Below are 57,671 nucleotides of genomic sequence, written 5' to 3'. Positions count from 1 at the left end.
AGTGCTTTACAAATATTTTGCTAAATATGTCGAATCACGCTCGACTTTTCCCCCACACAAAAAGCCGACAGAAAAAATCTGCCAGCTTCTGATTTATCGTTTTTGTAGTTCTTGCTGCAATAATTGATTAACCATTTGCGGATTTGCTTGCCCCTTGGTAGCTTTCATGAGCTGACCAACAAGGAAACCAACCGCTTTATTTTTCCCAGCTTTAAAATCTTCAATTGATTTCGGATTAGCATCAAGGACTTCCGCAATGATCTTCAAAAGTGTTCCTTCATCCGAAATTTGCACGAGACCTTTTTCTTTCACGATTTGCTCGGCATCGCCGCCGTTTTCGATTAATTCTTTAAAAACGGTTTTTGCGATTTTCGATGAGATCGTTCCGTTTTCAAGCAACTTAATCATGCTGGCGAGGCCTTCTGGTGTCAACGCCACCTGACCAAGCTCCTTCGACTCGGCGTTTAAATAGGCGGAAACATCGCCCATGATCCAGTTCGAAGCCAGTTTCGCATCGGCACCGCCACCCACAGTTGCCTCAAAGAAATCGGCCATTTCTTTTGTCATTGTAAGTACCTTGGCATCATAAACAGGTAATCCGAGTTCTTCAACATAACGCTTTTGCCGCTCGTCTGGAAGCTCAGGGATTTCCGCGCGAATCCGCGCTTTCCAATCCTCATCAATGAATATATCCAACAAGTCTGGTTCCGGGAAGTAGCGATAATCATCGGAACCTTCTTTGACCCTCATCAGCAAAGTGGCACCAGTCGCCTCATCAAATCGACGAGTTTCCTGTTCAATGACCCCGCCTGCCGAAACCACTTCACGTTGTCGCTTTTCTTCATATTCAAGACCCTTACGGACAAAGTTGAACGAGTTCAAGTTCTTCAATTCCGTTTTCGTACCGAATTCCTCTTGTCCCACCGGACGAATGGAAATATTGGCGTCACAACGAAGCGAACCTTCTTCCATTTTACAATCGGAAACGCCAGTGTATTGAATAATTGACTTTAATTTTTCAAGATATGCATAGGCCTCGTCTGGAGTACGGATATCTGGCTCAGAAACAATCTCAACGAGCGGGGTGCCCTGACGATTGTAGTCGCATAATGAGTACCCTTTTCCATGGTTCAGTTTCCCGGCATCCTCTTCCAGATGAATTCTTGTGATTCCAATCCGTTTCGTATAACCGTTAACCTCAATTTCAATCCAGCCGTGCTCGCCAATCGGCTTGTCAAATTGCGAAATTTGATATGCCTTTGGATTGTCCGGGTAAAAATAGTTCTTGCGGTCAAATTTCGTATGTGACGCAACTTCACAGTTTAACGCCATCGCCGCCTTCATTCCGAACTCAACTGCCTTTTTATTAAGGACAGGTAAAACCCCTGGATATCCTAGGTCGATTACACTCGTATTCGTGTTCGGCTCATCCCCAAACTGGTTTGGGCTCGCTGAGAAAATTTTAGAGTCTGTTTTTAACTCGACATGGACTTCAAGTCCGATCACTGTTTCAAATTCCATTCTTGTCACCCCCTACAATTCCGGCTTTTGTTTATGAAAGTCTGTTGCTTGTTCGAAAGCATGTGCTGCTCGATAAATGGTAGCTTCATCAAAATACTTGCCGATGATTTGCAGACCTAACGGCAAACCATCATCAAAGCCGCAAGGAACCGAAATTCCCGGTAAGCCCGCTAGGTTCAAAGGTATCGTTAAAATATCATTCGCGTACATTGTTAGTGGATCTTCAATATTTTCGCCAATTTTAAAAGCTGGTGTTGGTGCTGTTGGTCCGACAATCACATCAAATTTGGCAAGCACATCTTCAAAATCCTTCTTAATCAATGTACGAACCTGTTGTGCTTTTTTATAATAAGCATCATAGTAGCCCGAACTTAACGCAAAGGTACCGAGCATGATTCGGCGTTTCACTTCATCGCCAAAGCCTTCTGCACGTGTCTTTTTATATAAATCAATTAAGCTTTCAGCATCTGGTGTCCGGTACCCATAGCGTACCCCGTCAAAACGGGCAAGGTTCGCTGATGCTTCAGATGAAGAAAGTAAGTAGTAGGCTGCTAGAGCGTATTTGGAGTGTGGCAGTGAAACCTCTTCCCAAACTGCTCCTAGACCTTCAAGGACTTTTAAAGCAGCTAACACGGATTTACGCGCTGCTTCGCCAACTCCTTCGCCAAGATACTCCTTAGGTACAGCAATTTTCAGACCTTTCACGTCACCTGTTAAGGCAGCCGCAAAGTTTGGAACATCCACATTTGCAGAAGTTGAGTCCATCGGGTCAAGTCCAGAGATTGCTTGTAGAAGATAGGCATTATCTTCAACCGTTCTTGTAATCGGTCCAATTTGGTCAAGGGATGAGGCAAACGCCACTAGACCGAAGCGGGACACACGACCATAGGTTGGCTTCATACCGACGACACCACAGAAAGATGCAGGCTGGCGGATGGAACCACCCGTATCAGAGCCTAATGAAAATAGAACTTCTCCAGCGGCTACCGATGCTGCCGAACCACCAGATGATCCTCCTGGTACCCTGTCAAGCGCCCACGGATTCCGTGTCTTTTGGAAAGCCGAGTTTTCGTTCGATGAACCCATGGCAAACTCGTCCATGTTTAGCTTTCCAATGGTCACAGTTTCTGCCTGTTGCAGTTTTTGGACAACGGTTGCGTCGTAAATTGGATCGAAGTTTTCGAGGATTTTACTCGCACAAGTTGTTCGTAAGCCCTTTGTCACGATGTTATCCTTCACACCAATCGGCATACCAAATAGCAATCCTTTTTGAGAGTCAGTTGCGAGTTTTTCATCAAGTAATTTTGCTGATTGCCGTGCCTGTTCTTCATCCAACGTTAAAAACGCCTGGACCTTATCCTCGACTTGGCCAATCCGTTTATACGATTCCTCCACTAGGTCAGTCACTTTTAGTTCTTTCTTATGTAAAAGCTCATGAAGATCTGAAACTTTATAATCAAATAAACTCACTTTTTTAATCCTCCTTCCCCATTATATTCGGTACTTTAATTTGTCCGTCTTGATGCTCCGGTGCATTTTTCAGTACCTCTTCCTGAGGCAATCCTTTTTGCGGAATGTCCTCACGTAATACATTTTTCATATCAAGCACATGGTATGTAGGTTCCACATTTTCTGTATCCAGTTCATTTAACTGCTCTGCAAAGGTTATAATCGAATCGAGCTGCTTTGTGAACTTTTCCGCTTCTTCTTCTGTAATCGCCAAGCGTGCTAAGTTGGCAACATGTTTCACTTGGTCATTTGAAATTCGTGACATTATTTGACCTCCGATCCCAACGTTATTTTAATACTGATAATATCAAACTTTTCCGCTTTACCGCAATGATTCCTTCTTCAGTATTAACATTAGAATGTATTTTTAGATTAATAGCATGAAAAAAAGGAGCACGCTGCTCCCTTTTTTTATACTACTATTACTCAAAGTCCTTTGAAGAGAGCGATTTCATAAGCTCTGAAGTTGACATTCCAAGACCTTGTTTATACTGTTCTTGACTTTCATTAATCATCCTTTTAAGTTCAGGACTAGCCTCAATATCAGCATTGATTGATTGTTGATGATCTTCTTGAAGAACAAGCGTGAATTTCCCTTTACCAGGAATAACGAACTGGCAAACTGAATTTTCATTGTCCATTTCTGAAATGAATCTCATAAGTTCCTCGGGAGAACGAACAGTACTCATTCCCATCACCACCATAATTAATTTTTAATACCATGATCATATCATGAATAGCAAAAGATCACGAAATTGTTTTCATACATTTTTTAAAATATTTCCAATAAGCTCATCGCAGACATTCACGATAACTTCCCTTATAATAGTCAAAGAAGAATTGATTTAGGAGAGAAAATGAATGAAAAAACGCAGACGGAGTAAAGTCAAAACCTTTTTCGTGCTGTTTATCATTTTTTGCGCTTTGGCGATGTTTCAAAATCATTTCCAAAAACAAGATTCCCCTCATATAATAGAAAACGATCCATTTACTGACGTAAAAAAATATACAATTTTAATACATGATGAATTAGCGAAATATCAGCTTGAAAGTCACACAGATACCCTTATTGCCCTTATGCAGCAGGAAAGCCACGGCAAAGGAGGAGATCCGATGCAGGCTTCTGAATCGGCTGGTTTAGCACCAAACACGATTAACGATCCGAAACAAAGTATTCAAGCTGGGGTCAAACATTTTCAGAGCGTACTTACTTATGGAAATCAAAAAAAGGTCGATTTCCCCACCATTATACAGGCATATAACATGGGCAGGGGCTATATTGACTATATCGCGCAGCACGGCGGAAAACATAGTGAGGAGTTGGCGAAGGAATTTTCGCTTCTCCGCGTAAAAGAAAAGCCAACCATTTACACATGTGGCGGCGATAAAAATAATTTCCGCTATCCCTATTGTTATGGTGATTTTACCTACAGCACAAAAGTAGCGAACAACCTTCAATTATTAGTAGATAGTTTTCCAGTGAATATCAGCGAAAAAACACCCGGTGGATCTTTTTAGAAATAACCATATTTTTCAATTTATACAGGAGGTAATCTAAAATGGCAGAACATGTTTTTCACTTAAGAGCTAACTGGCCGGGATTACGGAATGACGTCGGAGAGATTGAGGCTGGGAATTTGAAAACAAAGGTCTCCATCCCGCTGGAAATGGATGGTCCGGGTGTTGGCACCAATCCCGATGAGATGCTGCTTGGGGCGGCCGCAACCTGCTACATCATCACTCTTGCAGCGATGATGGAACGCAGCAGGCTGGAGAAAGTGGACTTAACAATGGAATCGGAAGGCATTGTTGATGTCACTAAGGGAGTAATTACTTATAAAAGGATTATCCACCGCCTTCGTATAGTCTTAAAGCCAGGAGCATCTGAAAAAGACGTTGAATTAGCTGTGCGGCTTGCTAAAAAAGCGGAAACATCCTGTATGATCAGCCGTGCTGTTCAAGGGAATGTGGAGATTGAGCTAGAGGCGAAGGTACAAGTGGCAACTGGATGAAAGCATAGGGTCATAAGGAGCTTCATGAGGACAATTTGGTTTACTTTTTGTCCTCATGAACGCATGCTTTGATTGATATAACCCAAATCAAGCTCTATTTTTAGATGTAAAAATCCATATGGCTTTTTTCCTGCTTGTAATAATCCAATCTATCCTTTAATGTACCTGTATGAAACTCAAATTTATGACCATCCGGGTCGGTGAAATAAATCGACCTTTTATCCCGTTCGTCCCTGGACCGGCCAGGTAGAATATTGACGTTTAATCGCTTAAGTTTCTCATACACTGTTGAGAAATCTGCTTCTTCGATTGAAAAAGCAATATGGGTATAGGACTGGTTTATTTCATTACGGGGGATGTCCTTTTCCAAATTAAGTGCAAGCCACAGTCCATTTAAATCAAAATAGGCCGTACTCTTGCCCTTCACCAGCAGTTTCGCCTCAAAAACTTGTTGATAAAATTCTATAGATTTATCCAGATTGGAAACCGAAAATAGCAAATGGTTTATTCCTTTTATCAACTTACGATCACCTTTCCCTTCATCACCTACTGTATTCTGTATGCTGCTCGGCATTCTGTTGAGCCCAAAGTAACAGCTTTGTTTTTTCAAAATATATATTTTTATCCACTGTAATATATGGCAGCATCATACCCTCGTAAATACCGGAAGTTTCCAAAGCCTTTTTTTCACTAGAAATAATCATGTTGATTTCTTCTGTTGTTAACCCAAGGAATTTAGAAGCATCGTCTATATCTACTATAACACCGCTTTCTGCTGCGTTTTTACTTTTTGGCTCGGCTAAAGAGGCGGATAGAGGCTTTGAGGCGATAAGATAACAGCCGATAATAATTCCTAAAGAGATAATTAACGATGGGACCCAAAGTTTATGATTCAACAATTTCATCCTCCAATTGAAAATTTTTTTCAAGAATTTCCGTCAGGCAAAAATGGCTCGTACATCATAATGGCATTGTTTTCAGTAATATATTCATCATCGATCAATTCCTGATTTAAGTTATATACCTTCCGATGAATCTTGTTATGCCTTGCATAACCGCCCCAATACTCCTGCGTCATCGAATGTTCTTTTTCATAAACCTCGTAGGTTCTTGTCGGTGGCACATCGGCACGCCATTCCCCGACGAGATGGGTGTCAGTTAAATAGATAACTAGTTGATAGGTAGCATTTGTGTCATTTTTAATTTGCAAATCAAGGTAATTGTAGGCACAGGTTGCCCCGCTTCCGAACGGCTGGCTCCGTTTTGAATCTGGGAAAACATCAAAGCTGTGGCGGTACCTTTCTGTTACCAGCAGCGGGGTATGTAACGTCATCCAATATATCAGATTCGAAAGTTGGCATAGGCCCCCGCCAGTTCCCGTGGTTACCTTGCCATAGTGGAGGATCATCCCGTCCACATAACCTTTGCTTTTACTCGTATTTCCAAGTAGCTTCCAATAGGAAAAAGTTTCACCCGGTTTGAGGAGGATTCCATTTAACGATTTAGCAGCAATTGTTAAGTTCTTGACTTTATTATGCTGCAGCCACATATCGACATCCTTTAATTGTCGAAGCAACACGGTTTTGTGGGTAAAAATGACGTGTTTTAATTTTGCAGTTTCTTTTTGTTTTGCATACCTTTTTCCGTCCGTGTACCATTCCCAATATCGTTTCAGACGATAATATTTTGTTCCCAAATAAATCCTCAGTTGATTACGTTTGATCGGCTGCTTGATTGGCATCATGTCAATCCCCGCTCTCTTTTCTATAGCTCTCTTAATATTATGATAAATCAAACAATATTTGTATTTAATTTTTCTTGAAAAAGTAAAAAGGGTATAATTCTAAATGAATTACACCCTTTTTACCGAGTTACCGTTTGAAAATTTTTGAAAAAAATCCTTTTTTGTATTGAGATTTTTCAGGGAGTGGTTGGGTTTTTGAGATAAAGATTTCTTCTTTATCAATCGCATGACTCATAGCTAAAACTAACCCAATTTCCGTGTCGTGCTCTTTGTTTGTGACAATCTTATGCACAACCTTATTTTTAGTAGCCAATTTAATATATTTCGATAACGCTTCATAGTTCATGTTTCCATTGAGAAGAAGCTGTGCCCCAGGGTACTTATTCATTGACTGCTTAATTTGCGGATAAACTTCGGTCTCTGCCACCTGTCTTTTGTAGAGGGCAACAATGATCCGTTCTCTTATCGTTCCTAAATATTTACGCCGCTCATCCGGTTTTGTTTCCAAAGGGCCGTATATCCCTTGCTGCAAGACCTCGTCAACGGTTGGCTTTTTCAAACAAATCAACTCCATATAATGACTATTATTATGTATGATAATACCTCAAAATGTGTTCCTTTCCAAAGTTAAGCTATTAAGGAAGCATTTTAGCACGGGGAAATGCTTAATTGCTAAGAAAAAATTACGTATACGAGAAAAAATACGGCTTTGCGACAGTTGACACACCTTTCCCGACAGTTGAACCAAACTTTGCAACAGTTAACATACCTTTTCCGCCAGTAAACTCACCTCTTCCGCCAGTAAGCTCACCTCTTCCGCCAGTAAACTCACCCCTTCCGCCAGTAAGCTCACCCCTTCCGCCAGTAAGCTCACCCCTTCCGCCAGTAAACTCACCCCTTCCGCCAGTAAACTCAATTTATCAATCAATCCCCCACCATGATCCATAATTAATATCGCCCAAACCCAAGAAATCCTCCCCTCCAATTGGAGAGAAGGACCACACATCATTATTTTTGAGTAGAACCGGTGAATTGCGCCTCTTCAGTTGACCCCTTCAACGCGGTTGTTGATGAGGTTCCACCGGTAATTACCATTGATACTTGATCAAAGTAACCTGTTCCAACCTCGCGCTGGTGGCGTGTAGCGGTGTAGCCGTATTGCTCGCTGTCAAACTCTGCTTGCTGCAATTCGGAGTAGGCTGCCATGCCGCGTTCCTTGTAGCCGCGGGCAAGCTCGAACATGCTGTGGTTTAAGGCGTGGAAGCCGGCAAGGGTCACGAATTGGAACTTGTAGCCCATTTTTCCAAGTTCCTCTTGGAATTTCGCAATTGTTTCTTCATCGAGTTTCTTTTTCCAGTTAAATGATGGCGAACAGTTGTAAGCCAACAATTTGCCAGGGAACTGCTCATGAATGGCTTCAGCAAATTGTCTTGCTTCGTCAATATTCGGCTCTGAAGTTTCACACCAAATGAGATCCGCATATGGGGCGTAAGCCAAACCGCGGGCAATCGCCTGTTCAATCCCTGCCCTAACACGGAAAAATCCTTCGCCAGTCCGCTCGCCGGTAATGAACGGAGCATCATTCATATCGATGTCACTTGTAATTAAATCAGCAGCATTGGCGTCGGTACGGGCAACTAATACGGTTGGAACGTCCATTACATCCGCGGCCAAGCGGGCAGCAATCAAGTTGCGAACCGCCGTTTGTGTTGGCAACAATACTTTACCGCCTAAATGGCCGCATTTTTTCTCGGAAGAAAGCTGGTCTTCAAAGTGGACGCCTGACGCTCCTGCTTCGATCATGCCCTTCATCAATTCGAAACAGTTTAACTGTCCGCCAAAGCCTGCCTCGGCATCGGCAACAATTGGAGCGAACCAATCAATCGAATCGTCACCTTCGGAATGGGTGATTTGGTCCGCGCGCTGAAGTGCCTGGTTAATTCGTTTGACCACGCTTGGCACACTGTTTGCCGGGTACAAGCTTTGGTCTGGATACATATGTCCGGAAAGGTTGGCATCGGCTGCTACCTGCCAGCCGCTTAAGTATATGGCTTTTAGCCCAGCTTTAACCTGCTGCACTGCCTGATTTCCTGTTAAGGCACCAAGGGCATTAATATAGTCTTCTTCATTTAGCAGCTTCCATAACTTTTCAGCACCTTTAAGAGCCAAAGTATGTTCGATATCAATCGAACCGCGCAGCTTAATAACATCCTCGGCCGTGTACGGTCTTGTAATCCCTTGCCAACGCGAATCTAATTCCCAGCTTTCCTGCAACACAGCTACTCTTGAATCAGTCATTTTAAAAACTCCTCCTATCAATCTATTAGATTATTTTTCAAAAAATTAACGCCTTTTATAACTGCTCATATCCAGGCAATGTTAAGAAATCAACAAACTCATCATTTAAAATTAAGCGGTCAAATAGGCGAATAGCTTCATCAAACCGGCCATTCTCAAAGTATTGGATTCCGATTTCCTGCTTGATTCTCTCCAGTTCCTCGCCTTTAAATTGTTCATACATTTCGATCGTTATTTTCCTGCCGTCATCTAGAACCCCTCTTGGATGGCGAATCCACTGCCAAAGCTGCGCCCGTGAAATTTCAGCCGTTGCCGCATCCTCCATTAAGTTATAGATAGGCGCTGCTCCTCTGCCGGAAAGCCAGGAAGCGACATATTGAATGCCAACATTGATATTCGTACGGACACCTGCTTCCGTGATCGTTCCACCAGGTATCTCAAGTAAATCTTGAGCTGTAATCGTTATTTTCTGCTGTTTGGCCGTATGGATTTGGTTTGGCGTTGGCATTTCACGATTGAATGCTTCCATTGCTACTGGGACAAGTCCTGGGTGCGCTACCCATGTACCGTCATGTCCGTCGCGTGCTTCCCGCTCTTTATCGGCAAGGACTTTTGCGAAGGCCTCTTCATTAGCCTGCGGGTTATTTTTCACCGGAATTTGTGCCGCCATTCCGCCCATTGCAGGTGCCTTGCGGCGATGGCATGTTTGAATCGTCAGCAGCGAATAGGAGCGCATAAACGGTGAAGTCATCGTGACTTGAGCGCGATCCGGCAAAATGACATCCTTTTGGTTACGCAGTTTTTTTATAAAGCTGAAAATATAATCCCATCTGCCGCAGTTTAAGCCGGCGGAATGCTCCTTTAATTCATAAAGAATTTCATCCATTTCAAATGCAGCCATGATGGTTTCGATTAATACCGTTGCTTTGATGGTTCCTTGAGCAACCCCAAGCTTTTCCTGTGCAAAAACAAATACATCATTCCAAAGCCGTGCTTCTAAATGGCTTTCAAGCTTTGGCAGGTAGAAATATGGGCCTGAACCTTTAGCAAGCAGCGCCTTTACATTGTGAAAAAAATACATGCCGAAGTCGAAAAAGCTTCCTGAGATAGATTTGCCGTCTAAAAGCACATGTTTTTCTTCCAGATGTAGCCCGCGTGGTCTTGGAATTAGCACCGCTGTTTCTTCCTTTAACGCATATTTCTTCCCATTCGGGTTTTCAAAACGAATCGTCCGTTTCACTGCATCTCGTAAGTTGATTTGGCCTTCGACAGCATTTTCCCATGTTGGTGAAGTGGCATCCTCAAAATCAGCCATAAACAATTTCGCCCCAGAATTCAAGGCATTAATGACCATTTTACGGTCTGTCGGTCCGGTAATTTCTACACGGCGGTCTTGAAGGTCTTTTGGCAGCGGTGCAATCGTCCATTCCCCATTGCGAATATGTTTTGTTTCAGGAAGGAAATCCGGCAGTTTGCCGTTATCAATTTCCTGTTGGCGTTTTTGTCTGTACTGTAACAGTTCCAATCTTCTTGCACCGAACTTTTGCTCTAGCTCCTCAATAAAATTCAAAGCCTCCGGAGTTAAAATCTCATCATACTGGGCTTTTATTGCCCCTACCACTTCAATACCAGTCGTTTGTGTCGCCATGAACTTAATCACCTCTTTGTTATAATACAGTAACAACCTACGTTTTGTATTATATAACACAATATTTAAAAATGGAACTACTTTTCTGAAAATTTAAAGAAATAGGTAAAAATACCCTGTTGCTATTTTATTAAACTAATAAAATACTTGATATATCTGGTCTTGTATCGATTGGATATGATTACCTATTTGTTGTTGGGAGGGACTTGAGTGTTGCTTTATCTGAAGGAAATGGATGAAATTTTTGCAGAGAAGATATTAAGTTGGAGCTACGAGACACCTTATGATTTTTATGATAATGAGTATAGTGTGGAAGCTGTGCAGGAAATGTTGAATCACTCTTATTCAGCAATCTTGGATGATCATGATGAGGTATTTGGATTTTTCTGCATTGGTGATTCGGCTCAAGTTCCGATTGGTGCTGATTTTGGGGCATATCCTCAAGGTTATATTGATGTTGGCATTGGGATGAACCCAGAGTTTACTGGTCGGGGAAAGGGGTTTTCATTTTTTACATTTATTCTTCAGCAAATTTACGAGGTGCACGGTGTTGTTCCAGTTCGACTTACCGTGGCAACGTTTAATACCCGGGCGATCCGTCTTTATGAAAAACTTGGGTTTGTGAAGGAAAAAGAGTTCTGTCATAGGGATATTGAATTTTTGACGATGGTTAAAGGAGCCTAGTTCCTTTAACCATTTGACTGCACCCCAAATGTTTTTAAGTCCTATCACTAATTTCAAAAAGTTAATTCTTGATATAACCGCCGGAAGTCTCCCTCACGGTCGTTGCTGTTTAAAAACTCATCGCTTGCAATTGCTGTTAACAGTTTGCTTTTTAAAGTGGTTTCTGCCACTTCTTTAATAATCCACTTTCTCTTCTCAAAAAGAAAATTGAGATATTCTTCGTACCTTTCATCAAACTCCTGCTCCAGCTGCTCACGAATTTTCCTGGCAAAAGTTGGGCTCGCACCACCGGTTGAAACAGAAATCGACAAACGACCGCGGTGAAATGTCGATGGAAGATGAAAATCAGATTTCTCTAGATCATCGACTACCATAACGAGCTGGTGAGGCTCTGCTGAATCTTTTATCGACAAGTTAAGAATCTTATCGTTTGTTGCTGCAAAGACCATAAACGCCCCCTGCAAATCCCCTCCAGAAAAATGCCGCTGCACCCATTCAATTTTTCCAGCATGAAAGAGCCTTTGTATATCTTCCGTTGCTTCCGGGCTGACCACCGTAACACGAGCCCCAGTGCCAAGTAAGCCGCTTACCTTCCGCTCGGCCACCTTACCGCCGCCAACGACCACTACTCTTTTTCCTTCAAGCCGTAACATAATCGGATAATTTGAACTCATGCGTAACCTCCGCAACTCTTTTTTCAATCAGCGGAATTAATTTTTCAGCAAATCCAACTGGCTCACAAAAAATAATATCTCCGCCCGACTGATCCAGCTCTCTCTTCATTTTGACGGTATAGCCTCCAGAAAACAAGAAGTGAGGAAGTATATAAATCTTCTTATCTGCTAGTTTTGCCGCCACATCATGATAGAAAACTGGCGTAGTGACGAAGGCCGTGTGAACTTTACTACCAATTTTCTCTGCCAAACCCAATGCTAGTTTTTCAAATTCAATCGCCGCTTCAGGGGCTCGGCTCCCGTGGCTCACCATCAGCACCGCTTCATCCATTTTGCCTTCAAAACCAGCAGCAGCCAGCCTGTCCGCAAGAATTTCCACTATACTGTCATCAACACCTAGCGGCCTTCCATAGTGGAAAACAATGTCCGGATAGCGGTCCAGTTCTGCTGGAATATCCACCGCCGCATGAACCCCAGGCAATAGGAAAACAGGGACAACCGTGATTTCGCTTGCCCCTTGTTCGATGCAGATGTCAATCGCCTGAGTAATCGATGGTTCCTTATGCTCAAGAAATCCATAGGACTGAATGGCTGCCGCAGACTGGTGCATCACTTTTTTAATAAAAGAAATAAACTTCTCGTTTGCCGCTGCCCGCCTGCTGCCATGGGCAAGATAAATGACAGCCTCCATGATCTTATACCCCCTTAAGCGGTTGTCCTGCCAAGTATTCCACCAAGGCTTCTTTAGTTGCTCTTCTTGGCATCCCATGTGATCGAAGTCCAGCCATTTCCACAGATCCCATCGTTTGATTGCCCATACTGACTACCTGCAAATCCTTCATAAACTCTAGTACATCTATTCCACATTCCTTTAACCCTTCAATAAAAGGCTCTACAGATGCCCGGCAAGGGAAAACCATGGTGTTCACATCTGCTTCCTCTAGCATTCTTTTAAAAATAGGCAGGAATTGGAGGTCGAGCTCCTTTCTACTTGTTATCCAGTTGTCGGCATTAGGGTGATTATGTTTTAAAATTCTATTATCACCGACAATAAGTAGTTTACCTGCCTCTGACATCTCATCGATTAAATGGGGAGTCAAACCGCGTTCCCGTAAGGCATTTATTGTTTTAATAGAAACACCAAAAACATCCGCCGTTACTTTTCTAATATCCACTCGATTGTCCATCAATGTTTTGAAAAAGTCGCCGACACTTTCAGGAGATGTGAACAAAATTCCTTTATAGCTCGAAATGTTAGCTAGTATATCCGAATGAATTGGTAAGGATATCCTTTTCCATTTTGGGAATTCAATCACATCTGCGCCAGACTCCATTAATTCCTTCGCCAATCCACTGACACCCTCACCGGTTCGCGCAAGCATTATTTGCCGTCCATACAATGGCTTACGCTCAAACCAGCTAATTTTTTCCCGAAGTGAGATGACTTCACCGACAAGAATGATGGCGGGATTGGTGAACTTTGCTTCTAGGACCTTCGCTGAAATATTGGCAAGCGTCCCTTGCAATGTTTTCTGGCGGCCAAATGTACCCCATTGGATCAAAATGACTGGTGTGGTAGCAGGTTTGCCGTGTGTAACAAGATTCTCACAGATAAACGGTAAATTCCCGACACCCATGTAAAAAGCAATCGTATCGACACCGCGGGCAAGGCCTTCCCAGTCAAGCAGTGGCTTGCCGTCCTTAGATTTGTCATGGGCGGTGACGACGGCAAAGGATTCGGCATGCTCACGATGGGTGACAGGAATTCCGGCATAAAGGGGGGCTGCAATCCCCGATGAAATGCCAGGCACGATTTCAAAAGGAATTTCGTATTGGGCAAGGGCGGCTGCTTCTTCGCCCACGCGGCCGAAAACGCCGGGGTCGCCGCCTTTTAAACGGACGACCAATTTTCCTGCTAACGCCTTTTCCACCAAAAGATCATTAATGTTCTCCTGGCGTAAAATATGGCGGTCAGGCAATTTGCCGCAGTAAATGAGCTCACAATTGCTGGTGGCAAATTCTAATAGTTTTGGATTGGCAAGTCGGTCATATAAAATGACTTCAGCCCGCTTGATTGCTTCCATCCCTTTAACAGTGATAAGTCCTACGTCCCCTGGCCCCGCGCCTACTAAAAATACTTTTCCTGTTTTCATCCTGCAGCCTTCCTTCCGTGTTGCCATGCTAAGTGCTTTTTTGAGATTCGCTGATAAACATGCTAGATTCGCTGATAAAACGAAATATTCGCTGATATATTACTTAAATTCGCCGATAAACCTTGTAAAATCGCTGATAAAAATTTTCTTCGGGTGTTAAACACTGTTTTCGGTATTGTTTTTTTCAAATTTTACGAAAAACAGCCCTTATAATACGATAAAAACAATATCTTCTTCTCTTTCTACCTTAAATGTCCTTACTTGACCCTCGTCCGGTCCCTGGACCCTGCCATCTACTAATGAAATCTTCCAATCATAGACGGGGCAGTAAACATATTCACCGCTGACAAGACCTTCCGAAAGGACACCGCCCTTCGGATGGGGACTGTGATTTTCTAATGCGTAAACCTTGCCGTTTGTGACCTTAAATAGCGCAATTTCTGTCTGATTAATTTTAAGAGAATAACCTGCCCTAGCTTTTAGATTAGAATAGTTTGCCACCGGAATTCTTGTTAATGTTGTAATCATTTGGACTCACTCCCCAACCTTGATAGTATGCTGTGCATAATATTTATCTTGTATTTCTTCATTTTGAATGGCTTCGTTCCAAGGCTCGATGTACTTTTTCAGTGTTTGATTCATCCGCTCGTTTAACGCTTTACGTGTTTCCTCATCTGCCAAGACTTCCTTCACATGGTCTAAGCCTACGCGTTCCACCCACTTTGAAGTACGCTCTAAATAATTCGCTGTTTCCCGGTAATATTGGAGGTAGGCGCCAGTCATTTTCATAACCTCTGCCTGCGTTTTCACTGTGCATAGCAAGTCGCCAGGGCGAAGGTCAACACCGCCGTTACCTGCGACGTAAATCTCCCAGCCTCCATCAATACCAACGAAGCCGATGTCTTTAATTCCTGCTTCAGAACAGTTACGTGGGCACGCTGATACGCCCATTTTTACTTTATGCGGGGTATCCAGACGTTCAAACTTTTTCTCAAGCTCAATTCCCAGTGCCATTGAATCCTGGGTACCGTAGCGGCAGAATTGAGCGCCGACGCAGGTTTTTACGGTGCGAAGCGTTTTTCCGTAAGCATAGCCGGATGGCATATCAAGCTCTTCCCACATCGCCGGTAGGTCTTCTTTTTTCACACCGAACAAGCCAATCCGCTGCCCGCCGGTTAATTTTACTAATGGTACGTTGTACTTTTCCGCGACCTCAGCGATTTTTTTCAAATCAGCTGCTGTTGTAACCCCGCCGTACATTCGTGGGACAACGGAGTAGGTTCCGTCCTTCTGAATATTGGCGTGCATTTTTTCATTGACGAGGCGGGAATCACGATCATCCTTGTATTCATCCATGTGAATCATACCAAGATAATAGTTGATGGCCGGACGGCATTTCGTGCAGCCTTCCTCATTGTTCCACTCTAGTACGTTCATGACTTCCTTTACACTTGTTAAGCCCTTTGCCTTGATTTCTGCCACCAATTCCTCACGGCTTATTGTTGTACAGCTGCAAATGCTTGTTTTCTGTGCCGCAGCGGAATCGAATTGATCACCAAGCGTATGGGCAAGAATGCTGCTGACCATTGGTTTGCAGCGTCCGCAAGAACGTCCAGCGTTTGTGCAATGACTAACCTGGTCAAGTGTCGTGAGGCCTTGTGTTTGAATCGCTTCAACAATTGCCCCTTTTGTCACTCCATTACAGCCGCAAACGAGTTCATCATTTGGCATGGAAGCAATATCATCGCTTGCTCCGCTTCCCGAACATTCTGTTTGAAAGATGGAAACCCCGCTAATATCTTCTTTTTTCGTCAACATCCGGAACAACTTTGTACTATCCTTTGTATCGCCATAAAGGACGATTCCGACGATCAAATTATTTCTAGTTAATACTCGTTTATAGATACCTTCATATTCGTTGTAAATCATGATTGATTTCGTTGATCCATCTTCAAAAATTTCTCCTGCAGAGAAAAGGTCAACACCTGCCACCTTTAATTGCGTTCCGGTAACAGATCCTGCATACGGCTTCGCTTCACCCCCGCAAATCCGTTCTGCCAGTACTTTTCCCTGTTCATATAATGGCGCAACCAAGCCATAAACAATTTCTCTGTGCTCTGCACATTCCCCAACTGCGTAAACATTCGGTACGCTGGTTTCCATGAAGTCATTGACGACAATGCCGCGATTGACGTAAATGCCGCTGTTTTTCGCGACTGCTGTATTGGATTTAATCCCAATCGCCATCACCACAAGATCCGCTTCTACTTCAGAGCCGTCTTTAAAACGCAAACCTGTTACGCGTTCGTCTCCAAGGATTTCGACAGTTTCTTTTTCCATTAAGAAGTTCATGCCTTGGGATTCAAGCTCTGCTCTTAGCAGCGACGATGCAATCGGATCGAGCTGGCGTTCCATTAGGTGCGGCATTAAATGGACAACATCAACTTTCATTCCGAGATTTAGTAGCCCTCTAGCAGCTTCAAGACCGAGCAGCCCGCCGCCGATAACCACAGCCTTTTTATACTGCTCAGCCGACTTGATTATCATTTCACAATCTTGGATATCGCGAAATCCTGTTACGCCTTTTTTATCTGCACCTGGAATTGGCAGGATGAATGAATTGGATCCAGTCGCAATAATCAATTCATCATAGTCGACTTCTCGTCCTTGATTGCTGATGACCCGCTTTGCCTCTACATCAATGTTTGCAACTGTTTCTCCTGTAAATAATTGAATATTATTTTCCTTATACCAATCTAGTGGATTGATAATGATTTCATCAAAATTTGTATCGCCTTGAAGAATATTCGATAGCTTAATACGATTATAGTTTGGGTATGGCTCTTGTCCAAAAATAGTTATCTCAAATTGTTCTGGTGACTGTTTAAGGATTTCTTCAATCGTTCTAACACCGGCCATTCCGTTTCCGATCATCACTAATTTTCTCATGTTGGATCGCTCCCTATATATTTAAGTTAATTAATGTTTTCTTTATAGTTAAATTGTAAACCCTGCAGCTTGAAAAAATTGTGAGGTACGTCACATTTAACCACTGTATGTGAATGATTTCACATTATTGTCATAAAGGCTTTACGAAAATGAAAAGAAGGTGCCTCCATTGGAGACACCTTCTTGTTATTATGCCGGCTGCCGATTCTTTTTCACTAGCGGCATCGGTTTTACAAGCGCACTGATAACCGGAACAAAGACACCCGCTAGCACAACCGGAACAAGCTCCCACAATACAAGCGGCGGTGTAATCAGCCAGCCTGATTGATGGATACCATACAAAACCAGGAAATAGCCTAGACTGCCGATAAGCCCGGCCAGCCAGTTTATTTTTCTAAACAATAAATAGCACAGGGGAATCAATAGTAGTGTAATCGGTACATAGGAGGTAGGGTAATTAACGGCAGCAAAAATCCCTTTACCGACAAATCTTAATAAAATATATAGCCCCGCGGCCATGACAGGTATGTTATAGTCGCGAAAAATTCGAATCATAATGACCGTCAGCAGTGCAACCATTAGCACTGAATAAATTGGGTAAACCCACTCCGGAATACCGCCAAAAATTTGTGAAGCCGGGTCGGAGATGAGTGCAAGAATTTCTTCGGAGGCGATCGATTTTCCCTGCATGTATTGATCATAGGAAATCGCTCCATTTTCCTGCTGCATATTCGGGAACATCAAACATTCAAGTAAAAACATCGCGAACCAAGTATGCATTGATTTCCAAGTTGGCTTTACATCTCTAGTGAACATGTAGTAACCGCGCCAAACCCCAAAAATCATAATATCTGTGGCAATGTAATAAATAAAGTGGGTCGGGCTCCACGTTGTTAAATCAATACCATAGGCAATATGATAGGTAAAGTCTAACGGAATACCAATTAGGAATAATACATAGCCAATCGTAATCAGATTTCGTGAAAATCGGTCCATAAAATGGGAGCGCCGCCACTCTTGAAATAACAAATACGCTCCGAGGGCAAATCCAAGTGTATTAACAATATGGGGAATGGAATATTCCTCAAACAAATACTTAAAGTGATACGATGCATCCCAGGCAGAACCAATAAATTTTAATAAAAAGGCGATTACCCATAATCGATAATATTTCAAGTTCATTATCCCCTCTCCTGACCTTATCCCAATAAGTCAAATGGATCCCCCAAAATGGCGATTAGGATATAATTAATCGCTATGGCGATACCGAACACGATTCCAACATTTCGGACTTTTTTTTGGGTGAATAATTTATACATAAATACAATTCCTGCTGTGACGACAAAGACGTTACAGGCCAAAAATGTCCAAAGCATACTTTCACTATGCGGGACGGCTGTAACATGCAATAAATATAACGGTATCAATTGCTTACCTCCAAAACCAGCATTTTAATAAACGAAATCTTTAGCTGCCAGCCTTTCTTTTAGAAGACGAATTTCCTAGATAAAATGTTTCATTTTTCTAACTTCATTCCTTATTCTATCATTAATTTTAGCGCAATTGGCTATTTATTTACAGTAAATTCTTGCACTGGCTGAATCCGGTAATGTACATTAGAGTAATGGACGATGATTGGAGAGGAGAATGTTCCATGAAGCAAATTGTTATTAGCATTTTACTATTATCTGTTGTATTTCTAACTGCATGCAATTCAATAAAAGTCCCTAAGTCGACAATGGATCATAAAATGAGTGCCACCCCTACCGATGTGGTTCCAACTAAATCCGAATGGACATTGACAGACCAACCGCAAGCTAATGTGGAAATTCCAATTTCCATTTTAATAATGGATAAGAATGGTAAACCGATAAAAACATTTGAGACGGTTCACGAGAAAAAGATGCATTTATTTATCGTTAGTAAAGATTTAGCTTATTTTTCCCATATCCATCCTAAATATGAAGGGAATGGAAAATTTAATATTACAACTAGCTTCCCTGCTGGAGGAGACTACAAAATTATTTCTGAGTCAACCCCAAAAGGCGGTGGCGATAGCAGTCTGGAAACTCACTGGGTTCATATCGAAGGAGAGCCTGCAAAGGAAGAACCGCTAATTCCGGATGAGGCGTTTACCAAAGTGGTTGATGGCAAAAAAGTGTCACTCACATTTAGCCAACTTGCGGCCGGAAAGACGCTGCATATGACGTTTACCATCACGGATGCAAAAACCAACAAACCGATAAAAAATCTGCAGCCCTATTTAGGGGCGATGGGTCATACGGTGGCCATCAGTGCGGATGCCGAAAAATACTTGCACATTCATCCAATGACCACTTCAGGAAATGGACCAAGTGTAATCTTTATGACGATTTTCCCGGAAGCTGGCGTTTATAAAGTTTGGGGACAATTTAAACACAATGGTAAAGTCTTCACAGTACCATTTGTTATAGATGTGCCAAAAAAATAAACCAAGAAAAGCGCAAGCGCCCTGGTCAGCGGCGTATGGCCTGGAGCGCTCCAACTGAGATAAAGGAAACACGAAGAGCCGGAGGCGATTCGATGTTGACTTATCGTAGGGCGGAGAGCGAAGGACATTAGCCGCTAGGGCGCTGGAGCTGGACAATTCTCAAAGTTCAATGATATAAATTCTGATACTACAAAAACCCCTACTACAGTCGAATAGGGGTTTTTGAATGCATATTCAATACATTTATTGGAAATTGGTGCCTAACACCCCTCCCGTGTGAGGTAGACGGTTAGGAGGAGAACTCCCTCCTGCTTTTAAACATAAAGTCTACACTTCTCCAGAAGGTATGACCATCGGGGTATAGGCTGGTAGTGGAGTACCAAAATTAGGGGTACCATCTGGTTTCCAATTGATTTTTTGAACCCTTGGATTCCGAAGCCTTCCCAGACCATGGTCTCCTTCATCCTCCGAAAACGAAAACGCGTGGTAGACGATCCAGTCCTCAGATCCGTCTGGGGATTGAGTAAAGCTATTATGCCCAGGGGAAAATACTCGTTTTTTTACACTTTTCGAGAAAACTGGTCCTGGATACTTTGCCCAAGAATCAGGATCAAGAAGATTTGCCGTTTCACATGCTGTAAGCATCCCTAAGCAATAGTCATCAGACCATGTTGCACTTGCAGAAAAAACCAGAAAAACTTTACCATTCCGTTTTAGAAATATAGGACCTTCATTTATTGCCATTCCACCTTGTTTCTCCCATGCTTCAGCGGGAGCCGATATTAATATGTTTTCACCTATTAGTGTCCATGGGTTTTCCATTTTTGCTATGTATAGTGCTGATCCATAATCAGGAAAATATCCATAACCTGAGTAAATAAAATATAATTCATCATTATGCTGAAGAACGGTTCCATCTAAACCAGGATGGTCGGTATTCACCGCACCCCTGAAATGCCACTTGCCAAGCAATGGATCTGAAGAAGAATTTTCAAGTACAAAGATTTGCCGCGTGTCATCTCCACCCCCATCATTGGCAGTAAAATAAATGAACCATTTTCCGTTAATATAATGTATTTCAGGTGCCCAAATATTGTGGCTATATGGACCTTCTGCTGGGGGAGACCATATTATTTTTTTCTCTGCTGTCGAAATTCCTGTTATGGTCGGACTCTTCCAAATTGCAATATGATCAGATAAAGTAATGGTTAAATAATAGTAACCGTCTGTATGTTTATAAATATATGGATCTGGACCACTTTCAAGCAGGGGATTCATAAACATTTTATTTTTTTGACTTGAAATAATGTTGTGGGTTTGTGTTTCCATTATTAGTTCCTCCAAATCCAACCTATAACCAAAAGAAATGAGGGAAGTTTAACTTTCCTTTGGTTATAGACTATTAATTTTGTAAATGACAGTTTACTAACTTTGATATTGATTTATTTTTTGCTAATGCTAAAATTCCTGCCGATAGAAACATTAAAGCCCCTAAAAGGTCCATCACTAAATAGGAAGCAACCCCTAATAGAATAAACCAGATAGGTTTCTTTACTTCTGCTTTATCGTCCTTCAATGTTTTCGCTAAAACAAAGTTTAAGATTCCCAGTATAACAAATAGCATTCCAAAGCTAACAGAAAACATATACAAACTGCCAAAAATCGATTGGGCAGCCTCAAGTTTTGCTAGAGTGTTATATGAGGAGTTCAATCCTTTATTTTTTATATATGATGCATAAACAAAAATGGTAAGGAGTCCTGATAGTATTTGCCATGTAGAACCGACCATAAGTAATCTTCTCTCGAGCTTTCTATTCACCATTAAGCCTCCTTAACAGGCAGAATTTGTTTTTATTATCCTTTAACACCGGATGACAAGGAGAGTGATTCCATAAAGTACTTTTGTGTAAATAAATATAGGATAAATGTTGGAACAATTGCTACCAGTGCTCCAGTTAAAGCATGAGCTACATCTAGTGCATACATCCCCTGGAGTAATTGTAATCCTGGTGTAATTGGCATTTTTTCAACATCATTAAACACAATAGATGGCCATAAGAAGTCATTCCAAGAGGCTGTAAATGTAAACAATGCTACAACTGTCAATACAGGTCTTATCAATGGCAAGATCAACTTAAAGAATATTTGGAAATCAGAGGCACCATCCACTCTCGCAGATTCATCAAATTCCTTAGGAATCCCCTGCATAAACTGTCTGATGAGAAAAATATTAAATACTCCAGCTGCCCCTGGAACAATCGCCGCTAAATAATTATTTACCCAGCCCAATGTATCAATAATTTTATAGAGTGGAATAAGATTTACGACTGCTGGGAACATCATCGTCGCCATTAAAAAGACAAAGATAGCATCTCTTCCCTTAAATTTCATTCTTGAATATCCATAACCAGCTAATGAAACGATTACTAATACTAATACTGTTTGTGATACCGATATAATAAGCGAGTTCATAAACCATTTGGCAACTGGAGCACTTGTATTACCAAAAAGGACATCCTGGTAATTACCAATAACCCAATTAATAGGTAAAATCGTAAAAGCATTTGTTTGAATATCGGCCTCACTTTTGAAGGAACTGATCATTGTATACAAGACAGGGACAATCCAAATAAACACCATTAATAGTAAAAAGATTACAGCAACAATTTTTGAAATTCTTTTTTTCTCCAAGGTAAGCACCTCCTAATCACGTTGTCTTAAAAAGAAGAATTGGATCGCAGAAACAACCATAATACATAAACCCAGGATTACAGCCAGTGCAGCCCCAATACCAGCAATGGAAATTCCAGAACCAAATGCGTTCTCTTGAATGTACATTAACAAAACTGTAGTTGAGCTTGTTGGTCCTCCTTTTGTTAACATAAGGGGTTGTCCATATACATTAAATTGTGCGATTGTTGTAATGACAACAGTATATAATATTTGAGCTCTTATGCTAGGTAAAGTGATTCTAAAGAATCTTTGGATACTATTTGCCCCATCCATAGAGGCAGCTTCATATAAATCCTTTGAAATACCGTTAAGAGCGGCCTGATAAATAATCATATTCGCACCGATCGTCCACCAAACAGTTACAGTCACTAATGTAATCCAAGCGTATGGCTGGGTAGCGAGCCAGTTCGTTTCTACATTAAGATAATGATTAAGTGGTCCAAAAGAAACACTATAAAGCATGGAAAAAATAATCATTACGGCAGAAACGGAGAACAAAGTGGGCATGTAGAATAATGCCTGAAAAAACTTCATCCCCTTTGGTTTAGTGTTAAGACCTGCAGCTAATAGTAAAGGAACAATAATACAAGCAGGAACCGTAAAAAGAACAAACTTAAAAGTATTCCCCAAACCAGTACGTAATTGATCGTAAAATGTTGAGTCTTGATTAAACAATATTTCTTTATAATTAGCGAATCCTACAAATTCGGGATCTCCTATTAGATCCCAGTTGGTAAAAGAAATATAAATACCATATAAAGTGGGGAAAAGAAAAAAAATTGCAAATAATATTAGATGTGGTCCGATGTAAAGATACGGAGAAAAATTAATACGGTTTTTACCCGAATGTTTTTCTATACCTGAAGACATTTTTAATTCCTTGTTCACTCCAGCATTTATCATAAATTTAAACTCCTATTCTTAAGTTATCGAATAGAGAGAGAAATCCTTATGCTCTTATAAGGATTTCTCTATAATTCTGCTAACCACCCAATATTAATAAACTAATTTCTAGCAATTTTATTTTTTATTGTTTGTTGCAATTTTATCCTCGACTGCCTTTTGAGCTGATTTTAATCCTTTATCAATATTTAATTTTCCATAGATCGCATCACCGACTAATTTATCAACTTCTTCTGCTACAAATCCATTGTATTTATAATCAAAGATTTTAAGCGTATTTTGCATTTCAGGATTTTTCACTAAAAATGATTGTGGTAAGTTTTGATATTCAGGATTTTCTAATGTCGCTAATGCTGCAGGATTTTGGCCAGCTTTAGCCCATGGAAGTGAATTTTCTCTGACATAATCAAGGAAATCCATTATACCCTTCGTCTTCTCTTCAGATCGATTTTTGTCCTTAAACATTACGAATTGATGTGAGGACGTCCAGTTGACAATTTTATCAGGCGAAATCTGAGGGAAGCTTGTTAAACCCCACTTCAAATTTTTCGCTTCATTTACACTATTTTGCATCCAGATTCCTTCTGGAAAAAAGATTGCCTTACCGGATTTGAATAACTGACCTGGGTCTTCTCCATCCTTGTTAGTAATTTTGTCATCAACTAATCCTTTTAATAGTTCTAATGCTTTCTTAGCTTCTGGAGTATTAAGAGTTGGTGTTTCACCGTCACTAGTTATATCTCCACCAAGTTGATTGTAAATCGATAAAAAGATCGGTCGGGTCCAAGTTATCCCAATACCAATGATTTTATCTTTTTTAGCCAATTCTCCAGCGGCTTTTATTTCATCAAAGGTTATCACGTTATCATCGAGTGCATGTGGTGCATATTTTTCTAGTAAATCTTTATTGTAATACATGACAAAACTGTGTACATCTAATGGAACACTATATCTGCTTCCATTAAGATCACCAATATTCCATCCTGCCGGTACATAGTTTTCAGCTTTAATTTCAGGATGGTCAGCCAATTTGTCGTCATACTTGGTTAATAAGTCATTATCAACAAATTGTTTAATTCTCTCAGCATGGACAATTGTAAGATCAGGAATCCCTTTTCCAGAGTTAACGACCGTTGGGATCTTTTTATACATATCATCAGCTTTAATGGATACATTTTTTACCTTGAATTTTGGATTTGTCTTGTTATATTCATTAACGATTTGTTCCATATTCTTACCATCAGGCCCTGTAAACGGGTTCCAATAGACAATTTCATTAGCTGAAGAAGAACCCCCGGAGCCTGAACTAGTTGAACTACAGCCTGACAAAGCCATCATAACCACAAAAAGTATGGAGAACATTAATACTGATATTTTCCTCATTGGTTTTCCCCCTGATTTTTTTATAATAAAAATGATACCCTAACAGCTTGTAAATTGTCCTCCTCCCAATTAAATACAGAATAATTAATAGCAAGTCCACTTATAAATAAATATTTTACTATATATAATTACCTTCGCCTGAACCTTTATAATTTTCAGACAGAGGAGATTATACTTAATTATGAATCTAGGAATTATTTATCGTTAATTGCCCTGATTTTGTTTAAGTCTACTTTGGCTACTCGATTTTCCTTTAATAAGCCGTTAACCTCTTGCTGCACATCAGTAATTTGTGTATAACAAAATCCACTAATATATGGAGTACTTTTAATTGCTTGAGTAATAGATTCATAACGATGTAAGAACTCTTCTTCACTCTTTACTTGATTACCGTAGCCCCAGCCTTTTTCGGAATTGAATGCAATGCCGCCATATTCACTTATAATGATTGGCTGACCGTTATATTTGTAACCTTGTGCCATCGCATGTTTAAAATTATTAAATGCTAAATCGTTATGAACTACTTTTTCTTTGTCTGTATATCGCTCTAAAAATTCATCACCAAGCTCTACATAATCATGCAGCGAGATAATGTCTGAAACGGTGTGCTCCCAGCCGTCATTTACAATAACAGGTCTCATACTATCAATAGCTTTTGTAAGATGATAGATTCCTTCAGTAAACTTCTGCTGCTTTAAGTTTGTATAAATATTTTTCACACCCCAAGATTCATTAAACGGAGTCCAGGTAATAATGCTTGGATGATTATAATGTTGTTTCACAACTTCTATCCATTCCTCTGTAAAATTCTGAACAGCCTCATCTGAAAACTCATAGGTTGCAGCCATTTCGGACCAAACAAGTAGACCTTTTTTATCTGCCCAATAAAGGAAGCGCTGGTCTTCCACTTTCATATGCTTCCTTACTCCGTTAAAGCCCATCTCCATTGTCCGATCAATATCCTCAATGATTGCTGCTTCTGAAGGCGGTGTTAAATGGGACTCTTCCCAATACCCCTGATCTAAAATAAGTTTTTGATAAAGTGGAATATTATTCAATAAAACATTCCCATTCTCGATTGAAACCTTTCGCATTCCAAAATATGACTTTACAGAATCTATAACTTCATCGTTTTGGTATAAAGTAAATTCTACATCATATAAATTGGGAGCTTGTGGACTCCAATGGACCACTCTCCAATGGTGAAACTCACTTGCAATATTCGTCTTGATTGTTTGATTTGAGCGATTAACCGTTAGCTCAAATGCTTTAATTAATTCACCTTTAAATGTAATTGTTGTTTTCAAGACTAAAGATGGATCAATGTTTCCTGAAACTTCATAGGCAAACTCCACTGATTCTGTATCTATATCAGGAGTAATCTTAACTGCTTGAACATGGGCTTCATTCAAAAACTCAAGCCAGACTGTTTGCCAAATTCCCGTTGTTTGAACATACCAGCATTCATAACTATCATCTAACCAACGCTGTTTTCCTCTTGGCTGGAAACAACTTTGACTATCTTCAATTTTCACCACAATATTTAATTCATTTTTCTCATCTAAATAATCAGTTATTTTAAAAGAGAAAGCGATCTGTCCACCTTTTCTTTCACCAACAAAAGTACCGTTCACCCATAGCTTTGTTATATAATCAGCCGCTTGGAAATGAAGTATTAACTTCTTTTTTTCATATTCACTAGGAATGGTTACGCTTTTTTGATACCAGACATTAGGACAAAATACTTCCTCACCAATGCCGCTGGCTTTTGTTTCATATGTAAAAGGAACAATAATTTTTTTATCAAAATTTGATTCTTTGAACCACTTTTCCTTTTCACCTTGGTTCTCTCTATCAAACTTAAAATTCCATTCGCCATTTAAATTCATCCAGTCTGCCCTTTCAAATTGGGGTCGTGGATATTCTTTTCTCGGAATATTCATTTCTGTCATTTTATATAGCTCCTTTAAATAATTTCTTATCAAAAATCTGAGTTATCTGGTTATTGAAAGTGCTTACACTGTAATTTTATATTAAGAGATATCCTCATTAATATACTAAATTTAGTATATAATATACTTTTGGTAAAAGGCTAGTTTACTAAATCTTATTCATAAAATAAATCACAACAAAAAACCCAAACGCCGACAAAGGATAATGCCTACGTTTGGGTTGTACCTTCTTTTAAACATGATATCTATATTGAAAGGTTAATTTTCATATAGAGTACCCATATGTCATGTTATTATCGTTTCCAATATTTCTACACTTTCACTTATTTTAAGTTCAACAGGTACATAAATTCTTTTGGGTTTATAAGTACCTTCAATTTGTTCTAAAAGTAGTTCAACTGTTTTTTTACTACATTCAGCAATATCCTGCTTTATAAACGAAATTCCAGATATACCTAGTGGATCAAAAGTTAGCAATTCAATTTTCCGACCTATTTCTTTCTTTAGTGAACTTATTGCTAAATGGGTATACAACGCTAACTCAGCATTCATTGTAAACACAGCTGTCATTTCCGGTTTATTCAATAAAAAGTCTCTAATTAACTTTGGGGTTTTACTCTGAGCTATTTCATTGAAGCTCAAAGTCAGCCATAGATTTTTATTAATGGTAGTTTTCCTTTTTAAAAAGGCATTTTCGAATCCTCTAGCTCTCTCGTGAGTCACTGTATTAGTGATAATTGGGGATATAAGGCCAATATTTTTATGTCCTTTGTTTATTAAGTAGGAGATAGCCTCGTAAGTTCCCGCTTCATTTTCAGAGGTCACACTATAAGTTAAAATATTCTCCATATACCTGTCTATTAATACAAAGGGGAATTTATCCAGCGTTAGCCTTAGCACAGCATCATTATAGGTTTCTTTTTCTGTAGGAAAAATAATCATTCCCTTAACGTCCATTTCTCTAAACATCTCGATCGCATCTGCTTCTTCAAATTGGGACTCTCTTGTTATCTTTATAATTAGATTATGACCTGTCTGGGAAACATATTTTTCAATATTATTGACAAACTCTTGTTCAATCCTTGTTTTCATACTAGGGAGAATAAGGCCAATTAATCCTTTCGGTTTATTCGGTTGTCTGATTGAAGTCGTTAGACTGCTCTCACAGACAAACGTTCCTTTCCCTTTAATTCTTTCTACTATTCCTTCTTCCGCAAGACCTGCAAGTGCATTTTTAGTGGTAATTTGACTTACATGGAATTTTTCAGTTAACTCCTTTTCTGAGGGAACACGGTCACCTACTCGTAACTTACCAGATTGTATTTGCTCTTTAATTTTATTTTTTATTTGTTGATACAGAGGTTCATTCTTAATCTTAGCTCACCCTTACCCTTAAATAATACAACTTATATTAAGTATATTAATACTTAATATATATTTTTACAACAAAATACTATCCTTTCAACAATTTCAGGGAACTGATGAAGAAAGATAAAGGCTTACACAATGGAAAAAAAGCCTTCATCCCTATTTAAAGAATGAAGGCTTTTTACAGTTATTCATATTAATACTAAGAATAGTATTTGTTTGAATTAATACATTTCGGAAGTTGTTTTCGCCTGCATGTGAAGCAGTAAGTAGTCTGGACCGCCCGCTTTGGAGTCAGTTCCGGACATGTTGAAGCCGCCGAATGGCTGATAGCCAACGATTGCTCCAGTACAGCCACGGTTGAAGTAAAGGTTACCAACATGGAAGTCTTCACGAGCTTGTTCCATGTGAGCACGATTTGTTGTGATAACTGCGCCAGTCAAACCATACTCAGTATTGTTGGCAATTTCGATCGCTTCATCGAAATTTTTCGCCTTTGTAAACCCAACCACTGGTCCAAAAATTTCTTCCTGCATGATGCGCGCTTTTGGAGCAAGATCGGCAATGATTGTTGGTTTTATGAAATAACCTTTAGAGTTATCGCCTTCACCACCAGCCAATAGCTTACCTTCTTGCTTGCCAATTTCAATGTATTCCATGATTTTCTTGTAGGCGTTGTTATCAATAACTGGCCCCGTGTAATTTGAATTGTCTACAGGATCACCAATTGTTAATTGGTTTGTTAATTCAACAACACGGTTCAATACTTGATCATAAACATCTTCAACAATTACTGCACGAGAACATGCAGAACATTTTTGTCCGGAGAATCCGAAAGCTGATGCCATGATGGATTGTGCTGCCAGCTCAAGATCGGCTTCACTATCAACAACGATGGTATCTTTACCGCCCATTTCCGCAATTAAACGCTTCATCCAAATTTGACCTTCGTTCAATTTAGAAGAACGTTCGAAAATGCGAAGTCCGACTTCTCGTGAACCTGTGAAGCTAACAAAACGGGTATCTTTGTGGTCAACTAAATAGTCGCCCACTTCAGAGCCGTTTCCTGGAACGAAGTTTAATACGCCTTTTGGAAGACCTGCCGCTTCCATTACTTCAACAAATTTAGCAGCAACAATCGGTGTGGTTGAAGCTGGCTTGAGTAGAACAGTATTACCAGAAACAATGGCTGCTACCGTTGTACCTGCCATGATAGCGAACGGGAAGTTCCATGGTGAAATGATAATCCCCACTCCCAGTGGAATATAGTCATAACGGTTATATTCGTCTGGGCGGCTATTAACGGGAACGCCATTTTTCAAAGACAACATTTGGCGTCCATAATATTCAAGGAAGTCGATTCCTTCTGCCACCTCAACATCTGCTTCTCTCCATGATTTACCTGCTTCTTTTGTTAAAAGGGCAGAAAACTCAGCTTTACGGCGACGAATCATTGTTGCTGCTTTAAAAAGCACATCCGCGCGAACTTCAGGCTTTGTCTTTTTCCATGTTTTAAATGCTTCAACGGCTGCCTGCATTGCTTTTTCAGCGAGGTCTTTGCTCGCTTTAGAAACACGGCCGATAACCTGTGCTGTATTAGCTGGATTGTAGGAAACAATTTTATCTTCTGTTGTAATCTTTTCACCGCCGATGACAAGGTCGTAGTCCTGTCCTAGATAACCTTCAACGGTTTCTAACGCCTTGAGATAGGCTTGGCGGTTTTCTTCCTTCGAAAAATCTGTAAATGGTTCGTGCTTGTAAGGTTGTACCATTCTTAAAACCTCCTATGTAATAAAACGTTTACATCCACTGTCCATTCTATCATGATTCTTTTCTGAGCGGCAATAATTTGAGAATTGAAAAAAGACCTGGCACTAGGGCCGGGTCTTATTGGTAAATATAAACGAATGGTTCAGTCGCATCTGCTTTTTTGACGATAAGAGCTTCAGGGCCGTCTACCGAGGTAACACTTACCGAAACAGAAAGATACTTTGGAAAATGCTCCATTACTAAGCCTGTCACGTATTGGGCAAATCCGATCCCTTCTGTTTTTCCATAAAATTGGATTGGAATGGTGATATTCAATTCCTGCATCTGGTCGCCAACATAAAAGCCTCTGCCGATGACACCATTAAAGTTTGGAAAATACTCTTCTACATCCTGCTTAAAGTTTAGAAAGGCAATTTGATCATCACGATGATCGTTTTGAGCAGCAGCTGAAGGGAATAAATAGTGTTTTTCATCTACATTTTCCCAGCTATTTAAACTCGATTTGCCCTTATCCACCGTTGCATAACTAATGAACCTTCCAGGTATAACCGAAGATTTAGTTTGTTGTTCAAATAGTGCGATTGTAATTGGCACATCGGAGACATCCTTCATCGCACGCAGTCGTTTGACTACTTCTTCGGCGATTTTCTTGCCTTCCCTTTCCATTTCTGCAGCGGGCACTTTCATTTCTTTTTCAATCGTCCCAGTGCCCTGCGGCACTTTATAATAGTAGTACGAATTTAACGCCAGTCCAATTGTCACACCACCGAGCGCTACAGTTCCTTTATCGTCTTTTGTTAAATAATCGTGCTCTAAAATATGGGCTAAATAAATTGGACTGCTAGGCTCTTCGACCGTTCCGGAATTAACCGGATTTAAGCCGATATTCTCTTCTGCCTTCATTTTATTTTCTTTCAGCTGCGCATCCGTGTATTGACGGTTCAACCATTTCCTTATGGTCTTCCCGTCAATTTCTTTCCCTTCACGGAAATAATATTTGTCCGTATCAAAGCTATTTTGGGCGATTCTCATTAGGCCCATTTCAAATTCATTCAAATCATATCTTGTGTTGATATTACTGACGACCAGCCCGCGTGCTTCCCCAGGCTCAAACGGTAAAATCGTCCGATAATACTTATCTGAAATATTATATTTCGGAATAATCGCCTTCCCTTTTTCCTTCTCCTTTGTTTGGACAACTTCATTTTGCTTCTGAAAGTTGGGTGCACAGGCACTCAGCAAAAAGACAAGGGAGAGGGCGAGCAATGAGACCTTTCTCATTTCGAAACACCTCTTATTTATTTAATTCTTCTAAAAGCTTCTCCTCATCCCACACTTCAATGCCCAGCTCTTCTGCTTTCTTTAGCTTCGAACCAGCGTCAGCACCGGCAATGACGAGATGTGTTTTTTTGCTCACACTGCCGGCGACATTGCCGCCAAGTGCTTCAATCTTTTCCTTGGCTTCGTTTCGCGATAATAGCTCAAGCTTTCCTGTAAGGACGACTGTTTTTCCGGCAAAAATCGAATCTGATTCTGTGGCCGAAACCGGTTTGACTCCTTTATACGCCATATTTACCCCGGCAGCAGCTAATTCATTGATTAGTTCCTTTGCTTCGTCTTGTTCAAAGAAGGCAACAATGGAATCAGCCATTTTTTCGCCGATTTCGTTTATCGCGATTAATGCATCCTTAGAAGCAATCGCAAGTTTATCCATACTATCAAAATTGATAGCCAGCGTTTTTGCAGCTTTCGCGCCGACATGACGGATCCCAAGACCAAATAACAGTTTTTCAAGCGAATTGCTTTTGGAGGCTTCAATAGCTTCTATTAGATTAGAAACTGACTTTTCGCCCATTCTTTCAAGGGCTAAAAGCTGTTCACTTGTAAGCTTATAAATGTCAGCAACATCGCCGATTAATTTTTCGGCAAACAGCTGACTGATAACCCTTTCGCCAAGGCCGTCGATATTCATCGCGTTCCTTGAGACAAAGTGAATCAAGCCTTCGCGAATTTGCGCTGGGCATTTAGGATTGATGCAGCGCAGTGCTACCTCACCCTCAAGGCGTACAAGTTCACTCTCACACTCGGGACAATGGGTTGGCATCTTAAATTCTACTTCATTGCCTGTCCGCTGATCTGCCAGCACATTGACCACTTCCGGAATGATATCGCCCGCTTTTTTAACGACGACTTTATCGCCAATTTTAATATCCTTCTCGCGGATTAAATCCTCGTTATGCAAGGAAGCACGCTGCACCGTTGTTCCCGCTACTTTGACAGGCGTTAGAATCGCTGTCGGCGTGATGACACCTGTTCTGCCGACACTTAGCTCGATATTTAAAAGCGTTGTCACCACTTCCTCAGCAGGGAATTTAAAAGCAATTGCCCAGCGCGGACTTTTTGCTGTAGTACCAAGCTCATCCTGCTGCTCTAAAGAATCGACTTTGATAACGATTCCGTCAATTTCATAAGGAAGATGCGGGCGTTTTTCGGTCCAGCTTGTTACAAACTGGATTACCTCTTCAACTGTCGCGCATGTTTGCCGTTCTTTATTTGTTTTAAAACCAAGATGGTCTAAATAATCCAGCCCTGCGCTGTGGGATACTGCTCCAATTGCTTCTGGATTGCCAATTCCATATAGAAAGACATCCAGCTTTCTCGATGCGGCAATCTTCGGGTCAAGCTGTCTGAGTGAACCTGCAGCGGCGTTCCTTGGGTTGGCAAACAGCTCTTCACCGCGTCCCGCTCTTGCCTCATTCAATGCTTCAAACGAGCGCTTCGGCATAAAGGCTTCACCACGGACCTCTAACGAAACAGGTTCCCGTAAACGCAACGGAATCGATTTGATGGTTTTTAGATTTGCAGTGATATCTTCACCAATTGTTCCATCCCCGCGGGTAGCACCTTGGACAAATAAACCGTCTTCGTATCTTAATGAAACGGCAAGCCCGTCAATTTTCAGCTCACATACATAAGAAAAGTCATCGCCGACCGCCTGGCGGATGCGGCGGTCAAAGTCCCTTAAATCCTGTTCATTAAAGGCATTCCCAAGGCTTAACATCGGGGTGCGGTGTTCAACCTTTTCAAAAAGTGCAAGAACGGCACCGCCGATACGGACTGAAGGAGAATCTGGCGTTTTTAACTCCGGGAACTTTTCTTCCAACTCCAGCAGTTCCTGCATGAGTTTATCATACTCCGCATCTGGTACAGATGGTTTGTCTAACACATAATATTCAAAGCCATATTGATTTAATAGGCTTCTGATTTCTTTGATTTTCTGTTCAGCGATTTGAAGGTCCATATATCCAGCCCTTTCATTCGGTTATACCCTTTCGGGGACATAAGTGCTTGTTACGCTTTTTTAATTGGTGCAAACTTGGCTAAAAGGCGTTTAATCCCAACTGGGCTCGGGAAGGCAATGTCAAGCTCGGTTCCTTCGCCTTGACCTTTTACACTGACAACTGTTCCGGTTCCCCATTTACCATGCTCCGCCTTATCGCCAACCTTCCAGCCGACTTCATCGCCACTGGTTGCAGCGGAAACAGGCCTTGTCACCGGTTTTCTTTTCGCCGCCGGTGTAGCGAATGATCTAGATGCGCCAAATGAGGAATTTCCAGATGAGCCATAAGAACTTCCTGACGAGCCAAACGTTCTTCCACTTGACCCAAATGGCGTATTCATCCGTTTCTCCGGTTCAACACCTTCAATCAAATCTTCCGGTATCTCACTGATAAATCTTGATGCCGGGTTCATATTGGTTCTACCAAACAAGGTTCTCATTTGGGCATTGGTGATAAATAAACTTTGCTCTGCCCTGGTAATGCCGACATATGCAAGGCGGCGCTCTTCTTCCATCTCGACTTCTTCCATAAGCGAACGGCTATGCGGGAAGACGCCTTCTTCCAGGCCAATCAAGAAAACAACCGGGAATTCCAAGCCTTTTGCTGAGTGTAACGTCATCAGCGTGATCGAATCAACCTTTTCCCCATCATCATCTAATGAATCAATATCAGCAACAAGTGCTAGATCTGTTAAAAACGCAACAAGGCTTCTATCTTCACTGGAGTCTTCAAAGTTTTTTGTTACCGATAATAATTCCTCAAGGTTTTCTAAGCGACTTTGGGCTTCAATTGATTTTTCCGCTTTGAGCATTTCCCGGTAACCCGTTTTTTCCAAAACTTCCTCTACTAGTTCAGTTACCGACAGGAACTCTTGCATATTTGTATAATTACGGATTAAATCACGCAATTCACGTGCAGCTTTTGTAATTTTCGGGCTTAGGCCGATTAATTCAATCGAGTCCAATGCCTGATATAAGGAAATATCATGCATTGCCGCAAAATTAGCGATTTTATCAACTGAGGTCGAACCAATTCCGCGCTTTGGAACATTAATCACCCGCTGCAAGCTGATATCATCGTCCGGATTAGAAATCAAACGCAAGTAAGCAAGCGTATCTTTGATTTCTTTCCTGTCATAGAACTTAATGCCACCGACGATGGCATATTCGATATTCGATTTAAGTAAAACTTCCTCCATGACCCGTGACTGTGCATTGGTTCGATAAAGAATCGCAATGTCGGAAAGTTTTTTCCCGTTTCGGGTTAATTCTTTAATTTTTCCCGCAACGAATTGGGCTTCACCCTGCTCACTATCGGCACGGTAGTAAACAAGCTTATTTCCTTCAGGATTTTCCGTCCATAGATTTTTTGCCTTCCGGTTCAAGTTGTTTTCGATAACCTTATTTGCCGCAAGCAATATCCGCTTTGTCGAGCGATAGTTTTGCTCAAGCAGAATAACTGTTGCGTTCGGATAGTCTTTCTCGAACGATAGAATATTAGCGATGTCGGCGCCGCGCCAGCGGTAGATCGACTGATCGGAATCCCCGACAACACAAAGGTTTTGGAAGCGATTCGCCAGCATTTTGACTAACATATACTGCGCTCTGTTCGTATCCTGATACTCATCGACATGAATGTATTGAAATTTACGCTGATAATACTCAAGTACATCCGGTACGCGCTGAAATAATTGAATCGTCATCATTATCAGGTCATCGAAGTCGAGTGCCTGATTTTTCCGTAATCGCTTCTGGTATTCCGTGTAAACATCACTTACAGTTTGTTCAAAATAACCGCCGGCGGTTTTTGCATACTCTTCCGGGTCAATCAGTTCGTTTTTAGCTGAGCTGATGGAACCTAGGATAGCGCGCGGGTCAAACTTCTTCGGATCGAGATTTTTGTCTTTGAGGATTCCTTTAACGACGGATTGCTGGTCGGTTGTGTCCAGAATCGTAAAATTGCGGTTAAAGCCCATTCGGTCGATATCGCGGCGCAAAATCCGGACACACATCGAGTGAAAGGTAGAAATCCAAATTTCTTCAGCAACCCCGCCCATCATTTTTCCAATCCGTTCCCGCATCTCCCGGGCCGCTTTATTTGTAAACGTAATCGCTAAAATATTATAGGGATTCACTCGTTTTTCTACAATTAAATAACCAATTCGGTGTGTTAAGACTCTTGTTTTTCCACTTCCGGCACCCGCCATCAAGAGAAGTGGGCCGTCAGTCGCTTTAACGGCACTTTGCTGCTCTGGATTCAGTCCGTTTAAAAGCTTATCTGTTAAATATTGCACTTCTTCCACCACCATTACAAACATTTGTTCTTATTTTTATTTTAACGTGATTACCACTTGAAAGCAAATTCTAGTTGACACTTTTTACCGTTTCTAATGCTTGATCAAAATCATCATAGATAGCGTTTCCGACAACAATGACATCAGCATGCTTGGCCATTTCTGCGGCTTGTTCAAGGGTAGAAATCCCGCCGCCATAAAAGAGAGTTGTGTTTTCAAGCACCTTTTTCACTTCGGCTACCACTGTGGAGTCCCCGTATTTTCCGCTATATTCCAAGTAGAAGATTGGGAGCTGAAACATCTTTTCAGCCATCATCGCATAGGCCTTCACATCATCAATGGTGATGTTGGAATTTGCGTTTGTCAGTTTCGCCGCCTTGCAATCCTCATTCAAAATACAGTAGCCTTCCATGGCGAACTCTTCCCAATTGATGATTTCTCCAAATTCCTTAACCGCTTGATGATGCAGCCCGGTAATCCATTTCGGATCCCTGCTATTTAAAATGGTCGGAATAAAGTACAAGTCAAAGCCCGGTGTAACGGTCTCAATACTTGAAACTTCAAGAACACAAGGAACCGTATAGCGGCGAACTCGCGCCATTAAGTCAAGGACATTTTCAAGTGTCACCCCGTCTGTTCCGCCAACGATTACTGCATTTGTACCTGATTCGCAGATTTTTTCTAATTTATCATCGGATATTTCTTTATTTGGGTCGAGTTTAAACACATGCCGCCACTCGCGAAAGTCATACATCCAAAGATCCCCCATTCATCATTCCATTACACCATTATAGCATTTGGGGAAACGATAAAAAAATAAAAGACTGATTCTATTTATAGAAATGTTAACCAAAGAAAAAAAACCGAAGAACCCTCTCTCCGGCTTGGTTATAGTCTATCTGCAGCACCTTGGCGCTTTTGTGTTATTCTTCTTCAGGCTTGCTGTTTTCATCTTTAATTCGTTCAAGAACCATTTCATACGTATCATTGCCAAAGTTTAAACAGCGTTTTACACGGGAAATCGTTGCTGTACTGGCCCCTGTTTCTGTTTCAATTTTATGGTACGTATTTCCGTCCCGGAGCATTCTTGCTACATCAAGCCGCTGTGATAATGATTGGATTTCATTAATCGTACACAAATCGTCAAAAAAGCGATAACATTCTTCTAGATCCTTTAGTGAGAGAACTGCTTGAAATAATTGATCTAATTCTTTGCCGCGTAATTTATTAATTTGCATTTTTTTTACCCCTTAATTGAAAAAATGTTTATTTTGCGTTAAAAGAAACGCTTTTTTGCAGTCCAGGATTAGTCGGCACCACATTCACCCATGTTTTTCCTGGAACAAACGGTACTTCTTTACCATCCTTAACAGCGATAATCTGGCCATCCTTGTTAGCCCATTCCACTTCGTTAACCTTGCCCATTTGGAGCAAATAAGCTTTGCCGCCGGACTTGAAATCAATATCGCGTCGGCCAACCGAATCGATTACTCGATGGTTTGTTTCAATAATAAAAATATTATTAAGTAAAACAGGTTCATTTGTATCTAAATCGACCGATTGCTCGCCGCCAGAAAACCGTTTATATTTACCAAGGGCGACATCAAATTCGAAGCTGGAATCAGAGATTCCACCAGATGAATAGGTGATTTTCACTGACTCTGCATCGTCACCGATCACGTTTTTACTTTCTTCCTCTGATAAAAACTTGAAGGCCGGCGGGCTTTGTTCCAGTGAATACTTCTTTTGTTCGACACCCTTTAAAATATTTTCATACGTAATATAGGAATTGTGTGGTGCCTTTCGGGTGCTGGACCGTTTAAAAAGTGTCCCATCATAAACCATGCCATTAAGATTGTCGATATAATTGCCCTCGAGCATTTTCCTAGCTTCCTCACTCCAGCCATGAGCAATATAAAGCGCATTTAGTCCTTTAGCCAGGTCGATATAATAATCGCGTGCACTACGGACGGGACCGATATTCGCCGGTTTTTCACTTTGAAACACAGCAAGAAAGCGCGTAATATCCGCCTCTGCCAATACCTCATAAACAATATCTGCCTTGTTCAAGCCCGATTGCGGCCTTGCCTTTGGATGATTATTAATCATAACGGCAACAGCCCTGCCCTCGGTTTGCGTTTCTGAGCCTATGCCTGTTAACGGATAAATGTACGGGGCACCCTGTTTCTCTTCCGCTTTCTCCTCAGCCTTATTGACTGTTTTTTCCTTCTTTACTGGTACTTTTACTTTCTCCTTATGACTACATCCAGAAAGTAATAACAAGATTGCTGCAAAGGCGGCAGCCCATTTTTTCATTCAACGAACACCCCTATTTCCTCCAAGGCTCAAAAATCACTTTCACGCTTTAACTCATTAGTTATTTACAGTTTAACGCATTATTGACGGAAAGAGTACTGTTTTATTCATCACATCATACATCCCCTGTTGGGTTATACGAATATAAGGTAAATGGGTTGATGAAAAGAACAGCAGACTATAAATCGCGTCTGAGAAAGAATAGCCCCTAGCTTGCAGCCCTTCAGACAACCTTTTTTCTTGAACCATTAAGTCTTCCATAGGAAGGTCTGACATAATTCCGCTTAAATGAAGCGGCAGTTCACAAACCACCTGATCATCCTCGACCATGACAATCCCGCCGCCTAATTCTTTCATTCTATTAAAAGCTAGGATTAAATCTTGTTTATTTTTCCCGATTAAAATAATATCACCGGTATTGGAAAACGAGCTGGCTAACGCCGAAAGCTTTGTTGCGAAGCCTTTTAACAGCGTATTAATCCGCCATTTCCCATTACGGTCAATTAAGGTAAAATAACATTCATCATGATCGTGCGACAATTCATCCCCTGATACATCAATCGCAATGGAGTAGGGCTTGGTGATGACGGAGTTTTCCATTTTGATCCCAAAAGGCATGGAAAATTGTAAATCATCCATCGTTAATTCCCAATCAAGATTCATCTCCTTTAGGCCATAGTCCTTCCAGTTCATTGGCGGATTCGTATCTTCCGTTTTCACTCCGTCCCGTTTTACCCACTTTCCTTTCGCCAGGACCGAAACAGGTGTAGGGTTTTCAATGCTGGATAGGAAGTTAATATTTGCTATACGACCAGTAGCAATTTGTCCATGTAAATGGTCGATATTGTAGTATCTGGCAATATTGACGGTGGCCATATTATAGGCATCAATAATCGGAACCCCTTTTTCAATGGCGATTCGGATCATCTGGTCGTTCATCCCCTGTTCATAAAAGGCGGAGGATGAGCCGTCGGTATTAAAGATTAATCGATCATACGCATCAATTCCAAGTCGCTTCATATCATCCAAAATTTGCGGCAAATCGGGCCGGATGGAAGAATATCTTAACGACACCATATACCCCTGCATTAAACGGTTATAAACCTCTTCACCTGTCATCGCCTCGTGGTCACAGTCCGTCCCGAGGAGCATCATTTTTGCCAAGGTTTTTTCAGATGCTCCGGGAAAATGACCCTCAATTTTCTTACGCATCCGTTTTGCCTCTTGAATCCAGTGAAGCATTAAATCATCGCCATTTAGCAGCCTTGGCCAGCCTGTCAGCTCCCCGCCCTGAAGGACTGCATCATGCTCAAGCCATGACTTAATATTACTGTGCGAAAATATTTCTTCTTCATGCAGAATTTCCGTTTGTGAGTCAAAGCGGCTCCACCAATACATCGTTATCGGAATCGAACGAAGGTCATTTAATAATGAAAAGGCTTCGCTTTTTTTCAAATTTAACATTAATGCCATATTGTCATTTATTAATGTTGTCGTTCCAAACTGGGATGCATAGGCTGCAAGCGTTTGGGGATTATATAATTGGAAGGGATGTGCATGCGGTTCGATGTATCCTGGAACAAGGATTTCATTTGTACAGTCAATGACTTCACAGTTTTCGATATGTGATGGCAGATTCTCGCCAACATAAACAATCCGATCTTCATAAATCCAAATATTTGCCCTCATCCAGCGGCGAAAAGTCTGATTTAAATATAAGGCGTTTTTCAATAATATGGTGGGAGACGTTTTCCCATCCAATACGGATACGTGCATACGCAAGTGTTTGTTTTTCCAACGGTAACGTTGTTCCAGCATATGATATCCCCTCCCTTTATTTATACTATCTATATAATAAAATCTTGATTTAATAACAAAGAAAGCCCTTACAAAACCTCTGTTGTTATTATACTATCATATTTTATCGTTTAAAGCAGTAAAGAATTGATAAAAATTGTAAAGATTTTGTGAAGGAGTGAGCAAATTGAATATCAAACCAAATATTGGCCTGTTGAACGCCTTAATCCGGATTACCTTAGGATTAACAATTCTTGCTTGGAGCACTTCCAAGCTTGTCAAACACCCTTGGCGGGATTCGTATTTGTTTGTTGCCCTATGCGGCGCGATGAAGGTAGCCGAGGGTATCGTCCGCTATTGCCCAATAACGGCATTATATGAAAGATGCCAGGAAATGATGCCGGAAAAATCGGCGGTTGTCGATTCGATGGATGGTATGGAGGGATTGACGAATTTGGATGGGGATCAGGGTGTTCCTTATAATCCGACTTGAATAACAACGCAAGGAGAGTAGGGTGAAAGGTTATTTTTACCTTTTGACCGGCTCTCCCAGTTTACTTCTGGATGATCATTAACACAGAACGGCAGACCTAATCCAAAAATTCGGATTAGGTCTAAATCTTTTACTTATTTTTAGCATTCAATTTAATTTATCTTGTATTGTAAAAAACTCAACATAACCATAGGTCAAGTTCACCATTACAATGTACTCCTTGTTGTCTTTTTCAGCTACCCAGCTTTCAATAACATCTTTCTCATAAAGACTATCCCAAGCAGGTTTATTTACAAAAGATAATTGGTTTCCATCACTAATAAAAGAGTTTGCAAAATTTCCAACCATTTTGTTAGCCACATCTTTTGAAATCTTATTCTCTTTTAAATCGAAAGAGTAGTTCTTGTAATGATACTGTTTAAATCCATTCTCGTTGAAAATTACTTCAATTTTATGAATAAAGTTATCACTGTTAGGTTCGTTTTTACTCCAAAGGTATAGCGTTGATTCATCCATATCTTCTTGTTTGAAATTCGGCATATTAGCAAGAACATCTTTGGGTAAGTACTTTTTCAACTCTGAAAAAACGGTTTCCTTTGAAATGTCATTTTTGTTTATATAATTGGGTTCTTCAAATGAGGTATTTGCTGTTCCATTTTTTGTTGGCTCTATTATTTTTTCTTTTGGGATGCTTGCATTGTTACCTTGTGGATCTTCAAATAAATGAAGTTTCGTTCCTACGAAATAAACCATTCCTAAGAAGAATACAGTAGTTACTGCCAAACTCAAAAAAGAATTAAATTTATTCCTAAATGGAAAAGGTCGACTCTTTTTATTTTTAATGGAACTTAAAACTTTTTGCTCTAACTCGGCATTAAAATTAATATCTCGTAATACAGTTTCATTCATTTTATCTTTTAAATTGATTAATTTATTTTCCACTGAATGTTCACTCTCCCTCAAATGATTGTTTTAATTTAAGGCGACCTCTATGTAATCTAGTTTTAATCGTGTTCGAATTGACCTTTAATAGCACAGAAATTTCTTCAATGGAAAACTCTTGATAATAAAATAAAATAATGACCTCTCTTAATTTTAATGGTAGTTCCATTACTTGCTGAGATATTAATTGGCTTTCTTCTTTTTTCAACAGTTTAGATTCAATTGTTCGATCTTCCTGTTTATTCCCGAAATAGTCTGTAAATAATAAATTTTTAAATGCCCAACTCTTTAAAACATCTTTACATTTATTAACCGTAATTTTTAAGATCCAGGTCTTATACGAGGATTCGTTTCGAAAGTCATCCATTTTTTCATAACATTTAATAAATACATCTTGTGCCACATCTTCTGCTAATTGCCTTTGTTTTAGATAAGTGTAAGCCACCCTGATTACGTCATTACCATATGTGCTCATAAGCCATTTTAGTTTATCTTCACGATCTAAATAATTTGGCGGTTCTACCTTGGAGCTATTTATCTCTTCTATCATTCTTCTCCCCCATTATTTGTTTTTAGTATTTTGACGATTCGTAATTCAATTAGGTTCCTTTTGAAAAAAATAATTCAGGAGAAATATATCTCCGTAAAGAATGTGATAACATTGGATAATTTTTCGAGATCCTACGAGAAATTCTGAAGGGGATTTTGTGCGAAGTTAGTGCCTATTTTTTTCGGAAAAACGTTCTAGAACACAAGGAAACCACCCTACGCCGTCACAAGCAAAAGGGTGGTTCTCATAAATAAATTACTTTGACAACCACCACCCTGAAGGTAGAGGTTTTGATGATCAGTGTTCGCAGTACTTCTCTTTTTTATTATAGTTATTATATACTCTTGCGCCAATATCTTTGCGATAAAAAATCCCATCACAAGTTAATTTTCCAAGCTCACAGTATACCTTTTCCTGTGCTTCAGTCAAAGTTTCCGCTTTTGCCCCAACAAGCAGCACCCTTCCTCCCGCAGTAACAAATCCGCCTGATTCCTGTCTCCGAGTGCCTGCATGAAAGGTAAACACTTCTTGATTTAAATCAGCTAATCCAGTTAGCACGGCACCCTTTTGATAACCCCCCGGATACCCTTTTGCTGCCACTACAACCCCAATCATGGCTTGTTCATCCCATTCAAGGTTCGGCTTACCACCATCTAATAGTTCCAAAATCACTTCAACTAAATCCGATTTTAATCTTGGCAAAATTACCTGTGTTTCCGGATCGCCAAAGCGGGCGTTAAACTCGATGACTTTCGGGCCATCTGCAGTATTGATCAACCCTGCATATAATATTCCACAGAAGCTGCGTTTTTCCGAAACCATCGCTTTTGCAGCAGGAATCAGAGCGGTGTCGATGGCGGTCTGCACCGTATCCGCACTAATTTGAGGAACTGGTGAATAGGCCCCCATCCCGCCTGTATTCGGACCATGGTCACCATCATAGGCCCGTTTATGATCCTGCGCAATTTCCAGCGGCACGACTACTTCACCATTTACAAACGCCATGAGCGAAAATTCTTCACCAGCTAAAAATTCTTCAATCACTACGCGTGAAGAGGCCCCGCCGAACTTCGCGTCGATTAGCATTTCTTCAAGGCTTTCGAGCGCTTCCTCTTTTGTTAAGGCAACTGTAACACCTTTGCCCGCCGCCAATCCGTCTGCTTTAATGACAATCGGCGCTCCTTTTTCTTCGACATATTTACGTGCTTCCTCATAAGAAGTAAAAACGGCATAATCGCCGGTTGGAATTTGGTATTTTTTCATCAATTCTTTGGCAAACGACTTGCTTCCTTCAATCTCTGCCGCTGCTTTTCGCGGTCCGAATACCTTCAAACCAGCCGCTTCGAATTTGTCGACAAGTCCTTCCAGGAGAGGGACTTCCGGACCGATGATCGTTAAGCCCACTGCTTGGTCTTTGGCAAATTGAATGAGGGTTTCGTGCTGCGACTCTTCAATTGGAACCAGCTCCGCGACACCAGCCATGCCATCGTTTCCTGGAGCGACAAATACTTTTTCTACAAGCGTACTCTCACTAACTTTTTGGCAGATGGCATGCTCTCTCCCTCCGCGGCCAATGATTAGTATGTTCACCGAATTCACCTCTTTATAATGTTTCGCTCTTTTCTAAAAGATTGATACTTTTTTGATTCGCTGATAAATAGCCCAGATTCGCTGATATACCTAAAAATTCGCTGATAAATAGGTCAGAATCGCTGATAAACCTATAAAAATCGCCGATATATGATTTGATCTCGCTAAATGCATCAAAAAATCCAATGAAAAGGTGTAATTTTACACCATATTGACTTTTTAAGGGGTAAGTTAAGGTGAAAACTACCTTTTTCGACAGTTAGACCACGGTTTACGACAGTTGAAGACAGCTTTACGACCGCTAAGCACTGGTTTATGACAGTTGAAACCCGTTTTACGACTGTTGAAAACAACTTCACGACAGTTGGAGCCGGCTTTCCTAAAACAGCCTAATGTTTAAAATGTCTAACTCCCGTAAACACCATCGCGATTCCATATTCATCTGCCTTTTTAATTGAATCTTCGTCACGAATTGAGCCGCCCGGTTGAATAATTGCAGTAATTCCCGCTTTAGCCGCCGCTTCGACGGTATCGTCCATTGGAAAAAACGCATCAGAGGCAAGTGCAGCTCCTTCAGCTTTTTTACCAGCCTGCTTCAAGGCAATTTCTGCTGAGCCAACGCGGTTCATTTGCCCGGCGCCAATACCAATTGTCATGTCTTCATTAGCCACAACGATGGCATTCGACTTCACATGTTTGACAACCTTCCAGCCCAGCTTTAATGCTTCCCACTCAGCGGCAGTCGGCTGGCGTTTTGTCGCAACTTTGATTTCAGCATCATCCAATGTGAACAGATCTTGCTCCTGAACAAGCAATCCGCCCTCAATCGAGGTCAATTTCCGCTCAGATTTTTTCGCATCGGAAAACGGAATAGTTAACAGGCGCAGATTCTTTTTCGCTGCTAAAATCTCTAACGCTTCATCGGAGTACGACGGTGCAATAATAATCTCAAGGAATATTTCATGAAGCTTGCTTGCCGTTTCTGCATCCACTTCACGGTTAAAGGCAATGATACCGCCAAAAATGGAAATAGGATCGGCCGCAAACGCTTTGGTGAACGCTTCATAGCCTGTTTTACCGATACCGACACCGCATGGGTTCATATGTTTCACTGCAACTGCAGCAGGTTCTGTAAACTCCTTGACGATCTGCAGGGCGGCATCGGCATCATTAATATTATTGTAAGAAAGTTCTTTACCGTGAAGCTGCTCAGCATAGGCAATCGAGAACGATGAGCCCAACGGCTTTTGATAAAAAACTGCCTGCTGATGCGGATTTTCCCCGTAACGGAGTGTCTGCTTTAACTCATATGTAACCGTTAATTTTTCCGGAGTTGCTTCCGCGGCAAGGTTTGTCATGTAATCGGCAATGAGCGCATCATAAGCAGCGGTATGGCGGAACACTTTAGCTGCAAGCTTTACCCTTGTTTCAAGTTTCGTTTCACCTTCAGCTTTTAACTCCGCAATTACCGTTTCATAATCGGACGGATCGACCACGACGGTGACATATTGGTGATTTTTCGCAGAAGCACGGAGCATCGTTGGACCGCCAATATCAATATTCTCAATCGCATCAGCAACTGTTACATCCGGGTTTTCAATGGTTTGCTGAAATGGATACAGATTGACACAAACAAGCTGAATCGGCTCGATTCCATGTTCCGCAAGCTGCTTTTGATGTTCCGCATCGTTCTGTTTTGCTAATAAACCGCCATGAATATACGGGTTTAACGTTTTAACTCGTCCCTCGAGAATTTCCGGGAAGCCGGTAACATCACTAACGCCCAAAACAGGGATTCCCTGCTCCTGCAGCATTTTTTTCGTGCCGCCGGTAGAGATGATTTCAAAGCCAAGGCTGACTAGCTCTTTCGCAAACTCGCTCACTCCACTTTTATCATAAACACTAATAAGCACGCGTTTTTTCATCTTGCTCAACCTCTCCTCTTGTCAAAAGCATTTGTAGTATCTCGGGATACAACTTGTGTTCACTGACCTGTATTTTTCGTTGCAGGCTTTCTTTCGTATCCTCTGTGGCAATCCGTACCCGCTCCTGGACAATAATTGGTCCCGTGTCCATTCCTTCATCAACAAAATGAATCGTCACACCGCTCCAATTGGCCTTTGCCGCTAATGCCTGGCCAATGGCATCTTTGCCTGGAAAAGCAGGAAGTAACGAAGGATGAATATTGACGATCCGCCCCTCGTATTCTTTTAGTAGTGTCGGACCAATCAAACGCATATACCCGGCCAGCACAATTAAATCAACCTTATTACTTTTTAGCAGTGAAGTTATTTCCACTTCGTAGTCTGCTTTACTTGGATAGTCCTTTACGCAATAAACAAAAGCGGGAATGCCTGCCTCATTGGCTCTTTCAGTAACGTATGCGCCTGGTTTGTCGCAAACAAGCAACGAAATATTCGCCTCAAGCTCTCCCCGTTGAACCGCGTCGAGGATGGCTTGAAAATTACTTCCGCTTCCCGATGCAAACACAGCAATATTTTTCATCGCCGCCCACCAAAGCCTTTGATATTCAACCCCGCTTGATTTGTCACGATGCCAAGTTCATACGCCGTTTCACCCTCAGCGTGAAAATGCTCCAACAGCTCGGGCGCATCTTTCTTGTCAACGGCAATGACCATGCCGACTCCCATGTTAAAAATATTATACATTTCCCGATAATCGATTTGTCCAACCTCAGAAATTAATTTAAACACGGAGGGAATATGCCAGTTTTTCTCATTCAGATCTGCCCCAAGGCCAGCAGGCAGCATCCGCGGAATATTTTCAATAAAACCACCGCCGGTAATATGGGCCATCCCTTTAATTTTGAATTTTTTCAATGCCGATAAAATCGGCTTCACATAGATTTTCGTCGGCTTGAGTAATTCTTCGCCTAATGTACAGCCGAGTACATCCACAAACTCGATTAACGACCAATTGTTAAACACTTTTCTGACAAGCGAGTAGCCGTTGCTGTGAATGCCGCTTGAGGCGAGGCCAATCAGCACATCACCTTGTGCGATTGTTTCGCCGGTAATTAATGCGGATTTTTCACACGCTCCCACTGAAAATCCAGCAAGATCGTACTCATCCTCCCGATATAGACCCGGCATTTCAGCTGTTTCTCCGCCAATTAAGGCGCAGCCAGCCTGCTCGCAGCCATCGGCAATCCCCTTGACTATCGCCTCGATTTTTTCAGGAACCGCCTTGCCGCACGCAATATAATCTAAAAAGTAAAGCGGCTCCGCCCCTTGAACGACGATATCATTGACACACATAGCGACCGCATCAATGCCGATGGTGTCGTGACGATCCATCATGAAGGCAATCATCAATTTCGTGCCCACACCATCGGTGCCTGACACCAAAACCGGCTCCTTTAATCCGAGTGCGGATAGGTCAAACATGCCGCCGAAACCTCCGAGGCTACCTAAGACGCCGGTCCTCGCTGTTCGCTGCACATGCTTTTTCATTCGCTCAACCGCTTCATAGCCCGCCTCAATGTTTACACCTGCTTGTTTATACGCATTCGCCACGGTCATCAACCCCTTTGATAATAGTATTGAAGTGTATCGGGATAAATTTCTGTTGGGTAATTTCCTGTAAAGCAGCCAAGGCAATAGCCGCTGTCCTGCCCCAGCGCTTCCACCATGCCGCCTACGCTTAAAAACGTTAATGAATCGGCACCAATGAGGTCGCGGATCTCCTCTACTGACTTATCGGAAGCAATCAATTCTTCCTTCGAAGATGTATCAATCCCGTAAAAACACGGATTTTTAATCGGAGGTGAACTAATGACGACATGCACCTCTGTCGCTCCTGCATCTTTCAGCATTTTAACAATTCTTCTGCTTGTCGTGCCGCGGACAATTGAGTCATCGACCATGATGACGCGTTTTCCTTCGACAACACCGCGAACAGGTGACAGCTTCATTTTTACCCCTTGCTCACGTAAAGACTGGGAAGGCTGAATAAAGGTTCTGCCGACATAACGGTTTTTGATTAGCCCCATTTCATACGGAATCCCCGCTGCTTCAGCATAGCCAATCGCTGCGGAAATACTTGAATCCGGCACCCCCGTCACCACATCGGCATCAATCGGCGCTTCGACCGCCAATCTTTTCCCCAAATTTTTCCGGGCGGTATGAACATTGATGCCTTGGATATTACTATCAGGTCTTGAAAAATAAACATACTCCATCATACAGATTGCTTTTGTCGTACTCATCGCAAATTGCTCTGATGTAAGCCCATCCTCGTTTATAATTAACAGTTCTCCTGGCATAATATCGCGGATATATTCAGCACCGACTAAATCAAAGGCACAGGTTTCCGAAGCAACCACATATGCATCGCCAATACAGCCAAGTGAAAGCGGCCTTAGTCCATGGGGATCGAGTGCCACCATTAACTCCGTTTCGGTCATGATTAAATAGGCATAGGCCCCTTTTAACATTGAAAGGGCATTTTTCACGCGGTCGTTCATCTGAGGAAAGCCGCTTCTTCTAATTAAATGGGCCAAAACCTCTGTATCAGAGCTTGTTTGAAAAATACTCCCCTGTGTTTCAAGCTGATGCTTTAAGGAATTCGCATTGACAAGGTTGCCATTATGAGCAAGTGCCAGGCTTCCGCTTTGCGAATGGAACAACAGTGGCTGGACGTTCTCATAGCCGCCGCCCCCTGCCGTTGCATAACGAACATGGCCAATGGCGGCAGAGCCGGTTAATTCTGTCATTGCCTCAGCGGTAAAAATCTCAGACACAAGCCCTTCGCCTTTAACCCCTTTAAGTGTTTTCCCATCGGAAACGACGATACCGGTTCCTTCCTGGCCGCGGTGCTGCAGGCTATGGAGCCCATAATAGGTTAATTGTGCGGCATCCGGATGTCCAAAGACACCAAAAATGCCGCACTCTTCGTTTAATCCCTTGAGTTCAGCAAGCATGGGATCGCCCCTTTCCAGGCAGCTTTTAATTCATTTATTGAACCCTCAAGTATTGATTCACTGTTTGTTAGAACTCGTAGTGTTGCCGAATCATTCACTTCACCGATAAAGGCTGCTTCTACTAAGCTTTCAAACTCCGCTTGATGTTCTTTCTTTACGGATAAAAGAAAACGAGATTGGCTTTCACTGAATAATGCCGCTACTGGATTTCCATTGAGGGACACTTCTGCACCCAATGTATCGCTGCTGAACAAACATTCTGCCAATGCAACTGCTAAGCCGCCTTCAGACAGGTCATGGGCAGATTGAACTAAACCTGAACGAATCGCAGCTAGAACCTGTTCTTGTCTTTCTTTTTCCAATTCAATCGTTAATTCCGGTGCTTTTCCGGAAATACTGCCGTTCAGCAGCTTTTGCAGCTCGCTGCCGCCAAATTCCGGTTTTGTTTCGCCAACTAGATAAATCAGGTCGCCGCTGTTTTTAAAATATTGTGTTGTAATATGGTCGATGTCAGTTACAAGGCCAACCATGCCAATGACAGGTGTTGGATAGATCGCAGTGCCGCTTGTTTCGTTATACAATGACACGTTACCGCCGATGACAGGTGTCTCAAGTACTCGGCATGCTTCACTAATCCCGTCGGCTGCTTTTTCAATTTGCCAGAATACCTCTGGCTTTTCGGGATTTCCGAAGTTCAGGTTATCGGTAATCGCTAACGGCTCGGCACCGGAACAGATAATGTTGCGGGCTGCCTCAGCGACGGCAATTTTTCCGCCGGTTTCCGGATCCAAATATACATATCGAGAGTTACAATCGGTGGTCATCGCGAGTGCCTTCCGGGTGCCGCGAATCCGGAGAACCGCCGCATCTGAACCTGGAGAGACAACGGTATTGGTGCGGACCATGTGGTCGTACTGCTCATATACCCATTCCTTGCTTGCAACTGTTGGCTGGCTCAAAAGTTTTACGAGCGTTTCTTTCAAATCATCGACTTGCGGGATTTCCTGTTCCATTGCTTGGAATTCTTGAAAATAAGATGGCTCTTGTGACGGCTTTTGGTACACAGGTGCATCCTCTGCTAAGGCATCCACCGGTACATCGGCTACCGTTTCGCCGTTATGAATTAAACGCAGGTTTTTATCATCGGTTACCGTTCCAATGGCCACTGCTTCTAAATCGTATTTTTCAAAAAGCCGGGCGATTTCAGGTTCGCGGCCTTTCTTAACCACAATCAGCATCCGCTCCTGTGATTCTGACAGCATCATCTCATAGGCGGTCATTCCAGTTTCCCGCTGCGGTACAAGATCTAGGTTCATCTCAATGCCCATTCCCGCCTTGCTTGCCATTTCCGCGGAGGAACTTGTAAGGCCGGCAGCGCCCATATCCTGGATTCCGACAAGCGCATTGGATTGAATCAGCTCCAAGCAGGCCTCAAGGAGTAATTTTTCCATAAATGGGTCACCAACTTGAACAGCCGGGCGTTTCTCATCGGATTGCTCGGTTAATTCTTCTGAGGCAAAGGTAGCGCCATGAATCCCATCGCGGCCTGTCTTCGCCCCTACATACATAACGGTATTGCCTAAGCCGTGCGCTTGGCCTTTTTGAATATCGTTATGATCGATAAGACCGACGCACATCGCATTCACAAGCGGATTTCCCTCGTAGCAAGGGTCGAATTGAATTTCACCGCCGACAGTTGGGATGCCAATACAATTGCCGTACCCTGCGATTCCGGCAACGACTTCTTTAAATAAATAGCGCACCCTCGCGGAATCAAGCTCGCCAAAGCGAAGCGAGTTTAATAGAGCGATAGGACGGGCTCCCATTGAAAAAACATCGCGGATAATGCCGCCGACACCGGTTGCCGCTCCTTGGTATGGTTCAATCGCTGATGGATGGTTGTGGCTTTCTATTTTAAAAACAACCGCCTGGCCATCGCCGATATCGACAATCCCCGCGCCCTCACCAGGGCCTTGCAGGACTCTTTCACCGGTTGTCGGGAATTTTTTAAGGACTGGCTTTGAATTTTTATAACTGCAGTGCTCCGACCACATCACCGAAAAAAGGCCTGTTTCGGTATAATTCGGCGTGCGTCCAAGGATGGTTTCAATCATTGTAAATTCTTCATCGGACAAACCCATTTGCTGATATAATTTTTCTGCTTTAATTTGAGTCGGATTTGGTTCAAGCGTTAACAACATGTGCTTCCCTCCAAGTTTTCACAATCGATTGGAATAATTTAAGTCCATCGGCGCTGCCGAGCAGCTCATCGACAGCTCTTTCCGGATGGGGCATCATCCCAAGAACATTGCCTTTTTCATTCGTGATGCCGGCAATATTGGCTAGGCTGCCGTTCGGGTTTTCCTGATAAGTGAATACGATTTGGTTATTGTCCTTTAACTGGGCGAGAGTTTCTTCGTCACAATAGTAATTTCCTTCGCCATGGGCGACAGGGATGGTAATCGTTTGTCCTTGTTCATATTCCGCGGTAAAAATCGTTCTGTTGTTTTCTACCTCTAGTTCGACAGGTTTGCAAATAAATGAAAGGCTTTCATTCCGCCTCATTGCGCCCGGCAGCAGCCCTGCTTCCAAGAGGATTTGAAATCCGTTGCACACGCCAAGAACTGGCTTGCCTGCTTCAGCCGCTTTGACTACTTCTTTCATCACTTTGCTAAAGCGGGCAATGGCGCCTGTACGAAGGTAATCTCCATAGGAAAACCCGCCGGGCAGAAGGATTCCGTCATATTCAGCTAAGCTTTCTGAATCGTGCCAAACATATTCGACTTCTTCACCAAGTTCATCGCCAATCGCATGAAACATATCGACGTCACAGTTTGAGCCTGGAAAGACAATTACCGCAAACTTCACTGCGCGACACACTCCTCTACTTCGTAACGGTAGTCTTCAATCACCGGATTTGCCAGGAGGCTCGTGCAAATTTCATTGATGACCTCATCGATGTTGCGCTCTGATTTTTCCACGGTTAATTCCATATATTTGCCGATGCGGACATCGGTGACTTCTTTGTAGTTTAAAGCATTTAGTGAATGAGTTACGGCCTTACCTTGCGGGTCTAATACACTTTCTCTTAATGTGACAAATACCTTTACCTTATACATGCTGTTGACCTCCAAGTCTTGTTAAAATCGTTTCGTAGGCTTCGGTTAAGCTTCCTAAATCACGGCGGAATACATCCTTATCAAGCTTTTCATTTGTCTGTTGATCCCATAGACGGCAAGTGTCCGGAGAAATTTCGTCCGCTAATAAAATATGCCCGTCTTCATCTTTGCCGAACTCAAGCTTAAAGTCGATGAGACGAATGCCAAGTTCATTGAAAAAGCTTGATAAAACTGTATTGATTTCGAGTGCTTTTTCTCGTAAAATTGCTGTTTCTTGGACGGTTGCTACGTTGAGCTCAAGGATGTGATGAACTGTTACGAGCGGATCTCCAAGGTCGTCATTTTTTAAATAAAATTCAACGAGAGGGGCTGCTAGCCGTTTACCCTCTTCGATTCCCAATCGTGTGGAGAGGCTTCCCGCCGCGACATTGCGAACGACTACTTCAAGCGGAATAATGGTAACTTTCTTTACCAGCTGCTCGGTGGCGGAAATTTTTTTGATAAAGTGTGAAGGGATTCCGTGTTCTTTTAACTTTAAAAATAACAAACTAGTAATCTCGTTATTTAGACGGCCTTTCCCAATGATCGTTTCCTTTTTTTGACCATTGAAGGCGGTCGCTGAATCCTTGTATTCGACTAACACAGTGCGCTCATCGTCTGTCTTGTAAATCCGCTTTGCTTTTCCTTCGTATAGCAGTTCCTTCATCGTGGGACACTCCTTATTTCGCAATATTGGGAATTTTCAAACTAGAGAGGTGGGCAAAATCCACCCCTTGCTGCTCCGATTCCTTTGTTCGGCTTTTTTTATTTACCGTGGAGGCTCCTTTTTCCTCTTTCCGGTCACAAAGAACCTCTCTCTGTGACCATAAAAACAACTTGATACAAGTATCGGGCACTTATGCCCCTACCCGTTCAACCCTAGTCGATCAAAAATGGTATTAACATGCTGCAGGTGATAGTTGTAATCAAAACAATCGTCAATCTCTTCGCCAGAGAGCAATGAGGTAATTTTTCCTTCTGCCTCGATCAACCCGCGGAATGGAACTTGCTGCTCCCACGCCTCCATCGCTTTCGGCTGGACCGTGTCATAGGCCTCTTCACGGGATAGTCCCTTATCAATTAAAGCCAGCAGCACACGCTGCGAGTAGATTAACCCCAATGTGCGGTCCATATTGCGCTTCATATTCTCCGGATAGACAGTTAAATTTTTCACAATTCCACCGAACCGGTTGAGCATATAATTCAAAGCAATCGTCGCATCCGGCAAAATAATTCGTTCCGCTGAAGAATGGGAAATATCCCGTTCATGCCAAAGCGGTACATTTTCATAAGCGGTCATCATATAGCCGCGGATCACGCGGGCAAGCCCTGTCATATTTTCCGAGCCAATCGGATTGCGTTTATGCGGCATCGCCGACGAACCCTTTTGCCCTTTTGCAAAAAACTCCTCGACCTCACGCGTTTCGCTCTTTTGCAGCCCGCGAACCTCGACAGCAAATTTTTCAATCGAAGTCGCAATCAACGCAAGCACGGACAAATAATGTGCATGGCGGTCGCGCTGCAATGTCTGAGTGGAAATTGGCGCTCGGCCAAGTCCTAATTTTTCACATACATACTGCTCCACAAACGGGTCAATGTTTGCGTACGTTCCAACCGCACCGGAAATTTTCCCAAACTCGACACCTACTGCCGCTTGCTTAAAACGCTCAAGATTACGTTTCATTTCCTCATACCAAAGAGCAAGCTTCAAGCCAAAAGTCGTCGGTTCCGCATGGACACCGTGTGTCCGCCCCATCATCACCGTAAATTTGTGTTCAATCGCTTTATTTTTTAAAATCTCAATAAAATTTTCCAAGTCTTTCAATAAAATCGCGTTAGCCTGCTTCAAAACATATGAAAGTGCTGTATCCACCACATCTGTAGAAGTTAAGCCGTAATGAACCCATTTCCGCTCCTCGCCAAGCGTTTCCGAAACCGCACGGGTAAAAGCCACGACATCATGCCTTGTTTCTTCCTCTATTTCTTTGATCCGCTCGATGTTAAAAGAAGCATTTTCACGAAGCTTGCGGACATCCTCTTTAGGGATCTCACCTAACTCTGCCCATGCTTCACAAGCAAGGATTTCCACCTCAAGCCAGGCATTAAAGCGGTTCTCCTCCGTCCAAATGGCTCCCATTTCAGGTCTAGTATAACGATCAATCATGATTTATCCTCCGATCTTTTCCTTCACTGTCTTCCAAATGCTGGACCCTTCAATCTCAGCAAGGGCCTCTTCTACATTATCACGCAAAATGGTGACATGCCCCATTTTCCGCTTCGTTTTCGGTTCTTTTTTTCCATACAAATGAATCTTCCAGTCATTCATCTTCGGTATTTCCACATTTACATTTTCCAGATGCTCTCCCAATAGGTTGACCATAACAGCCGGTTTTAATAGCTCCGTACTTCCTAATGGCCAGTTGCAAACAGCGCGGATATGCTGTTCAAACTGTGACGTTGCACAGGCCTCTATTGAAAAATGCCCGGAATTATGCGGTCTTGGCGCTACTTCATTGATATAAATCGCCCCATCGCCGGTCACAAACATCTCTACCGCCAGCGTCCCGACTACTCCCAGTGAAACAGCGAGCTGCTTCGCTTTTTGGATGGCCTTTGTCTGTAACTCTTCTGAAATTCGAGCCGGAACAATCGTTATATGTAAAATGTTTTCTTCATGAATGTTTTCGGCTACTGGAAAAATGGCTGTTTCTCCATTCAGCCCTCGCGTCACGATAACAGATATTTCTTTTTCAAACGGAATCCACTTTTCCAACACACAATTTCCATGGTTGAGCAGTTCCCCTGCTTTGCCTAAATCATCGGCATTTTTAATCACAAGCTGCCCCTTGCCATCATAGCCGCCTTTAGATGTCTTTAACACGGCAGGAAAACCAATTACGTCAATTTTAAAAAATAACTCTTCCACACTTGTGATGACTTCAAATGGCGCGACCTCAATGCCTGCCTGCTGAATCGCTGTCTTTTCTTTAATCCGATCCTGTGTGATCGTCAATAGCTCTTTCCCTTGAGGCACATAGGCCTGTTCGCACAGCCACCCTAATGTCTCGGCATCAATATTTTCAAATTCGTAGGTGATGACATCACATATTTCAGCTAAGCGGCTAATCGCCACGCGATCATGATAGGCACCGATCACTTCAACGTCAGCTACCTGACCGCATGGGGAGTCAGTAGCTGGTTCTAACACCGCAATCCGAAACCCCTGTGCCTTGGCTGCTAACGCCATCATTCGCCCGAGCTGGCCGCCGCCGATAATGCCGATCGTTGCTCCTAGGAAAATCGTCTTGTTAGCCAAGCTCATCACTACTTTCTAGCACTTCATTTCTTGTTGTTTCTCTTCTTGCTTCTAGCTTTCTCGCTAACTCAGCATCTTCTGTTGCTAAAATTTGCGCCGCCAAGAGGCCTGCGTTTGTCGCTCCTGCTTTTCCAATCGCAACTGTCGCCACCGGAACACCGCCGGGCATTTGCACAATCGACAACAAGGAATCGAGTCCATTTAAAGCCTGTGATTGAACGGGAACTCCAATGACCGGCAGAGTCGTTTGTGCTGCTACCATCCCAGGAAGATGAGCTGCGCCGCCCGCTCCAGCAATAATCACCTTCAAGCCTTGTTCTCTTGCTTCTTTTGCATATGTAAACATCAAATCAGGTGTCCGATGGGCAGAAACCACCTTTTTTTCAAAAGGAATCTCGAATTGTTCAAGAATCTCACAAGCATGCTTCATCGTATCCCAATCTGACTTACTTCCCATGATCACTCCAACTAAGTTCGCCATACCTTCTCCCCCTGTTTCAGGTTGAATTACTCTCGGATATAAGCTCGTTTCTCTCGAATAGACTAGTTTTACTCTCGGATAGACCTGCTTTACTCTCGAATAGCTGTCCATATCTCTCGAATAGACTTGCTTTACTCTCGAATGACTTTCCGCTTTTCTTACTTCCGCTAGGTCAACAATAAAAAGCCCGGCGCAAACAGCATCTCAGAAAGAGAAAGCCATTTGTCCGGGCATAAATAAGGTAACACAAAGAGCGCAGGGCCCTAATAACTGCCGAACCTATTGACTTTCCCTCATAGTCCAATAATTTACGGTTATTGGGTAGAAACTTATGGGCCATATTCCCATGGATATACGAGGGTAAAGGTAATTTGTTTTATCAACTAAACTTATCATACCAATCAATTCATTATGCTGTCAACCATAAAATCGAACGTTACTTTTAAAAACAATAAAAATGTTCGTGTTTTACTCAATTAACTTTGCTTCAAAGACAATTTGGCGGCCAACTGGCTCGTAAATGGTTTCGCCGCCCTTTTTAATTTCTTGAAAAATTGGCCTTTCTGTTCGGCGGACTGGGAGATAACCTTCTTGCTTCATTCTATTCAGGCAATCCTCAATACTTTCATTCTCCGCCACTTCAAATTGCTTCTTCTTTTTACTCATGAAAATAGCTTCCCTCTTTTCACTGATTTCACCCAGAAGCCACCGTGAATCGATTTTGGTTCATACGAAATAATAAATGCCTTCGGATCAAACGTTTTAATTGTCTCGTATAGTTTTAACTCAAATTTTCGCGGTGTAAGGATTTGCATCGCCATTCGATTTCCTTCTAGCCCATGTGCAGACCAGTCGGTAACACCATAGCCTTTCTCCCTCAATAATTTTGGCATATCCTTATCGTTTTCTGATGTAATTACATTGACCGTAATATACCCTAATGCCAGCTTTTCCTCAATTTTCATTCCGACAATGACCCCGATGCCATAGCCAACCGCATAGGCCACTAAATTTTGAATTTGATTAAGGTTATTTAAGACAAGCCCGAGGCCAAGAACATAAATAACCACTTCAATCATACTAAGGGAAGCTGCCAGATAGCGCTGACCCTTTAAAGTCAAAATCATTCTTATCGTAAAGAAAGAAACATAGACGATATTTATGATTAGGATAATCGCAACCATGATAAAACTATTTTCTAACATAACGAGCCCCTCCCTACTTGATTTAGCTCCCTTCACTTTAGCACATTATTAATTTAAAACCACAAGATTTATTTTTATTTGTGCAAAATAATATTAGGACGAAAAAAAGTGAGGTGCTTTTATTTGTTTAAAAAAATATTCCTTTCGATTTCCCTATTCATATTATTTATACCCGTTCAATTAATAGCTCAAGCAGATCCATTACCAAAAATGAAAGCCGCTTTTATTAGAAACGATGATTTGTGGATCAAAACTGGCAATAGGGAACAAAGAATTACAAATGGAGAGTATATAAGGTACCCTAAGTGGTCTCATGATGGTAATTGGATTGCCTATCTTAAAAGTAGAAAGAGTAGTTTTCGCAATGGGGAACTCTGGCTATATAATTTGAAAATGGAGAAACACTTCATGGTGAAGGAAGGGGTAACTAACAATTTTCAATGGGCGCCTGGGCAAAATAAAATGGGTTTCCTTGTTAATCAGGAATTATTCGTTTTAAATACTGAGCCACCTAAGCATTTCCTTGTAACTCAATTAACAAAAGAGATCACGAATTTTTCCTGGCTCCCTGATATCAGCGGCTTTTTAACATCTGCAAAGGAAAATAGACAACTAAATTCTGATATTATATTATCAAAAATTTTGCTTCGATCGGATCGGCAAAAACCAGTTTTCAAGCATTTTTACACAGTTCCAGTCGGAGAAAATGAAATCGTTGTAGGCAGCAGCCAGTTTATATGGTCCCACGATCATAAGTGGATTAGCTTTATATTAAACCCATCCGCATCTATTTCTGCTGATAGCAATATACTTTGTTTGGTCTCAGATGATGGAAAGTATTTTCAACGTGTGGATGAAGTGTTAGATTATCCGGAATGGCTTCAATGGGCGCCGACTAAAAGCTATCTTGGATATATCGGGGGATTTGGAAGGGAAGCTAATATAAATAAACAACTAAAACTGGTTAGTGTTCCTTCCTTTCAAAATGAAATTTTCACACCAAAAGGGTATGTCGACCGTGATTTATATTGGAAAAACGACAGTACAATCTACGTTTCCCGTTCTAAAGAAATGAAGCAAGCCGACCTGGATAAAAGACCATTACCAAGCCTTTATGAAATTGATATCTCGACGTTTAGGAATAAGCAAATAACCAATCCTGCAAAACATGAAGGTGATTTTGCACCGCAATTTTTTCATAGTCAGCTTCTTTGGGTAAGAACGGATACACAGACTGCCAATATATTCGTTACTCGAACAGATAATATGAAGGAAATAGCGTGGATAACAAATCTTACAGTAGCAAGTGCGTATTATGCAAAGTGGAATTGGGAGGAGGTATTTAGTTTATACATCGGATTGGAATGTTGATAAAAAAAGACAACCAATTAAGGTTGTCTTTTTGTTTGCCTGGCAACGTCCTACTCTCACAGGGGCGCATGCCCCAACTACCATCGGCGCTGAGAAGCTTAACTT

Annotated in this window: 55 protein-coding genes and 1 riboswitch; of the genes, 6 read left to right on the top strand and 49 right to left on the bottom strand. The window is 41.8% G+C overall.

The window, feature by feature from the left end:
- Nucleotides 1-93 precede the first annotated feature (93 nt).
- The 4 genes from gatB to AA980_RS06500 form a co-directional block, all read right to left on the bottom strand.
- Nucleotides 94-1,521, bottom strand: coding sequence for an Asp-tRNA(Asn)/Glu-tRNA(Gln) amidotransferase subunit GatB (gene gatB, locus AA980_RS06515; protein ID WP_024029682.1), 1,428 nt, complete (start codon nucleotides 1,519-1,521; stop codon nucleotides 94-96).
- 12 nt (nucleotides 1,522-1,533) lie between these two features.
- Nucleotides 1,534-2,991 (bottom strand): Asp-tRNA(Asn)/Glu-tRNA(Gln) amidotransferase subunit GatA, encoded by a 1,458-nt coding sequence (gatA, locus tag AA980_RS06510; protein ID WP_024029681.1) that lies wholly within the window; start codon nucleotides 2,989-2,991, stop codon nucleotides 1,534-1,536.
- 4 nt (nucleotides 2,992-2,995) lie between these two features.
- Nucleotides 2,996-3,295 carry an Asp-tRNA(Asn)/Glu-tRNA(Gln) amidotransferase subunit GatC gene (gene gatC / locus AA980_RS06505; protein WP_024029680.1) on the bottom strand — a complete coding sequence of 100 codons (300 nt, stop codon included), beginning with the start codon at nucleotides 3,293-3,295 and terminating at the stop codon, nucleotides 2,996-2,998.
- A gap of 157 nt (nucleotides 3,296-3,452) precedes the next feature.
- Nucleotides 3,453-3,719, bottom strand: a complete 267-nt coding sequence (locus AA980_RS06500; protein WP_024029679.1) for a hypothetical protein — start codon at nucleotides 3,717-3,719, stop codon at nucleotides 3,453-3,455.
- Nucleotides 3,720-3,891: 172 nt separating this feature from the next.
- Here AA980_RS06500 and AA980_RS06495 point away from each other — a divergent pair, with 172 nt between their 5' ends.
- Together AA980_RS06495 and AA980_RS06490 are read left to right on the top strand one after the other, a co-directional pair.
- Nucleotides 3,892-4,548, top strand: coding sequence for a lysozyme family protein (locus tag AA980_RS06495; RefSeq protein WP_024029678.1), 657 nt, complete (start codon nucleotides 3,892-3,894; stop codon nucleotides 4,546-4,548).
- Nucleotides 4,549-4,589: 41 nt separating this feature from the next.
- On the top strand, nucleotides 4,590-5,042 hold the full coding sequence (locus AA980_RS06490) for an OsmC family protein (protein ID WP_024029677.1): 453 nt from the start codon (nucleotides 4,590-4,592) through the stop codon (nucleotides 5,040-5,042).
- 100 nt (nucleotides 5,043-5,142) lie between these two features.
- Here the strand turns inward: AA980_RS06490 and fosM are convergent, their stop codons facing one another.
- The 7 genes from fosM to aceB all read right to left on the bottom strand — a co-directional run bounded on the left by fosM (nucleotide 5,143) and on the right by aceB (nucleotide 10,732).
- Nucleotides 5,143-5,562, bottom strand: coding sequence for a FosM family fosfomycin resistance protein (gene fosM, locus AA980_RS06485; RefSeq protein WP_024029676.1), 420 nt, complete (start codon nucleotides 5,560-5,562; stop codon nucleotides 5,143-5,145).
- Nucleotides 5,563-5,584: 22 nt separating this feature from the next.
- Entirely contained in the window at nucleotides 5,585-5,938 is a 354-nt protein-coding gene (locus AA980_RS06480; RefSeq protein WP_024029675.1) for a hypothetical protein, read from the bottom strand.
- A 29-nt stretch (nucleotides 5,939-5,967) separates the two neighbouring features.
- Entirely contained in the window at nucleotides 5,968-6,786 is an 819-nt protein-coding gene (locus tag AA980_RS06475) for a VanW family protein (protein WP_407937455.1), read from the bottom strand.
- 127 nt (nucleotides 6,787-6,913) lie between these two features.
- Nucleotides 6,914-7,345: a YueI family protein gene (locus AA980_RS06470; RefSeq protein WP_024029673.1), complete on the bottom strand. Its 432-nt coding sequence runs from the start codon at nucleotides 7,343-7,345 to the stop codon at nucleotides 6,914-6,916.
- 201 nt (nucleotides 7,346-7,546) lie between these two features.
- Nucleotides 7,547-7,714, bottom strand: coding sequence for a hypothetical protein (locus AA980_RS27155; RefSeq protein WP_160310244.1), 168 nt, complete (start codon nucleotides 7,712-7,714; stop codon nucleotides 7,547-7,549).
- 80 nt (nucleotides 7,715-7,794) lie between these two features.
- Complete coding sequence (aceA, locus tag AA980_RS06460) at nucleotides 7,795-9,084, bottom strand: isocitrate lyase (RefSeq protein ID WP_024027602.1); 1,290 nt, start codon at nucleotides 9,082-9,084, stop codon at nucleotides 7,795-7,797.
- Nucleotides 9,085-9,139: 55 nt separating this feature from the next.
- Nucleotides 9,140-10,732, bottom strand: coding sequence for a malate synthase A (gene aceB, locus AA980_RS06455; protein ID WP_024027603.1), 1,593 nt, complete (start codon nucleotides 10,730-10,732; stop codon nucleotides 9,140-9,142).
- Nucleotides 10,733-10,942: 210 nt separating this feature from the next.
- Here aceB and AA980_RS06450 point away from each other — a divergent pair, with 210 nt between their 5' ends.
- Nucleotides 10,943-11,416 (top strand): GNAT family N-acetyltransferase, encoded by a 474-nt coding sequence (locus tag AA980_RS06450; RefSeq protein ID WP_024027604.1) that lies wholly within the window; start codon nucleotides 10,943-10,945, stop codon nucleotides 11,414-11,416.
- 53 nt (nucleotides 11,417-11,469) lie between these two features.
- On the opposite strand, the gene AA980_RS06445 is transcribed toward AA980_RS06450, so the two are convergent.
- The 7 genes from AA980_RS06445 to AA980_RS06415 form a co-directional block, all read right to left on the bottom strand.
- The gene (locus tag AA980_RS06445) at nucleotides 11,470-12,090 is read right to left on the bottom strand and encodes an NAD(P)-binding protein (RefSeq protein WP_024027605.1); all 621 of its coding nucleotides are present in this window, start codon (nucleotides 12,088-12,090) and stop codon (nucleotides 11,470-11,472) included.
- A complete protein-coding gene (locus tag AA980_RS26825; protein ID WP_024027606.1) occupies nucleotides 12,056-12,781 on the bottom strand; it encodes a sirohydrochlorin chelatase in 726 nt (241 codons plus the stop codon). The genes AA980_RS06445 and AA980_RS26825 overlap by 35 nt, the downstream gene beginning before the upstream one ends.
- Before the next feature lie 4 nt (nucleotides 12,782-12,785).
- Nucleotides 12,786-14,243, bottom strand: a complete 1,458-nt coding sequence (gene cobA, locus AA980_RS06435) for a uroporphyrinogen-III C-methyltransferase (RefSeq protein ID WP_047771396.1) — start codon at nucleotides 14,241-14,243, stop codon at nucleotides 12,786-12,788.
- A gap of 207 nt (nucleotides 14,244-14,450) precedes the next feature.
- Nucleotides 14,451-14,771 carry a nitrite reductase small subunit NirD gene (gene nirD, locus AA980_RS06430; protein WP_024027608.1) on the bottom strand — a complete coding sequence of 107 codons (321 nt, stop codon included), beginning with the start codon at nucleotides 14,769-14,771 and terminating at the stop codon, nucleotides 14,451-14,453.
- A gap of 6 nt (nucleotides 14,772-14,777) precedes the next feature.
- The gene (gene nirB, locus AA980_RS06425) at nucleotides 14,778-17,192 is read right to left on the bottom strand and encodes a nitrite reductase large subunit NirB (RefSeq protein ID WP_047771394.1); all 2,415 of its coding nucleotides are present in this window, start codon (nucleotides 17,190-17,192) and stop codon (nucleotides 14,778-14,780) included.
- Nucleotides 17,193-17,381: 189 nt separating this feature from the next.
- Nucleotides 17,382-18,374 carry a hypothetical protein gene (locus tag AA980_RS06420; protein ID WP_024027610.1) on the bottom strand — a complete coding sequence of 331 codons (993 nt, stop codon included), beginning with the start codon at nucleotides 18,372-18,374 and terminating at the stop codon, nucleotides 17,382-17,384.
- A gap of 17 nt (nucleotides 18,375-18,391) precedes the next feature.
- A complete protein-coding gene (locus tag AA980_RS06415) occupies nucleotides 18,392-18,619 on the bottom strand; it encodes a hypothetical protein (protein ID WP_024027611.1) in 228 nt (75 codons plus the stop codon).
- Between the two features lie 227 nt (nucleotides 18,620-18,846).
- On the opposite strand from AA980_RS06415, the gene AA980_RS06410 reads away from it, so the two are divergent.
- The gene (locus AA980_RS06410; protein WP_024027612.1) at nucleotides 18,847-19,662 is read left to right on the top strand and encodes a hypothetical protein; all 816 of its coding nucleotides are present in this window, start codon (nucleotides 18,847-18,849) and stop codon (nucleotides 19,660-19,662) included.
- A gap of 327 nt (nucleotides 19,663-19,989) precedes the next feature.
- Here the strand turns inward: AA980_RS06410 and AA980_RS06405 are convergent, their stop codons facing one another.
- The 15 genes from AA980_RS06405 to AA980_RS06335 all read right to left on the bottom strand — a co-directional run bounded on the left by AA980_RS06405 (nucleotide 19,990) and on the right by AA980_RS06335 (nucleotide 39,539).
- Nucleotides 19,990-20,991, bottom strand: a complete 1,002-nt coding sequence (locus AA980_RS06405) for a glycoside hydrolase family 43 protein (RefSeq protein ID WP_024026465.1) — start codon at nucleotides 20,989-20,991, stop codon at nucleotides 19,990-19,992.
- A 73-nt stretch (nucleotides 20,992-21,064) separates the two neighbouring features.
- Nucleotides 21,065-21,484, bottom strand: a complete 420-nt coding sequence (locus tag AA980_RS06400) for a hypothetical protein (protein ID WP_156351149.1) — start codon at nucleotides 21,482-21,484, stop codon at nucleotides 21,065-21,067.
- A gap of 32 nt (nucleotides 21,485-21,516) precedes the next feature.
- Nucleotides 21,517-22,362 (bottom strand): carbohydrate ABC transporter permease, encoded by an 846-nt coding sequence (locus AA980_RS06395; protein ID WP_330217795.1) that lies wholly within the window; start codon nucleotides 22,360-22,362, stop codon nucleotides 21,517-21,519.
- Nucleotides 22,363-22,365: 3 nt separating this feature from the next.
- Nucleotides 22,366-23,298 carry a carbohydrate ABC transporter permease gene (locus tag AA980_RS06390; RefSeq protein WP_024026468.1) on the bottom strand — a complete coding sequence of 311 codons (933 nt, stop codon included), beginning with the start codon at nucleotides 23,296-23,298 and terminating at the stop codon, nucleotides 22,366-22,368.
- A gap of 117 nt (nucleotides 23,299-23,415) precedes the next feature.
- The gene (locus AA980_RS06385; RefSeq protein ID WP_024026469.1) at nucleotides 23,416-24,681 is read right to left on the bottom strand and encodes an extracellular solute-binding protein; all 1,266 of its coding nucleotides are present in this window, start codon (nucleotides 24,679-24,681) and stop codon (nucleotides 23,416-23,418) included.
- Between the two features lie 194 nt (nucleotides 24,682-24,875).
- On the bottom strand, nucleotides 24,876-26,633 hold the full coding sequence (locus tag AA980_RS06380) for a glycoside hydrolase family 2 protein (RefSeq protein ID WP_024026470.1): 1,758 nt from the start codon (nucleotides 26,631-26,633) through the stop codon (nucleotides 24,876-24,878).
- 285 nt (nucleotides 26,634-26,918) lie between these two features.
- Nucleotides 26,919-27,980, bottom strand: coding sequence for a GntR family transcriptional regulator (locus tag AA980_RS06375; protein ID WP_268926619.1), 1,062 nt, complete (start codon nucleotides 27,978-27,980; stop codon nucleotides 26,919-26,921).
- Between the two features lie 245 nt (nucleotides 27,981-28,225).
- Entirely contained in the window at nucleotides 28,226-29,773 is a 1,548-nt protein-coding gene (gene pruA / locus AA980_RS06370; RefSeq protein WP_024026472.1) for an L-glutamate gamma-semialdehyde dehydrogenase, read from the bottom strand.
- 115 nt (nucleotides 29,774-29,888) lie between these two features.
- On the bottom strand, nucleotides 29,889-31,052 hold the full coding sequence (locus AA980_RS06365; RefSeq protein ID WP_024026473.1) for a CamS family sex pheromone protein: 1,164 nt from the start codon (nucleotides 31,050-31,052) through the stop codon (nucleotides 29,889-29,891).
- Between the two features lie 13 nt (nucleotides 31,053-31,065).
- A complete protein-coding gene (gene ligA, locus AA980_RS06360; RefSeq protein ID WP_024026474.1) occupies nucleotides 31,066-33,072 on the bottom strand; it encodes an NAD-dependent DNA ligase LigA in 2,007 nt (668 codons plus the stop codon).
- 50 nt (nucleotides 33,073-33,122) lie between these two features.
- Entirely contained in the window at nucleotides 33,123-35,405 is a 2,283-nt protein-coding gene (gene pcrA / locus AA980_RS06355; RefSeq protein ID WP_024026475.1) for a DNA helicase PcrA, read from the bottom strand.
- A gap of 70 nt (nucleotides 35,406-35,475) precedes the next feature.
- Nucleotides 35,476-36,159, bottom strand: a complete 684-nt coding sequence (gene pcrB, locus AA980_RS06350; protein ID WP_024026476.1) for a heptaprenylglyceryl phosphate synthase — start codon at nucleotides 36,157-36,159, stop codon at nucleotides 35,476-35,478.
- Between the two features lie 169 nt (nucleotides 36,160-36,328).
- The gene (locus AA980_RS06345) at nucleotides 36,329-36,643 is read right to left on the bottom strand and encodes a YerC/YecD family TrpR-related protein (protein WP_024026477.1); all 315 of its coding nucleotides are present in this window, start codon (nucleotides 36,641-36,643) and stop codon (nucleotides 36,329-36,331) included.
- 28 nt (nucleotides 36,644-36,671) lie between these two features.
- Nucleotides 36,672-37,721, bottom strand: a complete 1,050-nt coding sequence (locus tag AA980_RS06340) for a DUF3048 domain-containing protein (protein WP_024026478.1) — start codon at nucleotides 37,719-37,721, stop codon at nucleotides 36,672-36,674.
- A 72-nt stretch (nucleotides 37,722-37,793) separates the two neighbouring features.
- Entirely contained in the window at nucleotides 37,794-39,539 is a 1,746-nt protein-coding gene (locus AA980_RS06335) for an adenine deaminase C-terminal domain-containing protein (protein ID WP_024026479.1), read from the bottom strand.
- A 166-nt stretch (nucleotides 39,540-39,705) separates the two neighbouring features.
- Between AA980_RS06335 and AA980_RS06330 the strand changes: the two genes are divergently transcribed.
- Nucleotides 39,706-40,011: a YgaP family membrane protein gene (locus tag AA980_RS06330; RefSeq protein ID WP_024026480.1), complete on the top strand. Its 306-nt coding sequence runs from the start codon at nucleotides 39,706-39,708 to the stop codon at nucleotides 40,009-40,011.
- Between the two features lie 147 nt (nucleotides 40,012-40,158).
- Here the strand turns inward: AA980_RS06330 and AA980_RS06325 are convergent, their stop codons facing one another.
- From AA980_RS06325 to AA980_RS06250, 16 genes are all read right to left on the bottom strand, one after another.
- The gene (locus AA980_RS06325; RefSeq protein WP_024026481.1) at nucleotides 40,159-40,953 is read right to left on the bottom strand and encodes a hypothetical protein; all 795 of its coding nucleotides are present in this window, start codon (nucleotides 40,951-40,953) and stop codon (nucleotides 40,159-40,161) included.
- Between the two features lie 7 nt (nucleotides 40,954-40,960).
- Complete coding sequence (locus AA980_RS06320) at nucleotides 40,961-41,503, bottom strand: sigma-70 family RNA polymerase sigma factor (RefSeq protein ID WP_024026482.1); 543 nt, start codon at nucleotides 41,501-41,503, stop codon at nucleotides 40,961-40,963.
- Between the two features lie 297 nt (nucleotides 41,504-41,800).
- Nucleotides 41,801-43,093, bottom strand: a complete 1,293-nt coding sequence (gene purD, locus AA980_RS06315) for a phosphoribosylamine--glycine ligase (protein ID WP_047771392.1) — start codon at nucleotides 43,091-43,093, stop codon at nucleotides 41,801-41,803.
- Nucleotides 43,094-43,482: 389 nt separating this feature from the next.
- Nucleotides 43,483-45,018, bottom strand: coding sequence for a bifunctional phosphoribosylaminoimidazolecarboxamide formyltransferase/IMP cyclohydrolase (gene purH / locus AA980_RS06310; protein WP_024026484.1), 1,536 nt, complete (start codon nucleotides 45,016-45,018; stop codon nucleotides 43,483-43,485).
- Nucleotides 44,996-45,598: a phosphoribosylglycinamide formyltransferase gene (purN, locus tag AA980_RS06305; RefSeq protein ID WP_024026485.1), complete on the bottom strand. Its 603-nt coding sequence runs from the start codon at nucleotides 45,596-45,598 to the stop codon at nucleotides 44,996-44,998. Before purN ends, purH begins: the two co-directional genes overlap by 23 nt.
- Nucleotides 45,595-46,629 (bottom strand): phosphoribosylformylglycinamidine cyclo-ligase, encoded by a 1,035-nt coding sequence (gene purM / locus AA980_RS06300; RefSeq protein WP_024026486.1) that lies wholly within the window; start codon nucleotides 46,627-46,629, stop codon nucleotides 45,595-45,597. Before purM ends, purN begins: the two co-directional genes overlap by 4 nt.
- Before the next feature lie 5 nt (nucleotides 46,630-46,634).
- Entirely contained in the window at nucleotides 46,635-48,035 is a 1,401-nt protein-coding gene (purF, locus tag AA980_RS06295) for an amidophosphoribosyltransferase (RefSeq protein WP_024026487.1), read from the bottom strand.
- Nucleotides 48,011-50,236: a phosphoribosylformylglycinamidine synthase subunit PurL gene (gene purL, locus AA980_RS06290; RefSeq protein ID WP_024026488.1), complete on the bottom strand. Its 2,226-nt coding sequence runs from the start codon at nucleotides 50,234-50,236 to the stop codon at nucleotides 48,011-48,013. Before purL ends, purF begins: the two co-directional genes overlap by 25 nt.
- Nucleotides 50,220-50,903: a phosphoribosylformylglycinamidine synthase subunit PurQ gene (gene purQ / locus AA980_RS06285; protein WP_024026489.1), complete on the bottom strand. Its 684-nt coding sequence runs from the start codon at nucleotides 50,901-50,903 to the stop codon at nucleotides 50,220-50,222. The genes purL and purQ overlap by 17 nt, the downstream gene beginning before the upstream one ends.
- Entirely contained in the window at nucleotides 50,900-51,154 is a 255-nt protein-coding gene (purS, locus tag AA980_RS06280) for a phosphoribosylformylglycinamidine synthase subunit PurS (protein ID WP_024026490.1), read from the bottom strand. Before purS ends, purQ begins: the two co-directional genes overlap by 4 nt.
- Nucleotides 51,147-51,860 (bottom strand): phosphoribosylaminoimidazolesuccinocarboxamide synthase, encoded by a 714-nt coding sequence (purC, locus tag AA980_RS06275; RefSeq protein ID WP_024026491.1) that lies wholly within the window; start codon nucleotides 51,858-51,860, stop codon nucleotides 51,147-51,149. The genes purS and purC overlap by 8 nt, the downstream gene beginning before the upstream one ends.
- A 198-nt stretch (nucleotides 51,861-52,058) precedes the next feature.
- Nucleotides 52,059-53,357 carry an adenylosuccinate lyase gene (gene purB / locus AA980_RS06270; protein ID WP_024026492.1) on the bottom strand — a complete coding sequence of 433 codons (1,299 nt, stop codon included), beginning with the start codon at nucleotides 53,355-53,357 and terminating at the stop codon, nucleotides 52,059-52,061.
- 3 nt (nucleotides 53,358-53,360) lie between these two features.
- Complete coding sequence (gene purK / locus AA980_RS06265) at nucleotides 53,361-54,515, bottom strand: 5-(carboxyamino)imidazole ribonucleotide synthase (protein WP_024026493.1); 1,155 nt, start codon at nucleotides 54,513-54,515, stop codon at nucleotides 53,361-53,363.
- Nucleotides 54,502-54,990, bottom strand: a complete 489-nt coding sequence (gene purE / locus AA980_RS06260) for a 5-(carboxyamino)imidazole ribonucleotide mutase (protein WP_024026494.1) — start codon at nucleotides 54,988-54,990, stop codon at nucleotides 54,502-54,504. The genes purK and purE overlap by 14 nt, the downstream gene beginning before the upstream one ends.
- 276 nt (nucleotides 54,991-55,266) lie before the next feature.
- Nucleotides 55,267-55,368, bottom strand: a riboswitch (purine riboswitch).
- A 90-nt stretch (nucleotides 55,369-55,458) separates the two neighbouring features.
- Nucleotides 55,459-55,656: an NETI motif-containing protein gene (locus AA980_RS06255; RefSeq protein WP_024026495.1), complete on the bottom strand. Its 198-nt coding sequence runs from the start codon at nucleotides 55,654-55,656 to the stop codon at nucleotides 55,459-55,461.
- Nucleotides 55,653-56,195 carry a DUF2179 domain-containing protein gene (locus AA980_RS06250; protein WP_024026496.1) on the bottom strand — a complete coding sequence of 181 codons (543 nt, stop codon included), beginning with the start codon at nucleotides 56,193-56,195 and terminating at the stop codon, nucleotides 55,653-55,655. Before AA980_RS06250 ends, AA980_RS06255 begins: the two co-directional genes overlap by 4 nt.
- A 123-nt stretch (nucleotides 56,196-56,318) precedes the next feature.
- On the opposite strand from AA980_RS06250, the gene AA980_RS06245 reads away from it, so the two are divergent.
- The gene (locus AA980_RS06245) at nucleotides 56,319-57,566 is read left to right on the top strand and encodes a PD40 domain-containing protein (RefSeq protein ID WP_024026497.1); all 1,248 of its coding nucleotides are present in this window, start codon (nucleotides 56,319-56,321) and stop codon (nucleotides 57,564-57,566) included.
- Nucleotides 57,567-57,671: the final 105 nt, after the last annotated feature.

Origin of the sequence: Neobacillus vireti (genome assembly GCF_001026695.1) — a bacterium.
Classification (GTDB): Bacteria; Bacillota; Bacilli; order Bacillales; family Cytobacillaceae; genus Neobacillus; species Neobacillus vireti.
This window is presented reverse-complemented; position numbering and strand designations above follow the sequence as displayed.

What these genes read in the sequence shown, in the direction of transcription:
- gatB (WP_024029682.1), bottom strand. Translation starts at nt 1,521, where the DNA reads ATGGAATTTGAAACAGTGATCGGACTTGAAGTCCATGTCGAGTTAAAA.
- gatC (WP_024029680.1), bottom strand. Translation starts at nt 3,295, where the DNA reads ATGTCACGAATTTCAAATGACCAAGTGAAACATGTTGCCAACTTAGCA.
- AA980_RS06500 (WP_024029679.1), bottom strand. Translation starts at nt 3,719, where the DNA reads ATGAGTACTGTTCGTTCTCCCGAGGAACTTATGAGATTCATTTCAGAA.
- AA980_RS06495 (WP_024029678.1), top strand. Translation starts at nt 3,892, where the DNA reads ATGAAAAAACGCAGACGGAGTAAAGTCAAAACCTTTTTCGTGCTGTTT.
- AA980_RS06490 (WP_024029677.1), top strand. Translation starts at nt 4,590, where the DNA reads ATGGCAGAACATGTTTTTCACTTAAGAGCTAACTGGCCGGGATTACGG.
- AA980_RS06475 (WP_407937455.1), bottom strand. Translation starts at nt 6,786, where the DNA reads ATGATGCCAATCAAGCAGCCGATCAAACGTAATCAACTGAGGATTTAT.
- aceA (WP_024027602.1), bottom strand. Translation starts at nt 9,084, where the DNA reads ATGACTGATTCAAGAGTAGCTGTGTTGCAGGAAAGCTGGGAATTAGAT.
- aceB (WP_024027603.1), bottom strand. Translation starts at nt 10,732, where the DNA reads ATGGCGACACAAACGACTGGTATTGAAGTGGTAGGGGCAATAAAAGCC.
- AA980_RS06445 (WP_024027605.1), bottom strand. Translation starts at nt 12,090, where the DNA reads ATGAGTTCAAATTATCCGATTATGTTACGGCTTGAAGGAAAAAGAGTA.
- AA980_RS26825 (WP_024027606.1), bottom strand. Translation starts at nt 12,781, where the DNA reads ATGGAGGCTGTCATTTATCTTGCCCATGGCAGCAGGCGGGCAGCGGCA.
- cobA (WP_047771396.1), bottom strand. Translation starts at nt 14,243, where the DNA reads ATGAAAACAGGAAAAGTATTTTTAGTAGGCGCGGGGCCAGGGGACGTA.
- nirD (WP_024027608.1), bottom strand. Translation starts at nt 14,771, where the DNA reads ATGATTACAACATTAACAAGAATTCCGGTGGCAAACTATTCTAATCTA.
- nirB (WP_047771394.1), bottom strand. Translation starts at nt 17,192, where the DNA reads ATGAGAAAATTAGTGATGATCGGAAACGGAATGGCCGGTGTTAGAACG.
- AA980_RS06420 (WP_024027610.1), bottom strand. Translation starts at nt 18,374, where the DNA reads ATGAACTTGAAATATTATCGATTATGGGTAATCGCCTTTTTATTAAAA.
- AA980_RS06410 (WP_024027612.1), top strand. Translation starts at nt 18,847, where the DNA reads ATGAAGCAAATTGTTATTAGCATTTTACTATTATCTGTTGTATTTCTA.
- AA980_RS06405 (WP_024026465.1), bottom strand. Translation starts at nt 20,991, where the DNA reads ATGGAAACACAAACCCACAACATTATTTCAAGTCAAAAAAATAAAATG.
- AA980_RS06400 (WP_156351149.1), bottom strand. Translation starts at nt 21,484, where the DNA reads ATGGTGAATAGAAAGCTCGAGAGAAGATTACTTATGGTCGGTTCTACA.
- AA980_RS06390 (WP_024026468.1), bottom strand. Translation starts at nt 23,298, where the DNA reads ATGATAAATGCTGGAGTGAACAAGGAATTAAAAATGTCTTCAGGTATA.
- AA980_RS06385 (WP_024026469.1), bottom strand. Translation starts at nt 24,681, where the DNA reads ATGAGGAAAATATCAGTATTAATGTTCTCCATACTTTTTGTGGTTATG.
- AA980_RS06380 (WP_024026470.1), bottom strand. Translation starts at nt 26,633, where the DNA reads ATGACAGAAATGAATATTCCGAGAAAAGAATATCCACGACCCCAATTT.
- pruA (WP_024026472.1), bottom strand. Translation starts at nt 29,773, where the DNA reads ATGGTACAACCTTACAAGCACGAACCATTTACAGATTTTTCGAAGGAA.
- AA980_RS06365 (WP_024026473.1), bottom strand. Translation starts at nt 31,052, where the DNA reads ATGAGAAAGGTCTCATTGCTCGCCCTCTCCCTTGTCTTTTTGCTGAGT.
- ligA (WP_024026474.1), bottom strand. Translation starts at nt 33,072, where the DNA reads ATGGACCTTCAAATCGCTGAACAGAAAATCAAAGAAATCAGAAGCCTA.
- pcrB (WP_024026476.1), bottom strand. Translation starts at nt 36,159, where the DNA reads ATGTATGACTTTCGCGAGTGGCGGCATGTGTTTAAACTCGACCCAAAT.
- AA980_RS06345 (WP_024026477.1), bottom strand. Translation starts at nt 36,643, where the DNA reads ATGCAAATTAATAAATTACGCGGCAAAGAATTAGATCAATTATTTCAA.
- AA980_RS06340 (WP_024026478.1), bottom strand. Translation starts at nt 37,721, where the DNA reads ATGAAAAAATGGGCTGCCGCCTTTGCAGCAATCTTGTTATTACTTTCT.
- AA980_RS06335 (WP_024026479.1), bottom strand. Translation starts at nt 39,539, where the DNA reads ATGCTGGAACAACGTTACCGTTGGAAAAACAAACACTTGCGTATGCAC.
- AA980_RS06320 (WP_024026482.1), bottom strand. Translation starts at nt 41,503, where the DNA reads ATGATAGAAGAGATAAATAGCTCCAAGGTAGAACCGCCAAATTATTTA.
- purH (WP_024026484.1), bottom strand. Translation starts at nt 45,018, where the DNA reads ATGAAAAAACGCGTGCTTATTAGTGTTTATGATAAAAGTGGAGTGAGC.
- purN (WP_024026485.1), bottom strand. Translation starts at nt 45,598, where the DNA reads ATGAAAAATATTGCTGTGTTTGCATCGGGAAGCGGAAGTAATTTTCAA.
- purF (WP_024026487.1), bottom strand. Translation starts at nt 48,035, where the DNA reads ATGCTTGCTGAACTCAAGGGATTAAACGAAGAGTGCGGCATTTTTGGT.
- purL (WP_024026488.1), bottom strand. Translation starts at nt 50,236, where the DNA reads ATGTTGTTAACGCTTGAACCAAATCCGACTCAAATTAAAGCAGAAAAA.
- purS (WP_024026490.1), bottom strand. Translation starts at nt 51,154, where the DNA reads ATGTATAAGGTAAAGGTATTTGTCACATTAAGAGAAAGTGTATTAGAC.
- purC (WP_024026491.1), bottom strand. Translation starts at nt 51,860, where the DNA reads ATGAAGGAACTGCTATACGAAGGAAAAGCAAAGCGGATTTACAAGACA.
- purB (WP_024026492.1), bottom strand. Translation starts at nt 53,357, where the DNA reads ATGATTGATCGTTATACTAGACCTGAAATGGGAGCCATTTGGACGGAG.
- purK (WP_024026493.1), bottom strand. Translation starts at nt 54,515, where the DNA reads ATGAGCTTGGCTAACAAGACGATTTTCCTAGGAGCAACGATCGGCATT.
- purE (WP_024026494.1), bottom strand. Translation starts at nt 54,990, where the DNA reads ATGGCGAACTTAGTTGGAGTGATCATGGGAAGTAAGTCAGATTGGGAT.
- AA980_RS06255 (WP_024026495.1), bottom strand. Translation starts at nt 55,656, where the DNA reads ATGAGTAAAAAGAAGAAGCAATTTGAAGTGGCGGAGAATGAAAGTATT.
- AA980_RS06250 (WP_024026496.1), bottom strand. Translation starts at nt 56,195, where the DNA reads ATGTTAGAAAATAGTTTTATCATGGTTGCGATTATCCTAATCATAAAT.